The 55,342-nt window shown below is 68.5% G+C and carries 59 protein-coding genes (2 of these 59 running past the window's edge); 24 read left to right on the top strand and 35 right to left on the bottom strand.

Annotated elements, in window-relative coordinates:
• The 3 genes in view from AC5Y2S_RS07750 to AC5Y2S_RS07740 are tightly spaced (at most 33 nt apart) and all read left to right on the top strand, a layout consistent with a single transcriptional unit that may run on beyond the window.
• Positions 1–376 carry the 3' portion of a DUF4247 domain-containing protein gene (locus tag AC5Y2S_RS07750; protein ID WP_499955153.1) on the top strand. Its footprint begins 56 nt before the window's first position, so 376 of the gene's 432 nt are visible here — the last part of the coding sequence; its start codon lies off the left edge, out of view; it ends in the stop codon at positions 374–376.
• Positions 377–409: 33 nt separating this feature from the next.
• On the top strand, positions 410–865 hold the full coding sequence (locus AC5Y2S_RS07745) for a DUF350 domain-containing protein (RefSeq protein WP_499902284.1): 456 nt from the start codon (positions 410–412) through the stop codon (positions 863–865).
• Positions 862–2,397 (top strand): polyamine aminopropyltransferase, encoded by a 1,536-nt coding sequence (locus tag AC5Y2S_RS07740; protein WP_499955151.1) that lies wholly within the window; start codon positions 862–864, stop codon positions 2,395–2,397. The genes AC5Y2S_RS07745 and AC5Y2S_RS07740 overlap by 4 nt, the downstream gene beginning before the upstream one ends.
• Here the strand turns inward: AC5Y2S_RS07740 and AC5Y2S_RS07735 are convergent.
• The 5 genes from AC5Y2S_RS07735 to pdxS form a co-directional block, all read right to left on the bottom strand.
• Positions 2,394–3,008, bottom strand: a complete 615-nt coding sequence (locus tag AC5Y2S_RS07735) for a class I SAM-dependent methyltransferase (protein WP_499955149.1) — start codon at positions 3,006–3,008, stop codon at positions 2,394–2,396. The genes AC5Y2S_RS07740 and AC5Y2S_RS07735 overlap by 4 nt on opposite strands.
• On the bottom strand, positions 3,005–3,760 hold the full coding sequence (locus AC5Y2S_RS07730) for a YebC/PmpR family DNA-binding transcriptional regulator (RefSeq protein ID WP_499955147.1): 756 nt from the start codon (positions 3,758–3,760) through the stop codon (positions 3,005–3,007). Before AC5Y2S_RS07730 ends, AC5Y2S_RS07735 begins: the two co-directional genes overlap by 4 nt.
• A 106-nt stretch (positions 3,761–3,866) precedes the next feature.
• Positions 3,867–4,463: a pyridoxal 5'-phosphate synthase glutaminase subunit PdxT gene (gene pdxT, locus AC5Y2S_RS07725; protein ID WP_499955145.1), complete on the bottom strand. Its 597-nt coding sequence runs from the start codon at positions 4,461–4,463 to the stop codon at positions 3,867–3,869.
• A complete protein-coding gene (gene tesB, locus AC5Y2S_RS07720; protein ID WP_499955143.1) occupies positions 4,460–5,296 on the bottom strand; it encodes an acyl-CoA thioesterase II in 837 nt (278 codons plus the stop codon). The genes pdxT and tesB overlap by 4 nt, the downstream gene beginning before the upstream one ends.
• Before the next feature lie 9 nt (positions 5,297–5,305).
• A complete protein-coding gene (gene pdxS / locus AC5Y2S_RS07715) occupies positions 5,306–6,220 on the bottom strand; it encodes a pyridoxal 5'-phosphate synthase lyase subunit PdxS (RefSeq protein WP_499955141.1) in 915 nt (304 codons plus the stop codon).
• 119 nt (positions 6,221–6,339) lie between these two features.
• Between pdxS and AC5Y2S_RS07710 the strand changes: the two genes are divergently transcribed.
• Positions 6,340–8,001: a PE-PPE domain-containing protein gene (locus AC5Y2S_RS07710; protein WP_499955139.1), complete on the top strand. Its 1,662-nt coding sequence runs from the start codon at positions 6,340–6,342 to the stop codon at positions 7,999–8,001.
• Positions 8,002–8,005: 4 nt separating this feature from the next.
• On the opposite strand, the gene AC5Y2S_RS07705 is transcribed toward AC5Y2S_RS07710, so the two are convergent.
• From AC5Y2S_RS07705 to AC5Y2S_RS07670, 8 genes are all read right to left on the bottom strand, one after another.
• A complete protein-coding gene (locus AC5Y2S_RS07705; RefSeq protein WP_499955137.1) occupies positions 8,006–9,046 on the bottom strand; it encodes an NUDIX hydrolase in 1,041 nt (346 codons plus the stop codon).
• Positions 9,046–10,170: a glycosyltransferase family 4 protein gene (locus AC5Y2S_RS07700; protein ID WP_499955135.1), complete on the bottom strand. Its 1,125-nt coding sequence runs from the start codon at positions 10,168–10,170 to the stop codon at positions 9,046–9,048. Before AC5Y2S_RS07700 ends, AC5Y2S_RS07705 begins: the two co-directional genes overlap by 1 nt.
• Positions 10,170–11,087: a phosphatidylinositol mannoside acyltransferase gene (locus AC5Y2S_RS07695; RefSeq protein ID WP_499955686.1), complete on the bottom strand. Its 918-nt coding sequence runs from the start codon at positions 11,085–11,087 to the stop codon at positions 10,170–10,172. Before AC5Y2S_RS07695 ends, AC5Y2S_RS07700 begins: the two co-directional genes overlap by 1 nt.
• A 2-nt stretch (positions 11,088–11,089) precedes the next feature.
• Positions 11,090–11,722, bottom strand: coding sequence for a phosphatidylinositol phosphate synthase (gene pgsA, locus AC5Y2S_RS07690; RefSeq protein ID WP_499955133.1), 633 nt, complete (start codon positions 11,720–11,722; stop codon positions 11,090–11,092).
• Positions 11,719–12,288: an ATP adenylyltransferase gene (locus tag AC5Y2S_RS07685; RefSeq protein ID WP_499955131.1), complete on the bottom strand. Its 570-nt coding sequence runs from the start codon at positions 12,286–12,288 to the stop codon at positions 11,719–11,721. Before AC5Y2S_RS07685 ends, pgsA begins: the two co-directional genes overlap by 4 nt.
• On the bottom strand, positions 12,281–14,335 hold the full coding sequence (thrS, locus tag AC5Y2S_RS07680; protein WP_499955129.1) for a threonine--tRNA ligase: 2,055 nt from the start codon (positions 14,333–14,335) through the stop codon (positions 12,281–12,283). The genes AC5Y2S_RS07685 and thrS overlap by 8 nt, the downstream gene beginning before the upstream one ends.
• Positions 14,336–14,396: 61 nt before the next feature.
• On the bottom strand, positions 14,397–15,020 hold the full coding sequence (locus tag AC5Y2S_RS07675) for a PaaI family thioesterase (RefSeq protein WP_499902296.1): 624 nt from the start codon (positions 15,018–15,020) through the stop codon (positions 14,397–14,399).
• 28 nt (positions 15,021–15,048) lie between these two features.
• Positions 15,049–16,875 carry a PE family protein gene (locus AC5Y2S_RS07670; protein WP_499955127.1) on the bottom strand — a complete coding sequence of 609 codons (1,827 nt, stop codon included), beginning with the start codon at positions 16,873–16,875 and terminating at the stop codon, positions 15,049–15,051.
• A 159-nt stretch (positions 16,876–17,034) separates the two neighbouring features.
• On the opposite strand from AC5Y2S_RS07670, the gene AC5Y2S_RS07665 reads away from it, so the two are divergent.
• Positions 17,035–19,608, top strand: coding sequence for an ATP-binding protein (locus tag AC5Y2S_RS07665; protein WP_499955121.1), 2,574 nt, complete (start codon positions 17,035–17,037; stop codon positions 19,606–19,608).
• Positions 19,609–19,684: 76 nt separating this feature from the next.
• On the opposite strand, the gene AC5Y2S_RS07660 is transcribed toward AC5Y2S_RS07665, so the two are convergent.
• Positions 19,685–20,560, bottom strand: a complete 876-nt coding sequence (locus AC5Y2S_RS07660; RefSeq protein WP_499955120.1) for an aldo/keto reductase — start codon at positions 20,558–20,560, stop codon at positions 19,685–19,687.
• Positions 20,561–20,583: 23 nt separating this feature from the next.
• Between AC5Y2S_RS07660 and AC5Y2S_RS07655 the strand changes: the two genes are divergently transcribed.
• Positions 20,584–21,084, top strand: a complete 501-nt coding sequence (locus AC5Y2S_RS07655; RefSeq protein ID WP_499955118.1) for a DUF1990 domain-containing protein — start codon at positions 20,584–20,586, stop codon at positions 21,082–21,084.
• Here AC5Y2S_RS07655 and AC5Y2S_RS07650 read toward each other — a convergent pair.
• Positions 21,066–21,518 (bottom strand): Rv2617c family stress response/phage resistance protein, encoded by a 453-nt coding sequence (locus tag AC5Y2S_RS07650; RefSeq protein WP_499955116.1) that lies wholly within the window; start codon positions 21,516–21,518, stop codon positions 21,066–21,068. The two genes, AC5Y2S_RS07655 and AC5Y2S_RS07650, sit on opposite strands and share 19 nt — an antisense overlap.
• Before the next feature lie 91 nt (positions 21,519–21,609).
• Between AC5Y2S_RS07650 and AC5Y2S_RS07645 the strand changes: the two genes are divergently transcribed.
• On the top strand, positions 21,610–22,356 hold the full coding sequence (locus AC5Y2S_RS07645) for a helix-turn-helix transcriptional regulator (RefSeq protein ID WP_499955115.1): 747 nt from the start codon (positions 21,610–21,612) through the stop codon (positions 22,354–22,356).
• Here the strand turns inward: AC5Y2S_RS07645 and AC5Y2S_RS07640 are convergent.
• From AC5Y2S_RS07640 to fdxA, 5 genes are read right to left on the bottom strand one after another with little or no spacing between them, the layout of a single operon-like run.
• Complete coding sequence (locus tag AC5Y2S_RS07640; protein WP_499955113.1) at positions 22,301–23,242, bottom strand: NAD(P)H-dependent flavin oxidoreductase; 942 nt, start codon at positions 23,240–23,242, stop codon at positions 22,301–22,303. The genes AC5Y2S_RS07645 and AC5Y2S_RS07640 overlap by 56 nt on opposite strands.
• Before the next feature lie 5 nt (positions 23,243–23,247).
• Positions 23,248–23,592 carry a cupin domain-containing protein gene (locus AC5Y2S_RS07635; RefSeq protein ID WP_499955111.1) on the bottom strand — a complete coding sequence of 115 codons (345 nt, stop codon included), beginning with the start codon at positions 23,590–23,592 and terminating at the stop codon, positions 23,248–23,250.
• 31 nt (positions 23,593–23,623) lie between these two features.
• Positions 23,624–24,058, bottom strand: coding sequence for a hypothetical protein (locus AC5Y2S_RS07630; protein WP_499955109.1), 435 nt, complete (start codon positions 24,056–24,058; stop codon positions 23,624–23,626).
• Positions 24,055–24,729: a helix-turn-helix transcriptional regulator gene (locus tag AC5Y2S_RS07625; protein ID WP_499955107.1), complete on the bottom strand. Its 675-nt coding sequence runs from the start codon at positions 24,727–24,729 to the stop codon at positions 24,055–24,057. Before AC5Y2S_RS07625 ends, AC5Y2S_RS07630 begins: the two co-directional genes overlap by 4 nt.
• Positions 24,726–25,082, bottom strand: a complete 357-nt coding sequence (gene fdxA / locus AC5Y2S_RS07620; RefSeq protein ID WP_499955105.1) for a ferredoxin — start codon at positions 25,080–25,082, stop codon at positions 24,726–24,728. The genes AC5Y2S_RS07625 and fdxA overlap by 4 nt, the downstream gene beginning before the upstream one ends.
• 54 nt (positions 25,083–25,136) lie before the next feature.
• On the opposite strand from fdxA, the gene AC5Y2S_RS07615 reads away from it, so the two are divergent.
• Together AC5Y2S_RS07615 and AC5Y2S_RS07610 are read left to right on the top strand one after the other, a co-directional pair.
• Complete coding sequence (locus AC5Y2S_RS07615) at positions 25,137–25,406, top strand: DUF2249 domain-containing protein (protein ID WP_499955103.1); 270 nt, start codon at positions 25,137–25,139, stop codon at positions 25,404–25,406.
• A gap of 78 nt (positions 25,407–25,484) precedes the next feature.
• Entirely contained in the window at positions 25,485–26,369 is an 885-nt protein-coding gene (locus tag AC5Y2S_RS07610) for a universal stress protein (protein WP_499955101.1), read from the top strand.
• Here the strand turns inward: AC5Y2S_RS07610 and AC5Y2S_RS07605 are convergent.
• The 3 genes from AC5Y2S_RS07605 to AC5Y2S_RS07595 form a co-directional block, all read right to left on the bottom strand.
• Complete coding sequence (locus AC5Y2S_RS07605; RefSeq protein ID WP_499955099.1) at positions 26,366–27,118, bottom strand: GAF and ANTAR domain-containing protein; 753 nt, start codon at positions 27,116–27,118, stop codon at positions 26,366–26,368. The two genes, AC5Y2S_RS07610 and AC5Y2S_RS07605, sit on opposite strands and share 4 nt — an antisense overlap.
• 83 nt (positions 27,119–27,201) lie before the next feature.
• Positions 27,202–27,993 carry a universal stress protein gene (locus AC5Y2S_RS07600; protein WP_499955097.1) on the bottom strand — a complete coding sequence of 264 codons (792 nt, stop codon included), beginning with the start codon at positions 27,991–27,993 and terminating at the stop codon, positions 27,202–27,204.
• A 24-nt stretch (positions 27,994–28,017) separates the two neighbouring features.
• Positions 28,018–29,169: a site-2 protease family protein gene (locus AC5Y2S_RS07595; RefSeq protein ID WP_499955095.1), complete on the bottom strand. Its 1,152-nt coding sequence runs from the start codon at positions 29,167–29,169 to the stop codon at positions 28,018–28,020.
• A 258-nt stretch (positions 29,170–29,427) separates the two neighbouring features.
• Here AC5Y2S_RS07595 and AC5Y2S_RS07590 point away from each other — a divergent pair, with 258 nt between their 5' ends.
• The gene (locus AC5Y2S_RS07590; protein WP_499955093.1) at positions 29,428–29,862 is read left to right on the top strand and encodes an Hsp20/alpha crystallin family protein; all 435 of its coding nucleotides are present in this window, start codon (positions 29,428–29,430) and stop codon (positions 29,860–29,862) included.
• 54 nt (positions 29,863–29,916) lie between these two features.
• Here AC5Y2S_RS07590 and AC5Y2S_RS07585 read toward each other — a convergent pair whose 3' ends face one another.
• Positions 29,917–30,537: an SRPBCC family protein gene (locus AC5Y2S_RS07585; RefSeq protein ID WP_499955092.1), complete on the bottom strand. Its 621-nt coding sequence runs from the start codon at positions 30,535–30,537 to the stop codon at positions 29,917–29,919.
• Between the two features lie 217 nt (positions 30,538–30,754).
• On the opposite strand from AC5Y2S_RS07585, the gene AC5Y2S_RS07580 reads away from it, so the two are divergent.
• Both AC5Y2S_RS07580 and AC5Y2S_RS07575 read left to right on the top strand, forming a co-directional pair.
• Entirely contained in the window at positions 30,755–30,961 is a 207-nt protein-coding gene (locus AC5Y2S_RS07580) for a hypothetical protein (protein WP_499955684.1), read from the top strand.
• Between the two features lie 81 nt (positions 30,962–31,042).
• Positions 31,043–32,455 carry a wax ester/triacylglycerol synthase family O-acyltransferase gene (locus AC5Y2S_RS07575; protein WP_499955090.1) on the top strand — a complete coding sequence of 471 codons (1,413 nt, stop codon included), beginning with the start codon at positions 31,043–31,045 and terminating at the stop codon, positions 32,453–32,455.
• Here AC5Y2S_RS07575 and AC5Y2S_RS07570 read toward each other — a convergent pair.
• The 3 genes from AC5Y2S_RS07570 to AC5Y2S_RS07560 all read right to left on the bottom strand — a co-directional run bounded on the left by AC5Y2S_RS07570 (position 32,452) and on the right by AC5Y2S_RS07560 (position 36,874).
• Complete coding sequence (locus tag AC5Y2S_RS07570; protein WP_499955088.1) at positions 32,452–34,110, bottom strand: HAD family hydrolase; 1,659 nt, start codon at positions 34,108–34,110, stop codon at positions 32,452–32,454. The two genes, AC5Y2S_RS07575 and AC5Y2S_RS07570, sit on opposite strands and share 4 nt — an antisense overlap.
• A 99-nt stretch (positions 34,111–34,209) precedes the next feature.
• A complete protein-coding gene (locus AC5Y2S_RS07565) occupies positions 34,210–35,613 on the bottom strand; it encodes a wax ester/triacylglycerol synthase family O-acyltransferase (protein WP_499955086.1) in 1,404 nt (467 codons plus the stop codon).
• A 10-nt stretch (positions 35,614–35,623) separates the two neighbouring features.
• Positions 35,624–36,874: an alpha/beta hydrolase family protein gene (locus AC5Y2S_RS07560; RefSeq protein WP_499955084.1), complete on the bottom strand. Its 1,251-nt coding sequence runs from the start codon at positions 36,872–36,874 to the stop codon at positions 35,624–35,626.
• Positions 36,875–37,069: 195 nt separating this feature from the next.
• Here AC5Y2S_RS07560 and AC5Y2S_RS07555 point away from each other — a divergent pair, with 195 nt between their 5' ends.
• On the top strand, positions 37,070–37,336 hold the full coding sequence (locus AC5Y2S_RS07555) for a hypothetical protein (protein ID WP_499902318.1): 267 nt from the start codon (positions 37,070–37,072) through the stop codon (positions 37,334–37,336).
• Positions 37,337–37,402: 66 nt separating this feature from the next.
• Here the strand turns inward: AC5Y2S_RS07555 and AC5Y2S_RS07550 are convergent, their stop codons facing one another.
• The 3 genes from AC5Y2S_RS07550 to pat form a co-directional block, all read right to left on the bottom strand.
• The gene (locus AC5Y2S_RS07550; protein WP_499955082.1) at positions 37,403–40,144 is read right to left on the bottom strand and encodes an AMP-binding protein; all 2,742 of its coding nucleotides are present in this window, start codon (positions 40,142–40,144) and stop codon (positions 37,403–37,405) included.
• Between the two features lie 42 nt (positions 40,145–40,186).
• Positions 40,187–40,669: a flavodoxin family protein gene (locus AC5Y2S_RS07545; RefSeq protein ID WP_499902320.1), complete on the bottom strand. Its 483-nt coding sequence runs from the start codon at positions 40,667–40,669 to the stop codon at positions 40,187–40,189.
• A gap of 121 nt (positions 40,670–40,790) precedes the next feature.
• Positions 40,791–41,774 (bottom strand): acetyltransferase Pat, encoded by a 984-nt coding sequence (gene pat / locus AC5Y2S_RS07540; protein WP_499955080.1) that lies wholly within the window; start codon positions 41,772–41,774, stop codon positions 40,791–40,793.
• Between the two features lie 247 nt (positions 41,775–42,021).
• Between pat and AC5Y2S_RS07535 the strand changes: the two genes are divergently transcribed.
• From AC5Y2S_RS07535 to AC5Y2S_RS07525, 3 genes are all read left to right on the top strand, one after another.
• Positions 42,022–42,285 (top strand): Rv2628 protein family, encoded by a 264-nt coding sequence (locus AC5Y2S_RS07535; RefSeq protein ID WP_499955682.1) that lies wholly within the window; start codon positions 42,022–42,024, stop codon positions 42,283–42,285.
• Between the two features lie 85 nt (positions 42,286–42,370).
• Complete coding sequence (locus tag AC5Y2S_RS07530) at positions 42,371–44,221, top strand: AMP-dependent synthetase/ligase (protein WP_499955078.1); 1,851 nt, start codon at positions 42,371–42,373, stop codon at positions 44,219–44,221.
• 49 nt (positions 44,222–44,270) lie between these two features.
• Positions 44,271–45,182 (top strand): universal stress protein, encoded by a 912-nt coding sequence (locus AC5Y2S_RS07525; protein ID WP_499955076.1) that lies wholly within the window; start codon positions 44,271–44,273, stop codon positions 45,180–45,182.
• Between the two features lie 45 nt (positions 45,183–45,227).
• Here the strand turns inward: AC5Y2S_RS07525 and AC5Y2S_RS07520 are convergent, their stop codons facing one another.
• Positions 45,228–45,449, bottom strand: a complete 222-nt coding sequence (locus AC5Y2S_RS07520) for a hypothetical protein (RefSeq protein WP_499955075.1) — start codon at positions 45,447–45,449, stop codon at positions 45,228–45,230.
• Positions 45,450–45,693: 244 nt separating this feature from the next.
• On the opposite strand from AC5Y2S_RS07520, the gene polX reads away from it, so the two are divergent.
• The 3 genes from polX (at position 45,694) to AC5Y2S_RS07505 (ending at position 48,830) form a co-directional block, all read left to right on the top strand.
• Positions 45,694–47,517, top strand: a complete 1,824-nt coding sequence (gene polX / locus AC5Y2S_RS07515) for a DNA polymerase/3'-5' exonuclease PolX (protein ID WP_499955073.1) — start codon at positions 45,694–45,696, stop codon at positions 47,515–47,517.
• Positions 47,518–47,629: 112 nt separating this feature from the next.
• Complete coding sequence (locus AC5Y2S_RS07510) at positions 47,630–47,923, top strand: hypothetical protein (RefSeq protein ID WP_499955071.1); 294 nt, start codon at positions 47,630–47,632, stop codon at positions 47,921–47,923.
• A 19-nt stretch (positions 47,924–47,942) separates the two neighbouring features.
• A complete protein-coding gene (locus AC5Y2S_RS07505) occupies positions 47,943–48,830 on the top strand; it encodes a universal stress protein (RefSeq protein ID WP_499955069.1) in 888 nt (295 codons plus the stop codon).
• A 16-nt stretch (positions 48,831–48,846) separates the two neighbouring features.
• Here the strand turns inward: AC5Y2S_RS07505 and AC5Y2S_RS07500 are convergent, their stop codons facing one another.
• The 4 genes from AC5Y2S_RS07500 to AC5Y2S_RS07485 all read right to left on the bottom strand — a co-directional run bounded on the left by AC5Y2S_RS07500 (position 48,847) and on the right by AC5Y2S_RS07485 (position 51,703).
• On the bottom strand, positions 48,847–49,320 hold the full coding sequence (locus AC5Y2S_RS07500; protein WP_499955067.1) for a DUF5709 domain-containing protein: 474 nt from the start codon (positions 49,318–49,320) through the stop codon (positions 48,847–48,849).
• Positions 49,321–49,397: 77 nt separating this feature from the next.
• The gene (locus tag AC5Y2S_RS07495) at positions 49,398–49,823 is read right to left on the bottom strand and encodes a hypothetical protein (RefSeq protein ID WP_499955065.1); all 426 of its coding nucleotides are present in this window, start codon (positions 49,821–49,823) and stop codon (positions 49,398–49,400) included.
• A 140-nt stretch (positions 49,824–49,963) separates the two neighbouring features.
• Positions 49,964–50,296 (bottom strand): hypothetical protein, encoded by a 333-nt coding sequence (locus tag AC5Y2S_RS07490; protein WP_499955063.1) that lies wholly within the window; start codon positions 50,294–50,296, stop codon positions 49,964–49,966.
• A gap of 69 nt (positions 50,297–50,365) precedes the next feature.
• Complete coding sequence (locus AC5Y2S_RS07485) at positions 50,366–51,703, bottom strand: phosphoribosyltransferase family protein (protein WP_499955680.1); 1,338 nt, start codon at positions 51,701–51,703, stop codon at positions 50,366–50,368.
• A gap of 181 nt (positions 51,704–51,884) precedes the next feature.
• Between AC5Y2S_RS07485 and AC5Y2S_RS07480 the strand changes: the two genes are divergently transcribed.
• From AC5Y2S_RS07480 to AC5Y2S_RS07460, 5 genes are all read left to right on the top strand, one after another.
• Complete coding sequence (locus AC5Y2S_RS07480) at positions 51,885–53,066, top strand: CapA family protein (RefSeq protein WP_499955061.1); 1,182 nt, start codon at positions 51,885–51,887, stop codon at positions 53,064–53,066.
• 17 nt (positions 53,067–53,083) lie between these two features.
• Positions 53,084–53,290 (top strand): hypothetical protein, encoded by a 207-nt coding sequence (locus AC5Y2S_RS07475; protein WP_499955059.1) that lies wholly within the window; start codon positions 53,084–53,086, stop codon positions 53,288–53,290.
• A 44-nt stretch (positions 53,291–53,334) separates the two neighbouring features.
• Positions 53,335–53,769 (top strand): CBS domain-containing protein, encoded by a 435-nt coding sequence (locus AC5Y2S_RS07470; RefSeq protein ID WP_499955058.1) that lies wholly within the window; start codon positions 53,335–53,337, stop codon positions 53,767–53,769.
• Positions 53,770–53,896: 127 nt separating this feature from the next.
• A complete protein-coding gene (locus tag AC5Y2S_RS07465) occupies positions 53,897–54,163 on the top strand; it encodes a DUF1918 domain-containing protein (protein WP_499955056.1) in 267 nt (88 codons plus the stop codon).
• Positions 54,164–54,193: 30 nt separating this feature from the next.
• Positions 54,194–55,342: the 5' portion of an adenosylcobalamin-dependent ribonucleoside-diphosphate reductase gene (locus tag AC5Y2S_RS07460; RefSeq protein WP_499955054.1), read on the top strand. Its footprint extends 927 nt past the window's final position; the window shows 1,149 of its 2,076 coding nt (coding positions 1–1,149); it begins with the start codon at positions 54,194–54,196; its stop codon lies beyond the right edge, outside the window.

Raw genomic sequence — 55,342 nt, 5'->3', positions numbered from 1 at the left:
GTCCCTGATCTTCGGAATCATCTTGCAGCAGAAGGACATCGGGTCCTACATCGCGAGCCACTACCACGAGTACTCCCACGACGTGAACGGAACGCGCTACCAGTGCAGCGGATCTCCCGATCAGGTGGCCGACGCGCTCGCCGACTATCAGGCCCCCGAGGCGCGCGCCGCCAACGGCGACAGCGAATACCTGCGCTACAGCAACAACATCGTGATCGTCGGGCCCGACGGCAACAATCCGTGCAGCATCCGCGTCGAACCGCTGAGCGCCGGATACAGCCACGGCGCGTTCATCTTCCTGGGCCCCGGGTTCTTCCCCGGATCCCCGTCGGGCGGCGCCGGCGGCACCCCCGGCGGCCCCGGCGGGACCAAGTGACGACCTAAGGCAGTAAACGCAAAGGAGACAACGATGAACCTCGCCGTCGAGATCGGCAATGTCGACGTCAATCCCGTCTTCAGGGGCGCCGTCGCGACCATCCTCTATTTCGCCGTCGGGATGGCGGTGCTTTTCGTCGGGTTCTACATGGTCGACTGGCTGACCCCGGGAAACCTGCGCCGACTGGTGTTCATCGATCGCCGCCCCAACGCCGTCATCGTCGCGGGCGCGATGTACATCTCGCTCACCGTCGTCATCATCACCGCGATCGCCAACAGCTACAGCCAGCTGGGCCAGGGGCTGCTCGGTGTGGCGGTGTACGGGCTGATGGGTGTGATCCTGCTGGGGATAGCGCTGCTGGCGATGCACCTGCTGATCCCGGGCAACTTCCACGAGCACATCGACGAGCCCACCCTGCACCCCGGGTCCTTCGCGGTCGCCCTGATATTGCTGGCCGTGGGAGGGGTGACCGCCGCGGCGGTGTCATGACGTCCCAGGGCCGTTGGCGCGCCGTCCTGTTGGCCGCCGTGGCGGCCTGCGCGGCCTGCGGCATCATCTACGAACTCGCGCTGCTGACGCTGTCGGCCAGCCTCAACGGCGGTGGCATCGTCGCCACGTCGCTGATCGTCGCGGGTTACATCGCGGCGCTGGGCGCGGGCGCGCTGCTGGCCAAGCCGCTGCTGGCGCACGCGGCGATCGCCTTCATCGCCGTCGAGGCGCTGTTGGGCATCATCGGCGGCCTGTCGGCGGCCGCGCTGTACACGGTGTTCGCGTTCCTGGACGGTTCGATCGGCTCGACGTGGGTGCTGGCGGCGGGCACGGCCCTGATCGGCGGCCTGGTCGGCGCCGAGGTGCCGCTGCTGATGACGCTGCTGCAGCGCGGGCGCACGGCGCGCGCCGCCGACGCCGGCCGGACCCTGGCCAACCTCAACGCCGCCGACTACCTCGGGGCGTTGCTGGGCGGGCTCGTCTGGCCGTTCGTGCTGCTGCCGCACCTCGGGATGATCCGCGGCGCGGCGGCCACGGGCATCATCAACCTGGCGGCGGCGGCCGTCGTAGCGGTCTTCCTGCTGCGCCGCATCGTTTCCGGGCGGCAGCTGGCCACGGCGCTGTGCGCGCTCGCCGCCGCGCTCGGACTGCTGGCCACGCTGCTGGTGCGCTCGGCCGACATCGAAACCACAAGCAGGCAAAGGCTTTACGCCGACCCGATCGTCGCCTACCGGCGCACCGCGTACCAGGAGATCGTGGTGACCCGGCGCGGCAACGACATGCGCCTCTACCTCGACGGCGGCCTGCAGTTCTCCACCCGCGACGAGTACCGCTACACCGAAAGCCTGGTCTACCCGGCGTTGGGTGGCGGCGCCCGCTCGGTGCTGGTGCTGGGCGGCGGCGACGGCCTGGCCGCGCGCGAACTGCTGCGCCAGCCCGGCGTCGGCAAGATCGTGCAGGTCGAGCTCGACCCAGCCGTCATCGAGCTGGCGCGCACCACCATGCGCGACGCCAACGCCGGCTCGCTGGACAACCCGCGCGTGCACGTCGTCATCGGCGACGCGATGACCTGGCTGCGCGGCGCCTCGGAAACCGGATTCGACGCGGTGATCGTCGACCTCCCCGACCCCGACACGCCCGTGCTGGGCCGGCTGTACTCCACCGAGTTCTACGCGCTGGCCGCCCGCGCGCTGGCCCCCGGCGGGCTGATGGTCGTGCAGGCGGGCAGCCCGTTTTCCACGCGGACGGCGTTCTGGCGCACGGTGTCGACGATCCAGGCCGCCGGGTACGCGGTCACGCCGTATCACGTGCACGTGCCGACCTTCGGGGACTGGGGGTTCGCGCTGGCGCAGCGCGGCCCCGCCGCGCCGGCGCCGAGGGTGCCGCCCGACGCTCCCCCGCTGCGTTTCCTCAATCAGCCGGTGCTCGACGCGGCCACCGTCTTCGCCGGCGACATCGGGGCCCGCCCGCTCGAGCCGTCGACCCTGGACAACCCGCGCGTCGTCGAGGACATGCGGCACGGGTACGACTAGGCGGGTTGCTGCGCCCGCACCACCCACACCGCGCCCCGGCCTTGGGGACGCTCCTCGACGCGCGCATCGGCGAAGCCCGCCGCCCGGCAATGCGCCGCGAACGACTCGACCTGCTCCTCGGTCCAGCCGTGGCTCGCCAGGCCCGTGGCCCCGGGTTGCACCCGGCGCTCCAGCACCAGCAACCGCCCCGACGGCGCGAGCGCGCGACGCAGCTCGGCGAGCCCGGCGGTGACGTCCTTCCAGTGGTGCACCGTCTTGAGCGACCACGCGACGGTGGCCCAACCGTCGGCGACGGGCAGCGCCTCGGCCCCGCCCGGGGACCAGGTGATCCTCGGGCGGTCACGCGTCACGGCGCGGGCCAGACGCAACATCACCGGGGACGGATCCACCCCGACGACCCGCGCGCCCCGCGCGGCGGCGGCCCGCGCGGCATTGCCTGGGCCACAACCGATGTCGACGACGCGGTCGGCGTCAGACACCCCGGCAAGATCGACGGCCAGGCGCGCGTTACCGCGACCCAAGACGAGCATGCCGAGGGCGGTCACCAGACCGATCGGGCCGCCGAAGCCCGGGTGGTCGGCGTGATGGTTGACGACGGGTGGCTCGGTCACTCCTCGTCCAGCGCGGCCAGCACCTCGTCGGAGAGGTCGACGTTGGTGTAGACGTTCTGCACGTCGTCGCTGTCCTCCAGCGCGTCGACGAGCTTGAACACCTTTCGGGCGCCGTCGAGGTCGACGGGGACGCTGACCGACGGCTGGAAACTGGCCTCGGCCGACTCGTAGTCGATGCCGGCGTCCTGCAGCGCCGTGCGCACCGCGACCAGGTCGGTCGGCTCGGAGATGATCTCGAAGCTCTCGCCGAGGTCGTTGACGTCCTCTGCGCCCGCATCGAGCACCGCGGTCAGCACGTCGTCTTCGGTCAGGCCGTTCTTCTCCAGCGTGACCACGCCCTTGCGGGAGAACAGGTAGGCCACCGACCCGGGGTCGGCCATGGTGCCGCCGTTGCGGGTCATCGCGACCCGCACCTCGCTGGCGGCGCGGTTGCGGTTGTCGGTCAGGCACTCGATCAGCACCGCCACGCCGTTGGGCGCGTAGCCCTCGTAGGTGATGGTTTGCCAGTCCGCGCCGCCGGCCTCCTCGCCCGCGCCGCGCTTGCGGGCACGCTCGATGTTGTCGTTGGGCACCGAGGTCTTCTTGGCCTTCTGGATCGCGTCATAGAGCGTCGGGTTGCCGGCCGGGTCACCGCCGCCGGTGCGGGCCGCGACCTCGATGTTCTTGATCAGCCGGGCGAACTCCTTGCCGCGGCGGGCGTCCTTGACGGCCTTCTGGTGCTTGGTGGTGGCCCACTTGGAATGGCCGCTCATCGGTGTTGCTACCTCTTCTTTTGCATTCTGGTGCTCGATAACTCGCCCAACGAGTCTACGTGGGCGCTAGATGCGGCCGAGCGTCACGCCAGTGTGGCTGTCGCCGTCAGGCCTCGCCCCGGACGATGTCGACGAACATGTGGTGGATGCGACGGTCGCCGGTCATCTCGGGGTGGAAGGCGGTCGCCAGCATCGGGCCCTGCCGCACCGCGACGACGTGCCCGGCCGCGCGGGCCAGCACCTGCACCCCGTCGCCGGTCCGCTCGACCCAGGGCGCGCGGATGAACACCGCGCGCACCGGCCCGTCCAGGCCCGCGAACGGTATGTCGTCCTCAAAAGAATCCACCTGACGTCCAAAGGCGTTGCGCCGCACCGTCATATCGATCGCGCGCAGCGGCAGCGCCTGCCGTCCCCGGGCGCCGGCGTCCAGAATGTCGGTAGCCAGCAGGATCATGCCGGCGCACGCGCCGTAGGCGGGCAGCCCGTCTGCCAGTCGCCGCCGCAACGGCTCGAGCAGCTCCAGGTCGAGCAACAGATGGCTCATCGTGGTCGACTCCCCGCCGGGGATCACCAGCCCGTCGACCGCCTCCAGCTCGTCGCGGCGGCGGACCGGCATCGACTCGGCTCCTGCCTCGCGCAGCGCCGCCAGGTGCTCGCGGGTGTCGCCCTGCAGCGCCAGCACCCCGATCCGCGGGGCGCTCACGGCTGATACCCGCGCCGGTAGCGGGTCAGTCCCTCCTGCATGACCGCCGCGACCATCTCGCCGGTCTGGGTGAAGATCTTGCCCTGGCACAGCGCGCGACCGCCGCTGGCCGACGGCGACGACTGGTCGTAGAGCAGCCACTCGTCGGCCCGGAACGCGCGCATGAACCACATCGCGTGGTCCAGGGACGCCACCTGCAGGTGCTCGCGCACGTCGAGGTGGGTGACCTGCGCCGATCCCAGCAGGGTGAGGTCGCTCATGTAGGCCAGCGCGCAGATGTGCAGCACCGGGTCGTCGGGCAGCGGGTCGCGGTGGCGAAACCACACCTGCTGCTGGGCGGCCTTGCCCGGCGAGAGCCGCAGCTGCTCGCGGGGCACGATGCACACGTCCCACTCCTCGAACTGCTTGAACCCGGCGTCGTCGAACACCTTGATCGAGTCCAGGCCGGGCAGGCCGTCGGGAGGCGGCGCGGCCGGCATGGGGTCCTGGTGGTGGATGCCCTCCTGATCGGCCTGGAAGGACGCCGACATGGAGAAGATGGTCTCGCCGTGCTGGATGGCGTTGACGCGCCTGGTGGCAAACGACCCGCCGTCGCGGATGCGCTCGACGAGGAAGACCGTGCGCTCCTTGGCGTCGCCGGGCCGCAGGAAGTAACCGTGCAGCGAGTGGACCTGGTAGCGCGGGTCGACGGTGCGCACCGCCGAGACCAGCGACTGCCCCGCCACATGGCCGCCGAAGGTGCGCTGGAAATATCCCGAATCCGGGCTGAACACGCTGCCGCGGTAGATGTTGACCTCGAGTTGCTCGAGATCGAGGATCTCTTCGATCGCCACGGGCTGTTTTTACCAGCCGCGTTCGGCCAAGCGATGCGGCTGCGGGATCTCCTCCACGTTGATGCCCACCATCGCCTCGCCCAGCCCGCGCGACACCTTGGCCAGCACGTCGGGATCGTCGTAGAAGGTGGTGGCCTTGACGATCGCGGCGGCGCGGTGCTCGGGCGCGCCGGACTTGAAGATGCCCGAGCCCACGAACACCCCCTCGGCACCGAGCTGCATCATCATCGCCGCGTCGGCCGGGGTGGCGATGCCGCCGGCGGTGAACAGGGTGACCGGCAGCTTGCCCGCCCGGGCCACCTCGACGACGAGCTCGTAGGGTGCCTGCAGTTCCTTTGCGGCAACGAACAATTCGTCCTCGGACAGCGACGTCAGGCGGCGAATCTCGCCGCTGATGGCCCGCATGTGCGTGGTGGCGTTGGACACGTCGCCGGTGCCGGCCTCGCCCTTGGAGCGGATCATGGCCGCGCCCTCGCCGATGCGCCGCAGCGCCTCGCCGAGGTTGGTCGCGCCGCATACGAACGGCACGGTGAACTTCCACTTGTCGATGTGGTGGGTGTAGTCGGCGGGCGTCAGCACCTCCGACTCGTCGATATAGTCCACCCCGAGGCTCTGCAGGATCTGCGCCTCGACGAAGTGCCCGATGCGCACCTTGGCCATCACCGGAATGGTCACGGCGGCGATGATGCCCTCGATCATGTCGGGGTCGCTCATCCGCGACACCCCGCCCTGGGCACGGATGTCGGCGGGCACCCGCTCCAGCGCCATCACCGCGACGGCGCCGGCGCCCTCGGCGATGCGGGCCTGCTCGGGCGTGACGACGTCCATGATGACGCCGCCCTTGAGCATCTCGGCCATGCCGCGCTTGACGCGCGCCGTGCCGGTCTGGTTGGCCTGGCCACCATTTGCCTGGGCGGTGTCCACGTCTCTCCTTCGCTCCGTCAATGCCTGCACCAGTCTAGTGGTGGCCAACAAACCGGTTTTTCCAGCTCGGGGGCCGGACCTGTTCTAGGGTCGGTTACTTAGCGAGAAAGAACCTAGCGATGAATTTCGCCGTGCTGCCACCGGAACTGAATTCGGCGCAAATGTTCGCCGGCCCGGGCCAGGGCCCGATGCTGGCGGCGGCGACGGCCTGGGACGGGCTGGCCGAGGAACTGCGCGCCGCGGCGGGCTCCTTCGCGTCGGTGACCTCCGAGCTGGCCGGCGGGGCCTGGGCGGGCCCCGCGGCGGCGGCGATGACGCGCGCGGCCGCCCCGTACGCGGCGTGGCTGAGCGCCGCGGCGGGTCAGGCCGAGCAGACCGCCGCCCAGGTCCGGCTGGCCGCCGACACCTTCGAGGCGGCGCTGGCGGCCACGGTGCACCCGTATGCGGTGGCCGCCAACCGGACCCGGCTGGTGTCGCTGGTCGGGTACAACCTGCTGGGCCAGAACGCCCCCGCGATCGCGGCCGCCGAGGCCGAATACGAACAGATGTGGGCCCAGGACGCGGCCGCCCTGGCGGAGTACTACGCCGGCGCCTCGGCGGCGGTCGCGCAACTGGTGCCGTGGCAGGGCCTGCCGCAGAACCTGGGCAGCGGAAACGTCGGCGTCGGCAACATCGGGATCAACAACGTCGGCAACGGCAACATCGGCATCGGAAACCTCGGCAACGCGAACTTCGGCATCCAGAACACGGGCAATCAGAACATCGGCATCGGGAACACCGGCAACTGGAACATCGGCTTCGGGAACCCGGGCAACGGCAGCGTCGGGGTCCTGCTCGTCAACGAAAACCAGGTGGGTGCCGGCGGGGCGACGGCGTTGATCATGGGCGGCACCGGCCTCGGCCCGCTGCCCCGGCCCATCGGTGTGCTGACCGCCGAGCAGTTCATCACGCACACCCATCCCGACTACCTGGCGCAGTTCGTCGTGACGCCCTCGAAGTTGTTTCCCTTCACCGGGCTGGACAGCCTGACGCTGGACCAGTCCGTGGCCCAGGGGGTGCAGAACCTGAACACCGCGATCGCGGCGCAACAGGCCCTGGGAAACCACGTCATCGTGTTCGGCGGCTCGCAAAGCGCCGTGGTGGCCACCCTCGAAATGCGCTACCTGGAAACCCTGCCGATCGGCGTTCGGCCGGCACTGGACCAACTGTCCTTCGTGCTGATCGCCAACCCCGACCGGCCCGACGGCGGGTTGCTGGCGCGGCTGCCCGGTTTCTCCATACCGGGCATCGGCTTCACGTTCTACGGCGCGACCCCGACCAACGCCTACCCCACCGTCGACTACGCGGTCCAGTACGACGGCGCCGCCGACTTCCCGCAGTTCCCGATCGACATCCTCGCCGACGCCAACGCCGTCGCGGGGTTCCTGTTCGTGCATCCCGCCTACGACACCGTGACGGGCGCGCAGATCGCGTCGGGTGTGGTCCAGCCGGTGTCGCCGGCGGACACGCAGACCACCTACATCCTCATCCCCAGTCACAATTTGCCGCTGCTGGACCCGCTGCGCGCCGTTCCCCTGGTGGGAAACCCGCTGGCCGACCTGGTCCAGCCCGATCTGCGGGTGCTCGTCGAGCTGGGCTACGACCGCACCGCCTATCAGGATGTGCCCACGGCGTTCGGGCTGTTCCCGCAGATCGATCCGGGCACGGTGGCCGCCGAGCTGCAGCAGGGGGCGGTGCAGGGGATCACCGACGCGCTGGCCGACGTGGGGCTGCCGCTCTGAGTCCTCAGAGAATGGGCTGCGGCATCCCGGCGTTGGCGGCGGCGCCGTCAGCCAGCCGATTGGCCGCAGCCAGCAGCTCGCCCAGTTGCCGCGGGTACACCTGCTCGCCGGCCGCGGTCAGCCCTGCGATGTCGTTCGCGTCACACCAGCGGGCGCCGTGAATGTAGCTGCGTTCCAGCTCGGTTCGCCCCGCCAGGGACGGCTCGAACCGGCGGGTGCGGTGCAGCAGGTAGAACTCCTCGCTCTCGATCAGCGAGCCGTTGAACTCGAAGACCTCGTCGCGCCGCCAGACGGGTCCGATGATGTCGGCCGGCTCGACCCGCAGGCCGGTCTCCTCGGCCAGTTCCCGCGCGGCGGCCTCGACCAGCCGCTCGCCGCTGCCCACCTCGCCGCCCACGGTGAACCACCAGCGAGGCGCCCCGCCGTCGGGAAACGCCGGGTTGGCCGGGTCCGAGCCGCACAGCAGCAGCACGGCGCCCGACTCGTCGAGCAGCACCACCCGCGCCGAGGTGCGGTGGTTGGGCACGCCGCGCTCGCCGTGGGCAAGCGCATGCGGGCGCTCCAGGATCTCGAAATAGCTTGGCAGCGTGGCGGTTCCGCCCAGCCGAAGGGTGCGGACCAGCAATCGCTCGCGCAGCGCGAGGGTGTCGCGAACGGCATCGTTGTGGAAGCGGCGCGCCAGCACCACGCGGGCCTCGGCGTCGGCCAGCTCGGCGATCAAACCCGCGGGCAGCGACGCGGGATCGACCACCGCCAGCGCGGCCGACAGCTCGTTCTCCGCGTTCTCGCGGGCCGGGCGAGGCGCGCGTTCGGCGGCGTCGGCCAGCGCCGCCAGCCGCCTGCCCTCGGCGGAATTGCCATACCCGTCGATCGCCACGGCCCGCGCCACCACCGCGCGTCGCGCCAGCGCCCCGTCGAGCGCCTGCCACGACAGGTCGTAGCGGACGTGCAGCCGGTCGAGCCGGTGGGCCGTCCGGTATGCCCAGCCGCCGGCGAAGGCGACCAGGGCCACCAACGCCACGACGGCGATGACGAGCCACGTCATCAACTGGCCACCTGGACCTTGGCTCCCGACCCGGCGACCGTCTCGTACACCCGCATGATCTGGCTGGCCACCACCGACCAGTCGTAGCGGTGGACCTCGCTCGAGCCGGCCGCCACGTAGCGTTTGCGCAGCGCGTCGTCGGCCAGCACCTCGATCAGCGCGTCGGCCAGCGCGGCGCCGTCGTCGACGGGCACCAGCCGCCCGCATTCGCCCTCGCACAGCACGCGCCGAAACGCATCCAGGTCGCTGGCCACCACCGGCGTGCCGGCGGCCATCGCCTCGACCAGGACGATCCCGAAGCTCTCCCCGCCCGTGTTGGGCGCGCAGTAGACGTCGGCGCTGCGCATCGCCGACGCCTTGCCGGCGTCGTCCACCTGGCCAAGAAAACGGAGGTGGCGGATCATTCCGCCTGCCTGCTCGCGCAATTCGTCCTCGTCGCCGCGACCGACGATCAGCAACTGCACGTCCTGGTTGCGCTCGACCACGCGGGGCAGCGCCTCGAGCAGCACCGTCATCCCCTTGCGGGGCTCGCCGTAGCGGCCCAGGAACAGCACCGTTTTGCCCGGCCGCGGGTATCCGTCCAGCGGCGGCGCCGAGGCGAACGACTCCACGTCGACCCCGTTGGGGATCTCCACCGCGTCGGTTCCCAGCGCCTCCATCTGCCAGCGGCGGGCCAGGTCGGACACCGCGATCCGGCCGACGATCTTTTCGTGCATCGGCCGCAGGATGCCCTGAAAGACCGACAGGGTAAGCGATTTGGTGGTCGACGTGTGGAACGTCGCGACGATCGGGCCCTCGGCGATGTTCAGGGCCAGCATCGACAGGCTAGGCGCGTTGGGCTCGTGCAGGTGCAGCACGTCGAAATCGCCGTCGGCGAGCCACTTCTTGACCTTGCGGTGAGCGGCCGGGCCGAACCGCAGCCGGGCCACCGACCCGTTGTACGGAATCGGGACGGCCTTGCCGGCGGAGACGACGTAGTCGGGCAACGAGGCGTGCGGCGAGACGGGGGCCAGGACGCTGACGTCGTGCCCGCGGGCGCGCATCACCTCGGCCAGCTGCAGGACATGGGACTGCACCCCGCCCGGCACGTCGAACGAATACGGACAGACCATCCCGATTCGCATCAGGTTTCCCTCAGCCTCGCCTGCTTCGCGTCCGACAGGTCCGCCAGCCATTGCGGCTGCATCATGTGCCAGTCCTCGGGGTGCGCGGCGATGTTCTCGGCGAACTGATCGGCCAGCGCCTGGGTGATGGCGCGGACATCGCCGCTGCTGCAATCCAGCGGCGGGTGTATCGATACGCGCCAGCCGTCGGCTTCGTTCCAGCAGTGCGCCGGGCACAGGGCCGCACCGGTTTCGATCGCGAGCTTCGCCGGCCCGGCCGGCATCCGGGTGAGTTCGCCGAAGAACTTCACTTCCACACCGGTGCGGGTCAGGTCGCGCTCGGCCATCAGGCACACCGGCCGGTTGGCCCGCAGCCGCTCGCACAACGTCTCGAACGGCGGTCGCTCTCCGCCGGAGTGCGGAATCACCTCAAAGCCAAGGCTTTCCCGATATCCGATGAAACGCCGGTACAGCGATTCGGGTTCGAGGCGCTCGGCGACGGTGGTGAAGGTGCCGCGCGTCTGGGCCAGCCAGACCCCGGCCATGTCCCAGTTGCCGCTGTGCGGCAGCGCGAGCACAACTCCCCGGCCCGCGGCCAGGGCCGCGTCAATATGGTCGGCCCCGCGGAACGTCTCGTCGATGCGACGCGCCAACTCGCGGTGGTCCATCGTCGGCAGCCGGAAGGCCTCCCGCCAGTAGCGGGCGTACGACGCCAGCGAGGCCCGCATCAGCTGATCCGGCACCTGATCCGGCGGCACGCCGATCACGCGGGCCAGGTTCTTGCGCAGCTGATCGGGCCCGCCACCGCGCGCCGCGTAGCGCGCGCCCGCGTCAAAAGCGTTGCGCGCGGCGAACTCCGGCATCGCCCGCACGGCCATCCACCCGGTCGCGTACGCCCAGTCGGCTGCCGTACCACGGGTCAGGCGGACCAGATCCATGATCACGGCATGGGCTCCGTCGCACCGGGGGAAGTGCGCACCGTGCGTAGTCGCTGCACGCAGGTGACCACGCTGGCCACCGCCAGCAGCCACATGGCCACCGGCAGCGCGGGCGGCCAGGCAATGTAAGGGAAGTCGGAGATGCCAGCGCCGACGAGCACGATGATCAGCCGTTCCGGACGTTCGATGATGCCGCCGTCGCCGCGCAGCCCGCTGGCCTCGGCCCGGGCCTTGATGTAGGAGATCACCTGCGAGGTGACCAGACAGATCAGGGTCGCCGCCACCAAGAGCTTGTCGTGCAGGCCGAAGGCCGCCCACCACAGCAGCCCGCAGAACACGGCGCCGTCGCTGATCCGGTCGCACGTCGCGTCCAGCACCGCGCCAAAACGCGTTCCGCCGCCGCGTTCCCGGGCCATCGCCCCGTCGAGCATGTCGAAGAGCACGAAGAACCAGACCACCAGCGTGCCGGCGAACAGCTTCCCAATCGGGAACAGCGTCAGCGCCCCCGCGACCGCGACGACGGTGCCCAGGATGGTGACGGCGTCGGGCGTCAGCCCGAGCCGAAGGCATGCCCGGGCGGTCGGGGTGGTGAGCCGCGCGAACGCCGCCCGCGACAGGAACGGCACCTTACTCACTGTCGGGCCCACTCCGTGGCCAGCAGCCGGCGGGTGTCGCGCAGCAACTGCGGGATCACCTTGGCGCCCCCGACGATGGTGATGAAGTTGGCGTCGCCGCCCCAGCGCGGCACGACGTGCACGTGCAGGTGCTCGGCGAGCGAGCCCCCGGCCGACGTGCCCAGGTTCATGCCCACGTTGAAGCCGTGCGGCCGCGACACGTTCTTGATCACGCGAATCGCCTTCTGGGTGAAGGCCATCACCTCCGCGCTCTCCGCCTCGGTCAGGTCCTCGAGCTCGGACACCCGCCGGTAGGGCACCACCATCAGGTGCCCGGGGTTGTAGGGGTAGAGGTTGAGCACCGCGTACACGAGTTCGCCGCGCGCCACCACCAGGCCGTCCTCGTCGGAGAGCTGCGGGATGTCGGTGAACGGCTGCTCGGTCTTGCCGTTGTCGCGCTTCATCGGCGCCTCGGCCAGGTAGTTCATCCGGTACGGCGTCCACAGCCGTTGCAGGTGGTCTTGCTCACCGACGCCCCGGTCGAGGATCGTTTCGTCGGCGGGCTCGGCGCGCTCTTGGTCACCCACCGCCAGCCACTTTCACCAGTTCCTTTGTTGGAGCGGCATTCTCGCGATCAGCGATCCACTGGACGATCGTATCGATCGCCGCGCCAACGGGCACGCCGTTGATCTGGGAGCGGTCACCGAAGCGGAAGCTGACCGCATCGGCCTCGACGTCGCGGTCACCGGCCAACAACATGAACGGGACGCGCTGGTTGGTGTGGTGCACGATCTTCTTGGCCATCCGGTCATCGCTTAAGTCCACGTGCGCCCGCACGCCGTGCGACCTCAGTTGCGCGACAACCCCTCCCAGGTAGTCGATGTGCTCGTCGGCGACCGGGATGCCGACCACCTGCACCGGCGCCAGCCACGCCGGGAACGCGCCCGCGTAGTGCTCGGTCAGGATGCCGAAGAAGCGCTCGATGGACCCGAACAACGCGCGGTGGATCAGCACTGGCCGCTGACGCGAGCCGTCCGCGGCCGTGTATTCGAGTTCGAAGCGGTCCGGCATGTTGAAGTCGAGCTGGATGGTCGACATCTGCCAGCTCCGGCCCAGCGCATCCTTGACCTGGACCGAGATCTTGGGGCCATAAAACGCCGCGCCGCCAGGGTCGGGAATCAACTCGAGCCCGGAGGCCACGCCGACGTCGTGCAGGACCTCCGTGGCCTCGTCCCACATCTCATCCGACCCGGAATACTTCTCCGGGTCCTTGGTGGAAAGCTCCAGGTAGAAGTCGTTGAGCCCGTAGTCGGCCAGCAGGTTGAGCACGAAATGCAGCACTGACGCCAGCTCGTCGCGCATCTGCTCGCGCGTGCAGTAGATGTGCGCGTCGTCCTGAGTCATGCCGCGCACCCGGGTCAGCCCGTGGATCACGCCCGACTTCTCGTAGCGGTACACGCTGCCGAACTCGAAGAGCCGCAGCGGCAGTTCGCGATACGACCGTCCGCGCGACCGGTAGATCAGGTGGTGCATCGGGCAGTTCATCGGTTTGAGGTAGTAGTCCTGGCCCGGCTTGCGCACCGTGCCGTCCTCGTTGAACTCGGCGTCGAGATGCATCGGCGGGTACATGCCGTCTGCGTACCACTCCAAGTGACCCGACGTGATGTAAAGCTGCTCCTTAGTGATGTGGGGGGTGTTGACGAACTCGTAGCCCGCACGCTCGTGCTCGCGGCGCGAGTAGTCCTCGAGCTCGCGGCGCACGATTCCGCCCTTGGGATGGAAAACCGCCAGGCCCGAACCGATTTCGTCGGGGAAGCTGAACAGGTCGAGCTCCGCGCCGAGCTTGCGGTGGTCGCGGCGCTGTGCCTCCTCGATCAGCTCCAGGTGCTTCTCGAGCGCCTCCTGCGACTCCCATGCGGTGCCATAGATGCGTTGCAGGCTCGCGTTTTTCTGGTCGCCGCGCCAGTAGGCCGCCGAGCTTCGGGTCAGCTTGAACGCGGGGATGTGCTTGGTGGTGGGGATGTGCGGCCCGCGGCACAGGTCGCCCCAAACGCGTTCGCGCGTGCGGGGATTGAGGTTGTCGTACGCGGTGAGCTCGTCGCCGCCGACCTCCATGATCTCCGCGTCGCCGGACTTGTCGTCGACGAGCTCGAGCTTGTAGGGCTCGTTGGCCAGCTCGGCGCGCGCCTGGTCCTTGGATTCGTAGACGCGCCGGTCGAATAGCTGCCCGTCTTTGACGATCTGGCGCATCCGCTTTTCCAGCTTCTCCAAATCCTCCGGCGTGAATGGCTCCGCCACGTCGAAGTCGTAGTAGAAGCCGTCGGTGATGGGTGGCCCGATGCCCAATTTGGCTTGCGGGAAAAGGTCTTGGACGGCCTGGGCCAACACGTGCGCGGCCGAGTGCCGGATCACGCTGCGGCCCTCGTCGGTGTTGGCGGCGACGGGGACGACCTCGGCGTCGGCGTCGGGCGCCCAGCTCAGGTCGCGCAGCTTGCCGTCGGCGTCGCGCACCACCACGATCGCGTCGGGCGCGCCGCGCCTCGGCAGCCCCGCCTCACCGACCGCGGCGGCCGCGGTGGTCCCGGCGGGCACCCGGATCGGGGTAGCCGGGGCAGGGCTGGCGGCGGCGCTCATCGGGTCGGTTCTCCAACGTCTAGGTGATTAGTCGTTGCAATGCTATCGGGGTCGACGACCCTCAGGGCTGGCCAGGCTTGAGCCGCACGAACAGCGCGTCCGCCTCGGTCAGCAGGGTGTCGCCGTCGCTGAGCCGGCCGGACACGAAGATCTTGCGCCCGTCCACCCGGTCGATGCCGGCCTCGAACTGTAGTTCCTTTTCGATCGGCACGATGTGGCGGTAGTCGATCTTGAGGTAGGCGGTGCGTTGGCGCGGACCGCCGGTGATCACCGAGGACGTCAGCCCGAGCACGCTGTCGAACAGCATCCCCAGCGCCCCGCCGTGCACGGCGCCGTTGCGCCCCAGGTGGAACCGGGTGAAGCGCGCCCAGCCGTGGATGCGGCCGTCGTCGCCTTTGGTCGCTTTCATCGGGATGCTCAAGATGTTGCCGCGCATGGGCAGGTCCATCCGGCGCCCGGACGGCGACTCCCACTCGTCGGCGTCGTAGGGGCTCAGCAGCGCCGAGAGCTTCTCCAACTGGTCGGCGGCCTCGGTGATCACGGCGTCGGGCGCGTCGACGGCGCGGGCGTGGTCCTGCAGCCGGCGGACCGCGTCGATGAACCGGCCGTAATCGGGGCCGCCCTTGGTCGTCGGCTCGGGCGGGTTGAAGCCGCCGCCGGGGTGTTTGTGATGGTCGCCGGCCACCAGGACACCGTATCGGTGTCAGGGAGGATTACCCGTGCTGGCCGGACGCGCCGGTGCCACCGCCGGTTCCGTTGCCGCCGGCGTTGCCGTTGCTGGTTGACCCGGTACCGAAGGCGCCGCCGGCGCCGAACCCGCCGCCCATGCCACCGGTTCCCCCGGCGCCGCCGACGCCGGCGGCGCCGCCGACGCCCACCGGGCCCATCAGCAACCCGCCGGTCCCGCCCGCGCCGCCGAGTCCGCTGCCGCCGCCGTTGCCCCCGCCGCCGCCGGTGCCGCCGCTGCCGCCGCTGCCGCCGGAGCCGCCATGGTTGAAAAGGGCAGCCGTGGCGTTGCCACCCGGGCCCCCGTCGCCACCCATGCCGCCGCCGCCACCGGTGCCGCCCACACCGCCCACGCCGGCATTGCCGCCACTACCGCCGGCACCCAGCAACCCGGCAGCACCGCCGTTACCGCCCGCGCCACCAGCACCGCCGTTGCCGCCAAGGCCGCCCACCCCACCGCTGCCGCCAGTGCCGCCACCGCCACCAAACCCGGAGCCCGTGCTGAGGAGAGCGTCTCCACCAGTGCCGCCGGTACCGCCCAGGCCGCCGGTGGCACCGGTGCCCCCGATGCCACCTGCGCCTCCAGTGCCGCCGGCACCACCGCCGCCCACCAAGAAGCCGCCGTGACCGCCGTTGCCGCCCGCGCCCCCGATGCCGCCGACGCCGCCGGCCGAGCCCGTGCCCCCGCCGCCGCCGGAGCCACCAAGGCCGCCGAGGCCGGTTCCGTTCTGGAAGGCTTGCCCGCCGTTGCCTCCGGCGCCACCCGCACCCCCGGGCGCCGAGCCCAAAGTCCCGTTGCCGCCGCGGCCCCCGACGGCATCGCCGGAGCCGCCGGAGGGTCCAGCGGCCACGCCCCCGAGGCCCCCGGCACCCCCGTTGCCGCCCGTACCGCCGGGTCCGCCGGCACCGGCAAGAGCGGTTCCTGTGCCGCTTTCGACGTTTGCCAGCCCGCCAAATCCGCCGGTGCCGCCGGTGGCGCCAAGTCCGCCGTCGACGCCGGCGCCGCCGGCGCCCCCACTGGCGCTGGCATTATTTACAGCTTCGGAGAAACCCGCGGCACCCATGGCCGCCGTGCCGCTGACCGTGGGATTGACACCATTGGCCCCGGTCAAGCCGGTGCCGCCCTGCCCCCCGGCGCCGCCGTTGCCGAAGAGGAAGGCGTTGCCGCCGGTGCCACCGTGGCCGGGCAGGCCGCCGTTGATTCCGGCGAGCGCGGTCCCTCCCTGCCCACCGATCCCGCCGCTGCCGTACAGCAATCCGCCCCTACCGCCGGTGCCGCCGGAGGCCCCGGCCCCACCCATCCCGCCGGCCCCGCCGTTGCCGAGCAATCCCGCGGCACCGCCGTGGCCACCGGCCTGGCCGGCCAGGCCGTTGCCGCCCGGTCCGCCATTGCCGAACAACAAGCCGCCGGGTCCGCCGGCCTGTCCGGGGCCTCCGGGCGCGCCGTCACCGATCAGCGGGCGTCCCAAGACCGCCTGGGTGGGGGCGTTGATCACGCCCAGCACGTCTTGCTCGACGGTCTGCGCCGACACGTTGGCGGCCTCCGCGGCGACATACGACCCCACACCGGCATTCAGGGCGTGGACGAACTGCGCGTGAAACGACGCCGCCCGCGCGCTCAACGCCTGAAAGGCCTGCGCATGCCCGCCGAACAGCGTCGCGACGGCCGCCGACACCTCATCCGCGCCCGCCGCCAGCAGTGAAGTCGTCGGGCCCGCCGCCGCCGCGTGGGCCTCGCTGAGCGCGGATCCGATCCCCTGTAGGTCCCCCGCCGCCGCCGACAAAAACTCCGGCGCCGCAACCACAAACGACATTTCGGCCCTCCCGCCACGCGTGCAGCCGTATCGGGCCCGTCCGCGCGCCGGCGCGGCTACAGTAAGGGCCGCATGGGCCGCCCGGAGCGTTCCCCTCCACAGTGTGCGCTGGCGGGCGGGCGCGGTTGATCCGGAATTTTCCCTGTTTTTGCTAAGCGAGTGGCCGTGGAGTGTTTGCTGGAGCGACAGGCGGCGCTGGCCGAACTGACCGGGCTGGCTCGCGCGGCGCGTCGCGGCTCGGGCCGCGTGGCGTTGCTGCGCGGAGAGGCCGGAGTCGGCAAGACGGCGCTGATCAACGCCTTCGCGACTGCGCTGGACGGTTCGGAACGGCTGTTGGTGGGTTGGTGCGATCCGCTGGCGGCGCCGCGCCCGTTGGGCCCGGTGCTCGACGCGCTGGCCGGATTCGGGCCCGCGGCGGCCGGCGGTCTGGTCAAGGCGATCGAATCCGGCGACACCGGGGCGTTGTATCGGCGGCTACTGGCGATATTGCGCGACGGGCAGCGCTGGGTGTGGGTTATCGAGGACGCCCACTGGGCCGATAGTTCGACATTGGATCTGATTCGTTTCCTGGCCCGGCGCATCGCGTCGCTGCCGCTGCTGCTGGTGATCTCCTACCGCGACGACGAGATCGACCGCCAGCTCCCACTGTCCGTGGCGCTGGGGGATGTGGCGACCTGCGCCGCGGTCAGCCGCGTCGCGTTGGAGGCACTAAGCCGAGATGCGGTGGCGGTCCTGGCCGCCGGCAGCGGGTTCAACGCCGACCAGCTACACCGCCTCACCGGGGGAAACCCCTTCTACGTCAGCGAGGTGTTGGCCTGCGGCGTCGACGCGCTGGATCGGAACGTCTTGCCGAGCAGCGTCTCAGAAGCGGTGTGGGGCCGGCTGGTTCGGCTGTCGAGGGGGGCGTGCGAGACCGCACAAGCGGTCGCGGTCTGTGGGCCGCGCGCCGACACGGCGCTGGTGCAAAAGGTGTGCCCGGGCGCCGGCGCGGCTCTGGACGAATGCCTGGACGCGGGGGTGCTGGTCGCCAAGGGGGACGCGATCGGGTTTCGCCACGAGTTGGCGCGGCTGGCCACGCTGTCTCGCATCCCCGACTATCGGCGCCGGCTGCTGCACAAGCGCGCGCTCGTCGCATTGGCCGAACCACCGATTGACCCGAACATGTTGCCGGCGCTGGTCTTTCACGCCGACCAAGTCGGCGATGGTGACGCGGTGACGCGTTTCGGCCCGACGGCGGCGGAGCGGGCCGCGGCGCTGGGCGCGCACGCTGAGGCCGCCGAGCTGTACGGCCTGACGCTGCGGCATCGGGGCACCGCCCCTCCCGAGCAGGAGGCGCAGTGGCTGGAGGGCCACGCGTTCGAAAGCTACCTGTGCGGGCTGGCGGCGGCGTCGATGTCGTCGTGGCGTGCGGCCATCGATGTCCGCCACCAACTCGGTCATCGACTCGAAGAGGGCGACGACCTGCGCTGGCTGTCCCATCTGCTGGAGCCGCTCGGACGTACCTCCGAAGCCATCGAGGCGGGCCGCGCCTCACTTCGGCTACTCGATGATCTCGGTCCCTCCCCGCAGCTGGCCTGGTCGCTGATCAACATGGCGCACTCGTGCACCGTGGTGAGCTACGACCTGTCGGCAGCCGCCGAATATGCCGACCGCGCACTGACTCTCGGCGTCCAATTGGACGACCCCGGCGTCGTCATCCGCGCACGCGGCTATCAGGCGATGGGCCGTGTATTCCGTGGGAACACCGGCTGGGATGACTTCGATGCGGTCTGGCGCGACGCACTGGGCAGGCCGGACCTGACCGAACATGCGGCGGTGTTGGGCGTACTCATATCTTCGGCCGCCGCGCTGCGGCGCGAGCCCGCCCGCGCCGAGGGCTATCTCAGCCGTGCGGCGGCCTTCTGCGACGACCACGACTTGGTCATGTTCCAGGCACTGATTACCGGAGCGGAGGCGCTGACCAGGTTGCACCGAGGCAGTTGGGCCGAGGCCGCGCTGCTCGCCGAGCAAGTCCTGACCCGCACGGATCTGAGCCCGCAGCACCGAATCCTGCCGCTCGTTGTGCTTGCGCTGACCCGCGCGCGCCGCGGCGAGCGGCCGGGGGACCTGCTCGATGAAGCCCTCGAATCCACGGCCGGCAACGTGATCCGGCTGCAGGTGTGGGCGGCGCGCGCGGAGGCGGCGTGGTTGGCCGGCGACGACGACACCGCGCTCGCCGAGGCCCGGGCGGGGTTGGCGGCCCGCCCCGCCGAAGCCGATGCGTGGTTGGTCGAACCCCTGCGGCGGTGGATGTGCCTGGCCGGCGGTGACGCCGACGATGCAGGTGACTGGCAAGCAGCCGCGGCGGCGTGGACAGGCCGCAACTGCCCCTACGACGCGGCGATCGCTGCGCTGAGCGGCGACATCGCCGCAGTGGAATCGGCGCTCGCGACGTTTCGCCGCCTCGGTGCGCGCGCCTCGGCCCGTCGCGCCCAGCAGCGCCTGGCCGCGTTGCGCGGTCTGACCCGTCGCGGCCCCGGCGCCAAAACGCTCGCCGACCCCAACGGGTTGACACGCCGCGAACGCCAAGTGCTCGAGCTACTCGCCGCCGGGAAAAGCGACGCTCAGATCGCCGCCGCGCTGCACATCAGCCCCAGAACCGCCGGCGGCCATGTGAGTTCGATCCTCGTCAAACTCGGCGTCGCCAACCGCACACAAGCCGCTACCCACGCCCGGCAAACCAGCGACGCTTGAGGAAATCTGCCCGCGAGAGTGCAACTACCGACGGTGCCACTCGCGAAACGCGTCGGTAGTGGCACTTTCGCGGTGGTTAGACCGTCCGCTGGGCCCCCGCGGCCGCCAGGGTCTCGAACTCCTCGTCGGTCAGCGTGATCTCGGCGGCCGCGACGTTCTCCTCCAGGTGCGCGACGCTGGACGTGCCCGGGATCGGCAGCATCACCGGCGAGCGCTTCAGCAGCCAGGCCAGCGCCAGCTGCGACGGGCTCGCGTCGTGCTCGGCGGCGATGCGCTGAAGCGGCCCGTCGGGCGCCGCGAGCGGCCCGGCGGCCAGCGGGAACCACGGGATGAAGCCGATGCCCTGGCGGGTCGCGGCGTCCAGCAGCGGCTCCGCGCCCCGGGACGCCACGTTGTACATGTTCTGCACCGACACGATCTCGGCGATCTGCTGGGCCGCGGTGAGCTGGTCGACGTCGATCTCGGACAGGCCGATGTGGCGGATCTTGCCCTCGTTCTTCAACTTGAGCAGCTCACCCACCTGGTCGGCCAGCGGGAAGTTCGGGTCGATGCGGTGCAGCTGGAACAGGTCGATGGTCTCGACGCCGAGGCGGCGCAGGCTCATCTCGCATTCCTGGCGCAGGTAGCTGGGATTGCCCAGCGGGACCCAGACATCCGGGCCGGTGCGCAGCAGCCCCGCCTTGGTGGCGATCACCAGGCCCTCATAGGGATGCAGCGCCTCGTGAATGATCTCCTCGGAGACGTACGGGCCGTAGGAGTCCGCGGTGTCGATGAAATTCACCCCGAGCTCGACGGCGCGCCGCAACACCCGGACGCATTCGGCGCGGTCGGCGGGCGGGCCCCAGACGCCCTTGCCGGTCAGGCGCATGGCGCCGAAACCGAGTCGGTTGACGGTCAGGTCGCCGCCGAGGGTGAACGTTCCGGATGCTTGGGCAACAGTCTGAGTGGTCACTTCCTCGACCGTACGCTGAACACGTGGACCTGGAAACGCTCGAAGGACTTCCGCTCACTTACACCGAGGTGGGCGCCACCTCCGACGGCGAGCTGCCCGCGGGATACGACCATCAACACGTCGAGCGCCAAATCGGCACGGGCCGAGAGCGTTTCGAGCGGGCCGCCGACGCGGTCATGCGCTGGGGCATGCAACGTGGCTCCGGGCTGCGCGTGCAGGCCAGCTCCGACGTCGCCGTCGTCGACGCGGTGTTGGTGGTGCGGATGGGCTTTCTGCCGGCGCCGTGCCGGGTGGTCTACGTCGTCGACGAGCCCGACATCCGGGGCTTTGCCTACGGCACCCTGCCCGGGCATCCGGAGTCCGGCGAGGAACGCTTCGTCGTGCGCCGCGACCCGGCCACCGACGCGGTCTACGCGGAGGTGTCGGCGTTCTCCAGGCCCGCGGCCTGGTGGACCAAGGCCGGCGGTCCGGCCATCAGGGCGGCCCAGCGCGTCATCGCCCGGCGCTACCTGCGCGCGGTATAGCCGATGCTGCCGACGTGCACGCCCTGCGCCAGCCGGGCCAGCGCGACGGCGCCGACCAGCAAGCCGAAGTCGCGCAGCGCGATGTCGTAGAAGCCGGGCACGGTGACCAGGTCGATAATGATGCCGGCCAGCCAGGCCGCCACCACCCACGCACCGAAGCGTGGCGCCACCGCCACTAACACACCGGCCACGATCTCGATCACGCCCACCACGTACATGAGCTGGTCGGCGGTGCCCGGGACGACGCCGTCGATCCAGCCGGCCAGGTACATGCTCCAGTGATGCGGGTGGGTCAGCACGTTGAAGAACTTGTCCAGCCCCATCACGATCGGCGCGATCGTGAAGACCGTGCGAAGCGCGAGGTAGGCCGAGTAGGCCGGGTCCCTCAACTGGTCGCCGAGGCCGGGGGTGGCGGAGTCGTGCGTGGTGCTCATGGTTGCCTCCATTCCTAACGGATAATAACTTGTACGTTAGATCCGTTACACTGTAGCGTCAAGCATTTTGTCTGTTAGAGACGAAGGTCGGATGGACGACGGGAACGCGCTGCAGCGGGACGCGGCCGGCATCGGCGCGCTCGCCGATCCGGTGCGCCGCCGGCTCTACGAATTCGTGTGCTCGCAGCCGGCGCCGGTGAGCCGCGACCAGGCGGCCGACGCCGTCGGCATCCCGCTCCACCAGGCCAAGTTCCACCTGGACCGGCTGACCGCCGAGGGCCTGCTGGAAACCGACTACGCGCGGTTGACGGGCCGCTCCGGCCCCGGCGCGGGGCGCACGTCCAAGCTGTATCGCCGGGCGCCCCGCGACATCGCGGTCAGCCTGCCGCAGCGCGAGTACGAGCTGGCCGGTCGCCTGATGGCGACCGCGATCGCGCGGTCGGCCGACACCGGCGAGCCCGTCGTCGAAGAGCTGAACCGGGTGGCCCGCGATTATGGCCGGACGATCACCGCCACTACGGTTTTGGCGGCACGGCCGCCAAATGACGCCTCGGCGGCGATGGACCTCGCGCTGCGGGTGCTGCGCAGGTACGGCTACGAACCCCGGCCCGCCGACGGCGAGGTCGAACTCGCCAACTGCCCGTTCCACGCGCTGGCGCAGGAGCAGACGGAGCTGGCCTGCAACATGAACCACGCGCTGATCACCGGCGTGGCCGACGCGCTGGCGCCGCACGGCCCCGACGCCCGGCTGTGCCCCCGGCCGGACCGGTGTTGTGTGGTGCTCAGGGTCCCCAGGCGCCCAGCAGGCGCTCCGCACCCGCGCACATCTGCTCGATGACCTCCCCCACCGACGCGTCGTCGCGGATCATCCCGACGCCCTCGCCGGCATCGACGGGGGCGACGCGGCGATCGTCGGCCGCGACGGCGGCTTCCAGTTCGTCGCACGCCGACACATCGAGCGCTTCCTCGTGGCCCGTCCAGCGCGCGACGAAGTCGTTGGCCAACACGCGCGACGGGAACCGCGCCGGCCAGGGCAGCCCCCTGGCGACGTCGAAGGCCCGGGTGACGGCCGTGTCGGTGGCCCGGGCGGCGATCAGCGCGCGGCGGCTGCCGTCACCGGTGAGCGCCTCCGGGCAGGCCGCCAGCCGGGTGCCCACCCACGCCCCGCAGGCCCCGGCGGCGAGCACGGCGGCCAGGCTCCGCGCCGAGGCGACGCCACCGCCCGCGAGGACGGGCACCGCGACCGCGTCCAACACGTCGTCGAGCAACGGCAGCGTCGCGAGTTTGACCTCGCCATGCCCGCCGCCCTCGGCCCCCCGCGCGACCAGGATGTCGACGCCGGCGTCGACGGCCTTGCGGGCACCCAGGCCGTCGTAAACCTGTGTGACGGTGAGGATTCCGGCGTCGTGCGCCTTCGCGACCCACGACCAGTCGGTGCCGAAACTGACCGACAGCAGCGCGGGTCCGGCCGCCAGCGCATCGTCGAGCAGCCCCTCCTGGGTGCGAATCACCCAGTCCACCAAGCCGATTCCGAATCTTTGCGGCACGTGCCGCAGCTGGGCGCGCAGCAGTTCGGAGTTGCCGTCACTGCCCATGCCGACCATGCCCAGCCCGCCGGCCGCGGTCACGGCGGCGGCCAGCCGGCCACCGGCGACCCCGCCCATCGGGGCGTTGACGATCGGCACCCGCAGCCCGAAACCTCTTGACCAGGGCGTGGATAGCATCGGTGCTAATGGGCCCCGGGCTGGCTCTTCAGCACCGTCAGCATGACCACCGAATCCTCGACGGCGTGCAGCGCGTGCCGCTCCGCCGGGATCGCGACGTAGTCGCCGGCCTTGCCGTCCCAGGCGTCGCCACCGGTCGTCAGGCGCACGTGACCCTGCAGCACCTGCAGCGTCGCCTCGCCGGAGCTGTCGTGTTCCGACAGGTCGTGGCCGGCGAGCAGGGCCAGCACGGTCTGCCGAAGCTCGTGGGTGTGACCACCGTGAATGGTGTGCGCGGCGCGTCCGCTGTGCGACCGCCCGGCCTCGGCGAGTTTTTCGGAGGCCAGGCCGGTCAACGAGATGGATTCCATGGTCGTCCCCTTCCGTCGTGCACGTCCGCGATCAGCCGGTCAATAGCAGTATCCCCGCCACGAGCAAGGCCACGGTCTTGACCGCCTCCAGGCCGACGTAGGCGTAGTGCGCGTGGGACCGCGGCCCCTCCGATCCGGCGAGCACCGCATCGGAGCGGCGGGTCAGCCGGGGGCGCACCGCGATCAGCTGGATCGCCAGGGCGGCGATGGCGACGGCGAACGCCGCCAGGATCCGCGGCGGGGTGGATCCCCCGGTTCCCGGTGCCACGATCGCGACGATGACGAGGGCGAAGGCGACCTCGATGGTGTTGAGCGCGCGAAAGACCAGGCGCCCGATGCCCAGCCCGATCTGCAACGTCACGTTGGGCGCGCGGAACTTCAGCGGGGCCTCGAGGAACGAGATGGCCAGCACCATGCCGAGCCAGACGAAGGTGACCGCGACCGCGATCGCCGATCCGGTGCTCACCGGGCGGACCCGGCCGGCGAGATGTGGGCCAGGCACAGATCCGGTTCGACGAACGCATCGAGGCGGTCGACGGAAATCGGTGCCCCCCAGGTCTCCAGGGCTCCCTGCATCAGCCCGAGGTGGATCGGGCACACGACGGCGCTGCGGGTTTCGGCCAGTTCGAGGAACGGGCAGTGCCGCAGGCCGACCACCTGCTTCCCGTCGGAGGTCCGGCGTTCCGGGGCGAACCCGAGGTCGTCGAGCACCCCGACCAGCCGGTCGACCGCGTCCTCGGCGCTGCGGGCCTTCGGCCCCTTCCTGCGCGATTCGACGCTGCGTCCCCACGCCTTCCCCGCGGCCACCGCCTTCGCGCGCGGATTCCGGTCGGCGGCCAGCGCCTCGGTCAGGACCTCGGCGAGCATGCGGTAGTGGCGCGTCCCGCCACGATCCATCTGCCGCACCGCCTGGAACATCAGGGGTGGGCGCCCGGGGCCCTTGGGGTCGTGCTCGACCTGCTCCACCTGGCGGCTCGCGAGCAGGCTGTCGAGGTGGAAGCGCACGGTATTCGGGTGCACGCCAAGCTGTTCGGCGATCGCAACGATGCTCAGCGGAACGGGCGACGACCGCAATAGCCGCAGCACCTCACGGCGGCGGCGACCGGTGTTTTCTCCGACTGACGTAATGCCGCTCACGCTCCTTTGGTCTCGTCGGCCCTGGCTTGGGCGGCGACCAGCGGTGTGTCGACACCGAGCGGCCCGACTTTGGCCGCCCCGCCAGGCGATCCCAACGGCTCGTCCCGGCCGGGCAGGACTTCGGTGAAGAACGCCTCATTATCGGCCACGTAGGGGTGGAGCTCCGCAGGCAGGTCGTCTTCGTAGTAGATCGCCTCCACCGGGCACACCGGCTCGCACGCGCCGCAGTCAACGCATTCGTCGGGGTGGATGTAGAGCGACCTGCCGCCCTCGTAGATGCAGTCGACGGGACACTCGTCGACGCAAGCCCGGTCCATCACGTCGATGCACGGCTTTCCGATCACGTACGTCATGCGCTACAGTTTACACAATCATGCTTGTAAAAACCAAAGAGTTGCGGAAACCACATGGCCGACACCGAAGTTGACGTGCGCGAGTTGCGCAAGCAGGACAAGCACCCGACGATCTTCGCGGCCTACGCCGCGCTGGGGGTCGGCGATTCCTTCGTGCTGGTGAACAATCACGACCCCAAGCACCTGCGGGCCGAGTTCGACGCCGACCTGCCCGGTAGTTACGGCTGGGAATACGTCGAGAAGGGCCCGCGGGTCTGGCGGATCCGGATCAGCAAGCTCTTCGCCGCGAAAACTTCTGTGCCACTCTGCTCGCCGGATCGGTGACAAACGCCCCTGCTGGAACCCACCCGGCCCCGATACGGTCGTGCGTGAACGGCCACGCCGACGAATCGAGGACTGGAGATGTCATCGCAGCACGCACGTTTGGGAATCGTCGTCGGAATCGACGACTCGCCGGCCGCAAGGACGGCGGTGCAGTGGGCGGCGCGCGACGCCGAGCTGCGCAACGTTCCGCTGACCCTGGTGCACGCGGTTTCCCCGGAGGTTTCGACCTGGCTGAGGACTCCCGTGCCCGCCGGGGTGCTGCGCTGGCAGCAGGAACACGGACGCCGGCTGATCGACGAGGCGCTCAAGGTCGTCGAAGCGGCCTCGCGGAACGGCGGCCCGGCCGGCATCCACACCGAAATCCTTTCCTCGGGAGCGGTTCCCACGCTGATCGACTTGTCCAAGGATGCGGACATGTTGGTCACGGGGGCGCAGGGCAGCGGCCGGTGGCCCGGCCGGCTGCTCGGCTCGGTCAGTTCGGCTCTGCTGCGCCACGCGCATTGCCCGGTCGCGATAATCCACGAGGACCCACCGCGCGCCGGCCAGGGACCGGTATTGCTCGGCGTCGACGGCTCACCGGCATCCGAGCCGGCGACCGCGATCGCCTTCGACGAGGCCTCCCGCCGGAACGCGGACTTGGTGGCCCTGCACGCGTGGAACGATCTCGATATCTCGGAATGGCCCGAACTTGATTGGCCCGCAACACAATCTGCGGCCGAAGAGGTATTGGCCGAGCGGTTGGCGGGCTGGCAGGAGCGGTACCCCGACGTGGGGGTAACCCGCGCCGTCGTGCAGGCGCAGCCGGCGCGCCAGCTCGTCACGCAGTCCGCGGGCGCGCAGCTGGTGGTGGTCGGCAGCCGGGGCCGCGGTGGTTTCGCCGGGATGCTGGTGGGATCCGTCGGCGAAGCCGTCGCCCAAATGGCGCAGGCGCCCGTGATCGTGGCGCGGGACGCCCCGGCCTAGTTGCCCAAACCGTGGTCCCCCACGAGGTGGGCATCGTCGGGGCGGAATCGCAGCCGCCCCGCCACCACCGAACGGGCGACGTCGGTGAGCGACTTTTGGTGGTTGTAGGCATACCCGCGCAACCGCACCAACGCCTGCAGGGGTGACACGCCGAGTTGCTCGGAAAGCAAGCCTGCCGCTTGGTGCACCTCGGCGTGCCACAGCACCGGACCGGGCCGGTTGGCGTGCTGCGCTTCCGGTGGCGGGATGCCACATTGGGCGTCGAGCACGAGCAGCAGCGCGGTGTCGGCATAGATCAACGCGTCCATCAACCGGCCCTGGTCGAGGTGGCCCGTGGCGTCGCCGTAGAGGTCGAGCACCCCGACCTCGAGGGCGCCCAGCGCCAGCGGAAGGCTGTACATCGCGCGTATCCCGAGCCGACCCGCCGCCGGCGCGAAGATCGGCCAGCGGCGCTGGCTCAGCGGCGCGGCCAGATCACTTACGAGGATCGGCCTGCCGCGCGCCAGCGCATCGACCCCCGGGCCCTGCCCCAGCGTCACCTGCAGCTCTTCGGCCTGGCCGGCTCGCGAATCCGTGATATATGCGGGTTTCAACGTCCAGCTGTCGCTCGTCAGAAGCAGACCGGCGGCGCTGGCACCGACTGCCTCCACGCAGGCCAGGCACGCGTGCCCCGGGGAGATCGGGGCTCCGTCGCGCCCTGCGAGCGACGCGATCGACGCCCAAATCCGGGAATTACGGTCACCGTTCACAAAGCCACGTTTCGCATCCGGCGATCATTGTCACGCGATCACCGTCGCAGAAGAGCCGAACGTCGCTTCCTTGTGCCGACGCGCTAGCGGACGACGAGCACCGAGCATTCGGGGTGGTGGAAAAGCGGGTGCCCGTGCGGGCCGACCAGCCGGGCCAACTGGCCGGCCTCGGCGCCGCTGATGACGGCGAGCAGGACTCGCTCGTCATTGGCGGCCAGGAATCCGGCGATGGCTTGCTTGGTGGTGATCGGGTAGACGCGCACCTCGGGGTTCCGCCGCCGCCAGTCCTCCACCCGGCGTTCGAACTGACCGTCGGCGTGCTCGGTGAGATCCTCCGGCCGTCCGCCGAGGACGAGCATGGGCGCCCGCCGCAATTTCGCCTCCCCCACAGCGTGTTTGACGACGACGTCGTTGTCGCGGGCGTCGGTCATCCGGACCACGATCCAGTTGATGTCCGGCGGCGGCTGGTCGACATCCGTGCGCAGGATCGCCACCGGGCAATGCGCCTTCTCGGCCAGCTCGGTCGCCGTCGAACCCAGGATCGAGCGGGCGTAACGCCCGATTCCGGTGGACCCGACGCAGATCATCTCGGCATCCGAGGAGGCCTCGACCAGCAGCGCGCCGGCCGGCCCGCGACCGATCTCGGTTTCGACGGTGACGGGTTTTCCGCATGCCTCGATCGCGGATCGCGCCTCCCGAAGCGAATGCTCGGCGTGGGTGAGGTCGCGGGCGTAGTCGTCCGGGGACGGGTGCGTCGGCTTCATGACCGCGACAAGGCGGAGCGGCACGTGGCGGCTGATGGCCTCGTCGACACCCCACAGCGCGGCCGTGATCGCCGCCGACGAGCCGTCGATGCCCGCGATGATCGATTTCATAACCCTCCCAACACCTTTCGGCCGCTAAATGGGAGACGTCGTGGCCGGTCCATGTTGGGCAAGCCGGTAGACATCCATCAACCGCGTGAGGTCGCTCGGCGTGACAATGCCGACCACCTCGCCGTCGTCGCGCACCAGGGCGCGGCTCCGGGGACCCGCCGGTGCCATCCGCTCGAGCAGGGCGGTCAGCGGCTCCCGCGGCCCGGCGGTGGGCACCGCGTCCAGCGGCAGGGCGATGTCCCGCACCCGCGTGCTGCCACGCGCGGTCGGCGCGACGTCGCGCAGCTGCGTCAGGGAGACCAGCCCCACGATCGATCCGTCGGGGTCGGCCACTGGATATGCCGAATGACGGTCGCCCAGCACATAGCGCTGGATGAAATCCTCGACCGTGATCCAACCGGGCGCGGTGTGTGGCCGCGCGGTCATCGCGTCGGAGACGTGCACCCCGGCGAACAGCTGTTGGGTCGAAATCCGGGTCTCCTCCTCGCGGCTGGCCACGAAGATGAACCAGCCGAGAAAGGCCAACCAGACGCCACCCACGAGGCCGCCCGCGACGAATTGGGCTAAGCCCAAAGCGATCAGGACGAACGCGACGATCCGTCCGGCACGCGCCGCGCCGATCCCGGCGCGCACGATGTCGCCGTGGCGGCGCCACAGGTAGGCCCGCAGCACGCGGCCGCCGTCCAGCGGGGCTCCCGGCAACAGGTTGAACACGCCCAGCAAAAGGTTGATGAAGGCCAGCCACGAGGCGACGCCGACGACGACGGGAGCGGCCCGAACGGTGTCCAGCACGGCGACCAGTCCGCCGAAGCCCGCCGCCAGCGCCAGGCTGGTGACGGGCCCCGCGATCGCGATCCGGAAGGCCGACTTGGGTGTCTTCGCCTCGCCGCCGAGCGTGGTCACCCCGCCGAACAACCAGAGCGTCACGCTTCCCACCGCTACACCTGCGCGACGCGCGACCACCGCATGCGCGAGCTCGTGGGCCAACAGCGACGCCAGCAGCACCAGCGCGCCACAAACCCCGGCGAGCCAATAGACCAGGGGCGTATACCCTTTGACGGTGCTTGGCAGCGTGCTGGCGAGGCTCCACGTGAACAACCAAAGGATGACCAGGACGCTCCAGTGCACCTTCACCGGAAAACCGGCGACCCGTCCTAACGGGATCGCATCGCGCACTTTTCAACCTCCAAGGTCGCGGGCCGACAACACCTGCTGCCGAAATTAGGACCGCGCCGTGCCCGCCACTAGGGTCGTTGGACCTCCCCTGGCGGCCAATGGACCTGCCCGACGGGAGTCTGCTGAGTACCCAGGTCGTTCACCGAAATTCAGCTTTCCAGAAACCCGATGGGGACTTGAGTCCCTATCGCAGCATCGGCCTCCGTGGTGGGATTTAAGTGTCTTTCAGGCAACTCACAACACATTCAGGAGAACGCAATGACCACCACCCTTCCTGCGACCCAGAAGCCACAGCATTCGCTGTTCCCCGAGTTTGCGGACTTCTTCGCGGGGTTCCCGTCGTTCGCCGGCATCCGCCCGATGTTCGACACCCGGCTGATGCGGCTGGAGGACGAGATGACCGACGGCCGCTATGTGGTCCGCGCCGAAATCCCCGGCATCGACCCGGCCAAGGACGTCGACATCACCGTCCGCGACGGCCAGCTCACCATCAAGGCCGAGCGCAGCGAGAAAAAGGAATTCGACGGCCGTTCGGAGTTCTCGTACGGCTCCTTTGTCCGCACGGTCTCACTGCCGTCCGGCGCCGACGAGGACGACATCAAGGCCACTTACGACAAGGGCATCCTGACTGTATCCGTGGGAGTTTCGAAACCCGCAGCCGCCGAAAAGCATGTGCAGGTAGCGACCAGCTAAAGCCGAATCCGAATAGCGACGGGCCCGGGGATCTCGATCCCGGGCCCGTCTCCGTTAACCGTGTTCAACAGCCGACCGCGTCGGCGTAATCGTCTGAGACCGCTCGACCCGGTGCTTGATGCCCAACAACAAAGCTCGTGTGCCCAAGGCAATCACCGGCCTGACGAGTTCCAGGGCAAACACCTCGCCGGGGTAGCGCAGGCCGATCCTGGCGCGGGTGAGGAGCCGTACCCGGTCTTCCCAGTGCGGCTGAATGTGGAAGGACCACACCGCATTCCAGCGCAGGTCCGCTCGAGTGGCGTTGAGCGCGATGTACTTCTCGCCGACGAGCTCGGCGACGTTCAGCGTCACCCCGTCGGGGAGGCCCATCCAGCCTTCGGGTGCCAGGCGCACGACGTCCCCGACCGCAAGCTGTTGTGATTCCGGTTGGGCTTGATCGGCGCCGCGGCGCCGCTGACCCGCCTGCAAAAGCTCGGACCAGACGGCCGACACCGGCGCATCGATGTACACCGCCTCCGTTGTCTGAATAGCCGGGTCCGTCACCAAACTGTCGCCGGGCAGCGCCATCCGGCACTCCGCCTTGGTCGCACCCCAATTGCGGTAGTACCGTCGCGCGGCGTAAAGCAGCCCAAGCAGCGCCGCCGTCTCGGTGATCCGTCTTATCGCGTTGGCCATGACGCCAGTCTTCGTCGTCGGCCGCGCCGTCCGACAGAGTCAATGGTCCTCGCGACCGGGCCAAATTTGCTCCGATGCCCGGGCTGTCGAGGACTTTGGGCCCTATCCGCAATATGCGCGTGACTCAACAATGACTTTGTCTGACGTAATTTGGCAGCGGCGGTTTGCGGCTGAACAAAGGAGCATGGCGGTTATGGGTGGCAACCCATCATTGTTGTTGACCGACACGGACGTAGACGCCTTGGCGCGGGAATTCCTGGTCTCGCGCTACCTCGGCCCCATTTATGCCGACTGGTCGCCCGACCGGCGGCTGGACACCTTCCTGCGGCGACGCGGCCTTTCCCGTGTTGCCGACGACGGCGATCTGTCCACGATCGTGCTCGATCGCATCATGGCTCGGGTGAGCGCCGCGCCACGGTCCTAGCTTCGGGACCAACGGCACTATCGGCGCTCGCGCCGCGGACGCATATTGATGCGCACCAGCGTGGATCGGGGATGATTGCCGATGGAACAGCTAACCACCATGGAGGCCAGCTTCCTGGAGGCCGAAGACGCCGATCGACATTTGAGTCTGGCGATCGGCACGCTGGCCGTGATCGACGGGCCGATGCCCGACGTGAAGACGTTCACCGCGGCACTGCACGAGCGGATACAAAGCGTCCCTCGGTTCACGCAGCTGCTGCATAAGCACCCCTTCGAATTGGCGGCACCCGAATGGATCGACGACGCCCACTTCGACATCGCCCATCACCTCCGGCGAACGGCACTGCCGCGGCCCGCCGACGACCCCGCGTTGTTCCGGCTGATCGCCGACCTCATGGAGCGCAGGCTGGATCGAGACCACCCGCTGTGGGAGTGCTGGGTCATCGAAGGCTTGCCGGAAGGGCGCTGGGCTGCCCTGGTGAAGGTGCACCACTGCATCGCCGATGGGATCGCTACCGTGCAGCTGTTGACCACTATCGCCGACGCCGCCGCGGGTGAGACGTTCGCCAGCGACATCCGCGCCGCCAGGGAGCTGACGTCGTCGATTGTTCTTTCGGCGGGACTCAGTCGCAACCCGCTGACCTGGGCCGGAGGCCTGTGGCGCGCGTCGCTGGCCACCACCTCGGCGGCCGCACAGACAGCAAGGGGCGCGGCCGAATTCGTCACCGGTCTCGCAATACCGGCGACGGGATCCTCGCTGCACGGCTCCGTGGCCAACAGGCGCCGCTACAGCGCGGCGCGGGTGTCACTCAAGGAAGTCGACGCCGTGTGCGAGGCCTTCGGCGTGACGCTCAACGATGTGGCACTCGCGGCGATCACCGACAGCTTTCGCACCATGCTGCTGCGTCGCGGCGAGAAGCCCCGGCGCAACTCACTGCGCACACTGGTTCCGGTGTCGGTGCGCACGCCGGATGCCATGAACCGCACCGATGTTCGCGTCTCGGCGATGCTGTCAGCCCTGCCCGTCGAACAGCAGGATCCTGTCAAGAGGCTAAGGCTCGTACACGCCCGACTGGACAGGCTCAAGGGCAGCGGTGAGCGGCAAGCCGCAAACGCCTTCGTCGCGCTGACCAATTACCTACCATTTGTCGTAAGCGCATGGACGATTCGGCTGTTAACGCGCCTGCCGCAGCGCAGCATCGTCACCCTGGCGACCAATGTGCCCGGCCCCCGCCAGCGGCTGCAGGTGCTGGGGCGCCCGGTGGAACAGCTGTTGCCGGTACCGCCGATCGCAATGCAGTTGCGCACCGTGATCAGCATGCTCACCTACGTCGATGAGCTGGTCTTCGGCATCACCGCGGACTACGACACCACACCCGACGTCGACGAGCTCACCAGGGGCATCGAACTCGGCGTCGCGCGGCTGGTCACCCGCGCCCTGACACGCAAGCCGGCAAGGAAGCCCGGCCGTCGCCCGGCCAGGCTGGCCCGCTAGCGCTGTTGTTCTGAAGGCAGATAACGCTTTTCCACCGCCTGCACGAGTTGCTCGCGGATGCGCTCCACGTCTGCCGCGCGGCGCGCCTCCAGCTCGTCCTCCCAGGCCGCCACCCGCACCGCCAGATCCTTATCGGCGATGGTGCCGTCCAACCAATGCGAGAAGTCGCCCCGCTCGAGATGGTATTCGAGCGCCTGCTGGTCGAGATGTCTTATCGCACTGCAGAAGTCATGCATGCTTGCGGCCGCCGCGACGGATTCGCCGTTGGTGGTGCGAAAGTAGAACCGCCGTTCGGGCGGGAGACGGACATCGGCATATTTGTGCAGATGCCGTACGTGAGCGGTACAGCGCTCCGCGATGGTGAACCCACGAGGCGGCCCCGATCCGAAACGGATGGTGGCCCGCCGTCGTGCGCCGATGTCCGCCGCGACGTCGGTACTGCCCACTGTTATCGCGACGTCGCTGCTGTCGATCTCGTGCGCGGGAAGCGCTGCCGGGGCGAACGAGCACAACACGTAGCCGCCCCGGCGCGCCCAGTGCGCTTCCTCCTCGTTGCCCAGGAGATGGGCCTCGTCGTAGATCACCCAGTGCGGGAAGCCATGCCGTTCGCGGTGCGCCTCGGCGGTCGACCGCAATCGGTGCACATAGTCGCTCTTGCGCGGCTCGGCCAGCCCCGACAGGTCGACCACCACGCTGGAGTCCGGACGCAACGCGTGGACGAGCTCGGCCGGTTCGGGGAGGTGGTGGCCACCGTCGAGTACCCGCACCTGATTGAGCTGTTGCAATTGCAGGTGATCGCCCTCGGGGTCGATGACAAGCACGCAGTAACCGGCCAGGACCCATTGTTCCGCCAGCAGGCCGAGCAGGTAGCTCTTTCCCGACGCGGCCGGCCCGGTAACGAGAATGCGGCCCTGGCTTCCCGGCAACCCTGTCGTGGTCCCGTCGTCAAACGTTCCGATGTCGACCCAGCGGCGCGGCGGGCACCAGCGTTGTGCGCCGGAAAGATACGGGTGGCTGAGCAGCTCTGCGACGCCCGCACCATCCGGTCGATCCAACACGACATCGGCGAATCGCCGGACCGACGGGACGGCATCGGCCACCGCGGCACCGACCTCGGCAACACCGAGTAACGACAAGTCGTTCTCGGCGTCGCCGACCGCAACGGTGTTGTGCGGGGACAGGTTCATCTTTGCCAGTAGGGCGTTCAGCCCGGTGCCTTTCGTGACTCCTGCCGGCAGCACCATCAGGGCGCCCCGATTCCGTATCACCTGATAATCCATCCCGAGTTCGCCGATCACCTCGACGACGGTCCCGGCGTGTTCGCCGTCAACGGCCACCAACACCTCGCCCCGCCGGTAGGGAACCCCCCGGCCGGCGAGCGCCTGATCAAGGCCGCGATCCACCGGTTCCGCCAGCACATAGGGTCGCCCGTCGACCACGACCACCGCCCCGTCTTCCAGGACCAGCGCATCGACGTGGTCGGCTATCCGGGGGAATTCGGCGTGCAATTCGGCACCGATGCGGCCGGTGACGAGCACGATGGTCAGGCCGTCTCGCCGGGCCCGATCGATCGCCTCCACGGCTTCCGGGCCCAGGTTGCCGCCCGATGTCAGGGTGCCGTCGAAATCGACTGCGACGACTTTGAAAAATGCCACAGCCTTCCCATCTGCCGTGTTCCCCATGGCGAACCCTAGGGCCGGCGGCATGGAGCTTTGTAGGGCCGTTTGGCCCCGGTCGGAATGCCTGCGGCTAGGTCAATCCGCGGTACCGACGGATTCGAGCTCGGTCAAGCACTCCTCGGTGAGCGGGATCAGCGTGTCGATGTCGGGCACCACATCGGCACCCGCGACGTATCCGAATCCGATCCGGTCGGCGTATGAGCATGTGGTCACGTTCAGTGCCATACCGTCATAGACCGTCGATACCGGATACATTTCGTCGACATGCGCTCCGTTCCAATACATTTCGGCGCCGGGCCCTGGCACGTGCGAGATGGGCAGGTTGTATCCGGTGCGCACCTTCGGCATGAACGACAGCAGCGGCATGACAACGGTCGCGGCGATGCTCGGCGCGGCCGTCAGCAGCGACGCCGCCGATCCGCGCTTGGCGACCCAGCGCTTTCCCTCCGACATCGACCGGTGGATCAGGTCCAGCCGTGTCGCCGGGTCCTCCATGTGGGTGCCCAAGGGACACGCCCACAGCCCGAACATGTTGCCGTGCTGGTCATTTGCCGCGTCGTACTCGCGATCGCGCACGGTGATCGGGCAGACGCCCACCAGTGACTGCTTGGGCAGCTCCCCCCGCTTGAGCAGCCAGCGACGCACCGCCCCGGCCACCATCGCGGTCACCACGTCATTGCCGGTGACACCGGTGGCCTGTTGCACCGCCTGGATGCGGTCCTTCGGCCAGCTCCCGGCCGCGACGGCGCGCCCGGGGCCCAGGCGGCCGTTGAACCGCGTGTAGGGCGCCTCGAAGGGCAAAACGGTCGTGTGCCCGACCAGCGTGTCGAGGACGGTCGACAGCTCGCCCGTGACCACCCGCCCGACGAGCCCTGCGCTCGACGTCGCCGCTCCGACGAGCGACCGCACCGGCGCGACGAGGCGGGACACCAGCCCGCCCGCCGCCAGCTCGGGCCGGGATTCGTGACGGCGGTCGGCGTAGAAGGGCGGCATCGACCGGTCTGCCGGATCGGTGCTGAGCGCGTCGGCGATCATCCGGAAGCCGGCCACCCCGTCGATGACGGTGTGGTGCACCTTGATGTAGAACGCGAATCGGCCGCCGTCGAGGCCGTCGATCAGGTACGACGCCCACATCGGCCGGGAGCGATCGAGGCGTTCGGCGTCCAGCTCGCCGACGAGCCGCCAGAAATCGTCGGGGTCTCCCGCCACGGTGCGGCGCTGGCAATGCCGGCTCAGGTCCAGCACGTCCAGCTGACGCCAGACCCAGACGCCGCCGGTGTCCAGGCCGCGGTGCGGATACCTGCGCAGCCTGGGATCGACCGGACCCTTGCCGACCAGGGCCTCCCGGTACAGGGCCTCGACGTAGTCCGGGCCGGCGTCTTCCGGCGGCGAGAGTATCAGCACGGCGCCGACGTGCATCGGGCTGGCCACCAGCTCCGCGGCCAGCATCGCCGCGTCCAGCGGGTCCATCGGATTCATGTCTCCCGCCTTAGGCCGGGCGGTCGCGCCGCGTCGACGGCGGGTCGAGCAGGCCCGACTGCCGCAGCGCGTCCCACACGAATTTCTGCACCGGCCGCGACCGGAAGAATCCGGTGTGACCGCCCGGGTACCAGACGATTTCGGGCTTGCCCCAGTGTTCCCAGAGGCGCACCACCTGCTCGCGCGGGTGCACGACCCGGTCGGCGACGCCCGCATAGATGAAGCGGCCCTGCCGCGGCACCAGCGGGGTCAGCGACAGCGGCGACGTCATCCGGCCGATGGGCTCGGCCAATTCCATCGTGTGCCGGCGGGGGTCGTCGGCGCCGAGACCGGAATGGCGCCCCAGCAACTGCACCAGGTCGGCCACCGGAACGCCGAGGATCGCGCAGGTGAGCCCCTTTTCGAGGCTGGCGACCAGCGACGCGATGTAGCCGCCGAGCGACAGGCTGTTCAGCCCGATCAGCGACTCGGGCTCCTGCACCCGGATCCAGGACAGCAGCCGGCGGATGTCCCACACCGCCTGGCCCGTCGCGTGCACGTCATCGAGGATGTCCTCACCGGGAAATATCGCGCCCTTGGGCAGGCCCCGGGCCCGGGGGCCGTGCATGGGCAGGACCGGCATCACGACGTTGAGGCCGAGCTCATCGTGCAGCTTCCAGGAGCGGAACAGGGCGAGATCCAGCGCGGCGCGACCCATCTCCGTCCCGTGCACACACACCAGCCAGGGTCGCGGTTCGGGGTGGCGGAGCACCAGGGCGTATTCGCGGTCGTTCGCGGTGTAGCTCATCCACCGCTCGGCACCCGGTTCCCCCGGCCGCGGCAGATACCCGCTGTCGAACGATATGCGATAGAGGGAGCGGGTGCGCCCCTTGACCTTTCGGACCGTGACGTCGGACAGCGGCGGCGGCGTGCCGAAGAATCTCTTCGGGTGGTCGAGCCATCCCCTTTTGCCGTAGAACTCCAGCGCCGCAAGCACCTCGCTGGTGATGCGCTCGAAAATCTCGGGCCGGCTGACCGGGCGGCGTGCCTTGAGGCCCATCAGGACGATCTCGTCGCGAAACGCCTGCGCGGCCAGGGCGAGCGTGGGCCGTGCGATCGGCAGTTCGCCGGCCGCGTTGCCGAGGTAATCGCGCCACGACTGCGCGACGTACCGACCCGTGCCGGTGAACGGTTCGACCGCCTTGCCCAAACCATCGACGGCCGGCGCGCTCCAGCGCGGAACGCCCGGTACATCCCGGCCGTGGCTGTCGGGTGTGGCCATGGCGGCACGCTAGCACCTCGTCGGGCCGGTGCGGGAGGGACCTACGGCCCTGCGAAAGTCACGAAAGTCCTTGACCGGCAAGCACAGATCACCGGGACTTTTGGCACTCGTGCCGGGGGCTTTGTGAGTCGTAACGTCGGGGCGTCGGCACGCGGCCGACCACGAGGAATCCAGAAATATCACAAGGAGTTGACAATGACAGCACCCGAAAAATCAGAGCCGCGCTGGGCGGAGCTTTCCGACGACGTGCTCGAGTCCGTCGAGAACGGCCGCAAGCAGGCCATCGACGCCGTCCGCAAATTCGTCGATCAGATCAGCCCCGTGCTCCCCGAGCAGTCGCACCGCAAGACCGTCGTCGATGCCGCCCTCAACCTCGCCGACGAGTTGGGCGCCGCGCGCATTGAATTCTTCCGCAGCGTGGTGCACAGCGCGGGCCAGGCGGTCGGCAAGCACAGCGAGTGAATCTCATCATTCGTGGCCGGGCGGTTCGACGAGGCACCGCCCGGCCATCCACTTTTCGGGCACCAATCACTCGACGTCCGCCTCCCCCGACAGATCCAAGACGACCTTCCGCGCGGCGCGCTGCAATTCGACTGCTGCGGTCCAATCGACACCCGAAGGCCGGATCGGCTCACCGATGGCGATGTCGACGCTCCCGCGCCGCGGGAAGTGGTGTTCCGGCCGCAGTATCGTCCGCGTCCCGCAGATGGCCACCGGGACGACCGGCACGCCGGTCTGAGCGGCCACTGCGAACGCTCCCATGTGGAAGGGCCGCAATCCTGGAGCACGTGCCAGCCGACCTTCGGGGAAGATGACGAGTGACTGCCCGGCTCCCACCAGGGCTGCGAGCCGACCGACATCGGCCACGCCGTGTTCACGCTCGTGGCGTTCGACGAACTGATGGCCCAACCTTCTCAGCACGAACCCGTTGAGCCCCTGATGCTCCAGCACTTCGGCGGCGACGAAGCGATACGACTGCGGCATCACCGCGGCCAGCGCCAGCGGGTCGATCCAGCTGGGGTGGTTGGCCACCGCGATGGAAGTCCCGGTCGGCAGGTGGTCGAGGCCACGCACGCTGATCGCCGTGCCGGTGAGACGTGCGAGCAACCGGACCGCTGCACGGGCCACCCCCCAGCGCCACCGCGGTCGCGGTAGCAATAGCAGCGCGAGCGCCACCGACAGCCCGAGCATCGCGTACACCACCCACGCGTAGGCGGCGAATGCCACAGCGCCCAGCGCCCGACCAGCGCGGCGCAGCGACGGCGCGGCACCGCGAAGGCGAAGGCGGGCCAATTCCCACCACACCGCACGCGGTCGCGCACCGATCCTGCCGGCCTCGTAGATCGCCCGGCTGGCTGCCCGCCTGATCTTTCCGCTCGAGGTCTTCAGGACCGTGCGCGGTGGCGCCAGAATTACGTCGTCGGGGGCCACCCCCAGCAAATCGACTGCGGTGGCGGCGATTTCGGAGCGCAGTGCGCTACGGGCGTCGTCTCCGATCGCCCGGGTTTCGGCCAAGACGACGAGTCGCTCGGGCCCGCCCGATGCGTCGGGCGAGGCGAACACCGCCACACATCCCTTGCGGACGCCCGGGAGGTTGCCGACGGCCTCTTCGAGCTCGGCCGGGTGCAGATTGCGACCGGCCCGGATGATCACATCCTTGACCCGGCCCGTGACGTATACGTCGGCGTCGGCCAGGTACCCCAGGTCGCCCGTGTCGAGCCAGCCCTCGTGGAACAGCGCACGCGTCGCCGGCGCGTTGTTGAGATAGCCGGCGGTTGCCGACGGACCGCGAAACTCGATGCGGCCCTCGCGGCGGTCGCCCAGCTCGTTGCCGGCGGCGTCGACCACGCGGATCTCGTGGCCGGGCAAGGGTTGACCGCACGCGACGAAACGAAGGTTGGGCTCGCCCGGCTCCGCCGGCTCGGCACGCCCCGAGCCCACGAACGCGTCACGGCGGATCCGGTCGATGAGCGGACCTCGTCCCAACGGCGGGAATGCCAGGCCCACGGACGACTCCGCCAACCCGTACACCGGCGTCATCGCCTCCCGCCGAAACCCGTAAGGGGCGAAGCGATCACCGAACCGCTGGATGGTCGCGGCACTCACCGGTTCGGCGCCGTTGTAAGCCAGCCGCCACGAGCTCAGGTCGAGTCCTTCGATCTCGTCATCGCGGATCTTGGCGAGGCAGAGCTCGTAGGCGAAGTTCGGGCCGGCCGACAAGGTCGCTTTGTTGGCGTGGATCGCCCACAACCATCGCGCGGGGCGGATTAGGAAGGCCTGGGGGCTCATCACCACTAGCGGGACGCCGAAATACATGCAGCCGAGCCACGCGCCGATCAAACCCATGTCGTGATACAGCGGCAGCCAACTTACGAACGTGTCGGCCCCCGACGCCGCCGAAGCGGTGCCCATCGCCCGGATGTTGGCCAGCAGGTTCCGGTGCGTGAGCGCCACCCCCTTGGGCTGCCCGGTGCTGCCGGAGGTGTACTGCACCAGCGCCAGGTCGTCCGCCCGCGGTCTCGGCAAGGGCGCGGGCGGGTCTTCGCTTGCGCTCGTGAGGGATTCGGGAATTATGACGTGACGCAGGCTTTCGACGTTCGACCGCAGCAGGTGGCCGAGGGTAACCGCCTCGGGCACGGTGACCAGCACCGTGGCGCGGGCGTTGGCGAGGATGCCGGTCGTGCGGCGCAGGTGATCGGCCAGCTGGGAAGGCCGCGCCGGCGGGTAGACGGGAACCGGGACGGCGCCCGCGAGGACCACCGCGGCGAAGGTGACGAAGTACGCCCGGCAGGTGGGCAACATGATGGCGACCGCCTCCCCCGGCATCACGTCGTACGCGATCAAGCCGGCCGCCACGGACACGGCCTCACGGTGCAGTTCGGCGTAGGTCAGGTCCACCGGACCGGCGGCATCGTCGAGGACGCGGATGTGTGTGCGGTCCGGGTTCGCGTCGACCTGCCAGCTGAGGACGTCATTCAGTGTTGGCATCGTTTCGGGCGCCATGCCGCCCGGCACCGGCGAAGGGAGCGAGACCACGTCACGGTCTTCCCCGACGGGGGGACCGCCGCGGGCGACCGCGGCTATCAGGTCGCGCGGCGTCTCCGCGCTGGCCAGGATGTGCGGCGGGAGGGCCACCCCGAACTTGTCCTGGACCCGCAGCAACAGTTCCGCCAGCTCGAGGCTGCCGATGCCGAGGTTCTCGAAGGTGCTATCAAGCGTGACCGCGGGCGGCTTGGCGTGTGGGTGAACCTCCGCGACGAGGCCGCGCACCAACGCGAGGGTGTCAGCGGCGCGCTCTTGGGTTGGCATTGGTCATGAAGCGGCCTGGGGGCGCTCGACGCGTTCGCGAAGGCGCGCAACAACTTCCGCGGCTGAATCGAGGTCGCGGTCGTCGGGCCGTCCCCTGTTAATGCCGCCGATGAATCCGAACGGTCCCATGGTGTCGAAGCCGCGACAGGAAAACGAACCGATCACCTCAAAGCCCTTCGCTTCGAGGTGTTTCCGAACCGGTTTGTTGTAGTCCAGCAACGGAACCGCCCGGGCGCCGCTGGTGAAGAAGGTGAACGCTCGCACGTGATCGACGGTCGGGAGGCGACGGATCAAGTTCCGTAGCCTCTCGTCCACCGCCATGTAGTAGATGCCGGATCCGAAGCCGACGAGATCGTACTGGTAAATCGTTTCGGGGTCGACTGACTCCGGTTCGACGACCTCGGCACCAAGCACCTCTGCCATCCGGTCGGCCACGCGCCGGGTGTTGCCGTGCGATTTCGAAGTGCAGACGATGAGCGACTTCATTGCCCAACTCCTTTGAGAACTTGGCCCGGAAGCGTCCATACTCGGCGCCCGGCCCGCCCTCGGATAAGGGCGCAAAGGCACGAAGCCCCGGGGCATAAGTCACTTCGAAGCCGTCACTGGGTCAGTCGAAAGCCTGGATCACCTGTCGGGCCACCATTCGGATCTGCGTAAGGGTTCCTGAATCGAGGGGCAGGTCATCGGGGTCAGGGATATCCCCCGTCGTGGCAAGGACGCCAGGTTCCTCGTGCTCCCAACGCGCGTTGACCTTGTCACCCAGCACGCGCGCGGGCGGGTTGTCGGCGAGCACCCGGGCGTGAAAACGTTTGATGCCGTCGACACGGGCGGCGACCGCCAGCGCGCCGAGCAAAAGGGTGCCGATCCCACGATTCTGATAGGCGTCCGCGACGGTGAGCGCGACCTCTGCCGAGGCCGGGTCGTCTTCGTCACGGATGAACCGGGCGTCCGCGATCACCGGCCCGCCCTCACGGTCTGTGATGACCCAGACAAAGTGGTCGACATAGTCGACTTCGAAGAGATAAGCCAACCGCGCGTGGGTGGGCGCACCGCCCTGGTAGCGCCGGTACAGCGTCTCCCGCGAAAAGGAACCACTGCTTTTGAACCGCTCGGCATCACCGGGCAGCACCGGACGCAACAGAAGCTCGGTACCGTCTTTGGCCGACACAGCGATCGGGTCGATGTAGGCGACCAGCCGCTGCCTCGCGGTGCGCACCATCCGTTCGGCGACGACGGGCGAAGCCAGCATGCACTCGAAGGCGTCGTTGTATCCGACGTAGCCGCGGACGTCATCTTTGGCGATAACGGTCGCCGTTCTGGGTTCGCCTCGCAGCAAAGCGATTTCGCCGATGATCGTCCCCGGTGACAACTCGGTCACCGTCACCTGGCCGTCGGCGGCGAGGTGGCGGATCTCCACCCGGCCCGATGTGATGATCGAGAACGACAGCGCCTGTTCACCCTGGCGCATCAGAACCTCGCCGGCGGCGGCGCGCAGCGGCTGCAGGCCGGCAGCCAAGGCCGTAAGATCCTGCGCCGGCACGCCGGCGAACACGTCCAGCGCCGATAACTCCTCGACGCTGACGGCACTCATACCGGCCGGCGCGGCGCGCCCAGAGCCGCCTTCCCCGCAATCCGTCATCCAGAAGAACGGTACGCGGCCGGCCCCGAAATCGCCGGGGCAATACGCGGGCAAGTGCGGTGACAAAAGTCCCCGTCGGGCCGGGACTTCGGCGGGTCCAACGCGAGACCAAAGCATCCCGGTAGACGTGCTCTTGGCCTCTACGACGCGGCCGGTGGAGGTGGTCGGATGGAGCGATCCGGCTACTCGGGAGACGACGATGTACTCAGCAACATGGCGGCCTCATTGGCCACAGCGCCGACCGACGGCGGCCTTGTATCAGTTGACCGATTGCCTGCACGAGGGTCATACGGCCCGGGTGGCGGCTCACCAGATCACTGCGACAGTTTCCGCGTGGCTCGCCGAGCTGGGCGCCCAAAGCCCGTTGGTCGAGGACCTTGAGCGCGCGGTTTGCGGCGGCAATTGGACCGCGGCCTATGCCATCGGCGAGTGCTTGTCCGTTCGGGTGGCGGTTGCCAGCTGACCGCGCCAGCAGAAACCTGCGATCGTGGGGACTTTCGACACTATTTCCGACGTAACGCCGGCAGCAGGATCGAGGGATTAACACTATGAACCAGCCACCCGTCCCAATGGAGACGCCCGACTTCGCCAAGATCGAAAGTCGCGCACCGTCGGTGGCGCACATGTTCCTGAACCGCGTCGCCGCCACGCCGAACGCGGAGGCCTTTCGGTATCCACTGGACCACACCTGGGAAAGCGTGACCTGGCAACAGGTCGGCGAACGCGTCTACCACATTGCCGGCGGGCTGATCTCGCTAGGCATCGCCCCGGAGGATCGCGTCGCGCTGGCATCGTCGACGCGTTACGAGTGGGTGCTCGTCGACTTCGCCATCATGTGCTCCGGCGCGGCGACCACCACCGTGTACCCGACGACGAACGCGGGCGACGTCTCCTACATCATCGCCAACTCTGGAAGCCGACTGGTGGTCGCCGAAGATCAGACTCAGGTCGACAAACTGCTCGAGCACCGCGCCGACCTGCCCGAGGTGAGCAAGGTCGTGATCATCGACGGCAACGGCGACGGCGACTGGGTGATCACCCTCGCCGAGCTGGAGCAGTTGGGCAAGCAGCTGCTGGCCGACTCACCGAATGCCATCAGGGAGCGGGTCGCGTCCGTCGGCCCGGCACAGCTCGCCAGCCTCATCTACACATCCGGAACCACCGGTCGGCCGAAGGGCGTGCGACTGACCCACGGGGCATGGACGTACACCGCCGCGGCCATCGACTCGCTCGGCATCCTCGGGCCGGATGACGTCAACTTCTTGTGGCTGCCCCTGGCACACGCCTTCGGCAAGGTGATGCTGGCGCTGCCCCTGCAGATCGGCTTCCCGACCGCGATCGACGGTCGTCCCGAGCGGATCGTCGACAACCTTGCGACGCTGCGTCCCACCATCATGGGGGCGGCGCCCCGCATCTTCGAGAAGGCGCATGCTCGCATCGAAGGCATGGTCGCCGAGCAGGGCAGGCTCAACAAGAAAATCTTCGACTGGGCGATCGGCGTGGGCACAAAGATGTCCCAAACCCGGCAGGCCGGCAAGAAACCTTCGTTGGCCTCGTCGCTCGCGTACAAGGTGGCCGACCGGATGGTGTTCTCCACCATCCGGGAACGGTTCGGTGGACGATTGCGGTTCTTCGTCTCCGCTGCCGCCGCCCTGGACCACGACGTCGCCCAGTGGTTCGACGCCGTCGGCATCATCGTGCTCGAGGGCTACGGGTTGACCGAGACCGCGGCCGCGTCATTTATCAATCGCCCCGGCGCCTACCGGTTCGGCACGGTCGGGTTGCCGTTCCCCGCGACGGAAGCCAAGATCGCCGACGACGGCGAAATCTTGCTCAAGGGCCCCGGTTTGATGACCTCCTATCACGATCTTCCCGACGCAACCGCCGAGGCGCTCGATGCCGACGGTTGGTTCCACACCGGTGACATCGGCGAAATCGACGGCGACGGCTTCCTGCGGATCACCGACCGCAAGAAGGACATGTTCAAGACCTCGCAGGGCAAGTACGTGGCGCCGTCGGCGATCGATGCGAAATTCAAGGGCCTCTGCCCGTACGCGAGCGAGCTCCTCGTTTATGGGGAGGGCAAGCCGTACTGCGTGGCGCTGGTCAGCCTCGACAGCGAGGCGATCACCGACTGGGCCACCAAACAGGGCCTCGCGGGTAAGTCTTTCGCCGAGATAGCACGCGACGAGCAGACACAGGAACTGATCGCCGGATACATCGATGCGCTCAACGTGGAACTCAATCGCTGGGAGCAGATCAAGAGATTCGCGATCCTCGACCGTGAACTCTCCGTTGAATCAGGCGATCTCACGCCGAGCCTTAAGCTTCGCCGCAAGGTGGTCATCGAGGAGTTCGAAGACCGCCTCTCGGCCCTCTACGAGCAGTCGTCGGCCTGAGCGTCCGAGCAGTGCTTAGCTTCCACGACTCTCAAGCAGGAGAACGAAAATGTCCGGCGCCCAGACCCATCGTGGCATCTTGGTCGGCGTCGACGGATCGGCGTCGTCGATGGCTGCGGTCGACTGGGCGGCTCGCGATGCTGCGATGCGCAACGTTCCGCTCACACTCATGCACGTCATCCCGCCGGTCGCGGCGGCGGTTGCTCCGTGGCCGGAGATACCGATACCCCAGGACTATTTCGAGCAGCAGGACGAAAACGCGAGGCGAATTCTCGAAGACGCGCGTAAGGCGGTCGCCGACAGCACCGCCGACCATGGCCCGCCCTTCGTGCACAGCGTGGTGGTGCGCGCCCCGACCGTTTCCACGCTCGTCAATGAGTCCAAGATTGCGGACATGATGGTGGTGGGGTTCCAGGGCGAAGGTGCGTTTCGCCGGGTCCCGTTCGGCTCGGTCAGCACCGGCCTGGTGAACTATGCGCATTGCCCGGTTGCGGTCGTCCATAACGAGGCGTCGCCGCCTGCACAGGCACCTGTGCTCGTGGGAGTCGATGGTTCGCCCGCATCGGAACTGGCGACGGAGATCGCTTTTGACGAGGCCTGCCGACGAGGTGTGGACTTAGTGGCACTACACGCGTGGTCCGACGTCAGGATGTCGGACGCGCCGGTTCTGGATTTCGCGACCATCGAAGTGCGGGCGCAACAGGCGCTGGCCGACTGGCTCGCCCGATGGCAGGAGCGCTACTCCGATGTCACGGTGCGACGCGTGGTGGTGCGTGATCAGCCGGCTCGTCAACTCGTCGAGCACTCGGAGTCCGCACAACTCGTCGTCGTCGGCAGCAACGGTCGCGGCGGATTCGCCGGCATGATGCTGGGCTCGGTGAGCACGGCCGTCACGCATGCAGCCCGGACGGTGGTGATCGTCGCCCGCGAGTCACACCGGCCCATGCAGACATCACGCTGATCCTGCCTCTCGCACCCGTCAGGCCGCTCCGAGCCGCCGTGGTCATTACTGCCATTTGAGATCTTCGTCGAGTTGTTGGGCTTGCTTGTCGTGCTGAGCCGCGGGGCGGGTATCAATCGTGACCTCTTGCCAGTACGCCGGACTGTAGAGGTGAATATCGTTGCCGCTGCTGACCTTTAGCACACCGCCCGTGAGTACTTCGTAGCTGGCGTCATCCGGGTACTCGTCGTCCTCGTCGTGGCCTTCAAGTTGGATCCACATTTTCATGATGAAAATAACCCTTCGCATCGGCCGATCGGATTCCTGAGGCTACCGCCGTGCCGCCGAGCTGTCAGGGGCGCTGCCCGTCGGTGTCAGAAGTCCCGACAACGAGGTCTTTCGCCTACTGGTGAGCGGGACTCGGCCGGATTCATTCTGTACCTAGTGCGACGATTGCAAGGCGGTGATGCACAAGTGTGCAGGCAACTTCTGAGGACGAGGCGCGCCCTTTCCGGTTACACGGGAATGCTTCATGCGTTCGAATGACGTTGCGGCCGAGGCGCTGCAGGAGCTGGCGGATCTGATTGCCATCTCTGGTGGCGATCCGTACCGGGTGCGCGCTTACGAGAAGGCAGCACGTTCGGTCGCCGGTCACCCTCTCGAACTGGACGCTCTCGACCGGAAGGGTCTGATGGCGATCCCGGCGATCGGCGCGCACACCGCCGACAAGCTGCTCGAGCTGCGGCAGACCGGCCGCATCGCCGCTCTCGAAGAACTGCACGCCCAGCTGCCCGCGGGTCTGCGCGCCCTGCTGGGGATTCCCGGGCTCGGGCCGAAGCGGGCCCATCAGGTCTATGTGGAGCTCGGCATTTCGTCGATGCCCGAGCTGCTCAACGCGTTGCACGACGAGCAGCTGCGCCACCTGAAGGGCTGGGGCGAGACCAGCGAACGCAACCTGGCCCGCGCGATCCGCCAGATGCAGGAAATCGGGGGGCGCATGCCGCTGGCGATCGCACTGGATGTCGCCGAGGATCTGGTCGCCCGGCTGGCCGCGCTGCCGCAGGTGAGCCGGGTCGACTATGCGGGATCCTTGCGGCGGATGCGCGACACCGTCGGCGACATCGACTTGTTGGTGGCCGCAGACGACGACCCGGCATCGGTCATGGATCACTTCTGCGCCATGGCGTTGGTGGATCGCGTGCTGGCCCACGGGCCCACCAAATCGTCGGTGGTAACGACGAAGGGTATCCAGGTGGACTTGCGGGTGGTGCCCGCGAATGTCTGGGGTGCGGCCCTGCAGTACTTCACCGGGTCGAAAGCCCACAACATCCGTATCCGCGAATTGGCCGTGCGGGCCGGGCTGAAGCTCTCCGAATATGGGCTGTTCCAAGTCGATGGGGGCCAGCTGTTGGCCTCGACGGACGAAGCGGACATCTACACCAAACTCGGGCTGGCGTGGATCCCGCCGGTTTTGCGTGAAGACCGCGGCGAAGTCGAGGCCGCGCTGGAAGGCCGTCTCCCCAACCTGGTCGAGGTCGCCGACATCGCCGGGGATCTTCATGTGCACACCAATCTCACCGATGGCCTGGCCGGCCTGAATGAGATGGTCGCCGCCGCGTCCCGCCGCGGATATCGCTACTGCGCCATCACCGATCACGCCCCGCAGCTGGCGATGCAGCGGATGACCCGTGACAAGGCCCTCCAGCAGCGCAGCGAACTGCCGGAGCTGTCTCGCCGCCACGGTATCGAGTTGTTGCACGGGTCCGAACTCAACATCGCCGCCGACGGCTCGCTGGACTGGGACGACGACTTCCTGTCCGGGTTTGACGTCCTGGTCGCCTCGGTCCACTCCGATCTCGACCAGACCCGCGACGAGATGACCCGCCGCTTGCTCGCCGCCATCGAGCACCCCTACGTCAACATCGTCGGCCATCCGACCACCCGCGTGCTCGGTCGTCGTCCACCGGTCGATTTCGACGCTGATGCGGTATTCGCGGCTGCGGCGCGGACCCATACCGCCTTGGAAATCAACGCCTTTCCCGACCGGTTGGACCTCAGCGATGAGCTTGTGAGCCGGGCTCGTAAGCATGGCGTTGCCTTCGCGATCGACACCGATGCTCACGCCGTACCGCATCTGGGCTACATGCGTTACGGCGTCGCCGTCGCCCAGCGTGGCTGGGTATCAGCAGGCGAGGTGATCAACACCTGGCCAATGGGCCGGCTTCGCGCGTTCCTCACAAAGGGACGCCGCGTCGCCGAAGACTCGTCAACCGCACACCACCGCCGCGCCGGTTCCCGGCCTCGTCGAGCAAGCGGAAGCGGATTGGCCAAACCGGTTCCGCCCGCTGCGGGATAACTCCACAGCGACGAACGACCATCAGGATTGGGACTTCGGTCTCTACCGGTCGACCGCCACACCTCGAAAGATCAACCGCGTGGCACATGACCGCTGAGCAAGGGAGCGCACGGTGAACCCGATAGCAGAGACCGATCACTACCGCGATCGTGGCCGCAGCGGCCAGCGCAGTCTGGGTGCTGCCGAGGGCGTGCTGGTTGCCCTACGTCATTGCAGCCTCGACGAGGCGTTCATCGACATCGTCGAAACAGCCAAACGGTACAGCGTGGCCCCCTTCCAGTTGGCCGAAGCGCTGGTAGCGATCGCCGTAAACGATCCGACCCGCGACTTCGATGACGCGGTCGTCGCCGCCGCTGACCGAGCCTGGGGCACCCTGGTCGGGCAGCCAGCCCAGCTGCGACGGTGACCGTGCACAAGGCCGCGTAATGTCCGGCCGCAGCACGCATTCGGGTGTCGTCGTCGGAGTCGACGGATCCCCGTCATCGGCGGTGGCCGTGCGGTGGGCCGCACGAGAGGCATCTATGCGCAACATTGGACTGACCGTCGTGCACGTCTCAGAACCTCTGGCGGTCTGGCCCGCCGCTCCCATCCCGGCCGTGATCTACCAGCGGCGCGAAGAGGGGGCCGGCAAGATCGTCGCCGACGCGATCAAGGTCGCCGAAGACATTGTGCGGGAGGGTGATCGACCCGATATCGACAGCCAACTGTTGTTCGCAGCGCCCGTACCCACACTGATCGACCTGTCCAAAGAGGCGCACATGGTGGTGGTCGGCTGCCGCGGACAAGACGCACTACACCGGACCCTGCTCGGCTCAGTCAGCACGGGGTTGATCCATCACGCCCACTGCCCGGTCGCGGTGATCCACGACGAAGCCCCGATTCTGCTTGGACCGTCGCAATTACCGGTGTTGCTCGGCATTGACGGTTCGCCGGCATCGGAGTCGGCCACCGCGATCGCGTTCGACGAGGCCTCCTTCCGCGGTGTGGACCTGCTGGCCGTGCACGCCTGGACCGACTCAGCGGATACCTCGGGTGTGCTGAGCAAGCAATGGTCGACCCTGCAATCGCGGGCAGCCGAAATCCTGGCCGAACGCCTGGCCGGTTGGCAGGAACGCTATCCCGACGTCACCGTGCACCGCCGGCTGGTGCTCGATCGCCCGGCCCGCCATCTCCTGGAAGAATCCGAGTCCGCGCAACTCGTCGTGGTCGGCAGCCACGGCCGGGGCGGATACGCCGGAATGCTGCTCGGATCGGTCAGCACCGCCGTCGCGCACGCGGCCCGCATCCCGGTGATCGTCGCCCGCCAACGCTGATGCGCCTACAGGATCGCTAGCCTTCGTCCTCGCTGACGTCAACCTCGTCATCGATGATGTGAACCGCGGCTTCCTCGGCAGATGCTGCGCCTCCGCAGATACCGACGTCCTCGGCGACCAACTCTGCCTCGGCATCGTCGCCAAATCCCTGGTCGGGCGCGACAAGCCGGCCGGCCCGCGTTCGGCCAACCTCGCGTCGCTGGGGAAATTCGGCTTCGCGCTCGGCTTCGTCGGAGCGTTGCTGCTCGGCTTCGTCGAGCAGGACATCGATTCGCGCCGCCGGATCCGGCTCTTCCTCTCCAAGTATCTGGTCCATGGTTTCGGACGGCCCGAAAGCGCCGGGTCCATACGGTCGTTCGGGCGGCGAATAGCCCTCGTCAAGCATGTCGTCCGTACCGCGGTCGATGAGGGTGTCCTCCGGCTGAAGCTGGTTGTCATCCTCGACGCTGTATTCGCCTGCGGCCGCGCCGGTTTCATAGTGCTGGTTCATGATTTGCTGGCCACCCCACGGTCATTGTGTGCTCCTGAATCTTGGCGATGCCACCGAATTTCAATCATTCGCGCGGCTCACCCGAGTTGCTCCATCTCGTCGGCCGCGTCGGTCAGTGCAGCCGCCAGTTGGCGGGCCGTCGCCGCGTCCAGCGCGTCCAGGTGCCGGGTATGCACGGCGATCCACCGCCGCGTCGAGCCGTCCGCCTGCTGACGGCCGAAGATTTTGACGCGGGCCTGCCCGCCGCGGCGGGTGGTCCCCTCGAAGTCGCGGAACCACGTACTGTCGCGCTGCCAGTCGAACGTGCGCGCCGCGCCCGCGGGCGGCGGGACATCGTCGAACGGCATCGGCGCGGAGACGTTCTTGGCCGCCCACTCCCGTGCCATTTCCAGCAGCGTCTGGGGCTCGTCGCGTTCGAGGCGCTCGAGCTGCGCGACCTGCGCAGCAGTGAGCTGATCGGCCATGTCGCGCCAGGTTTGGGCGGTGCCGTCGTGAGTGGTCATGATGTGCAGTGTGTGTGACCGGGCCGCTGTCGGCGAGGGCCGAAAGTCATGTCTTGGGTCCTTTTGTCGATGCGGGGCGGGCCGGTTGGCCGCGGTTAGGCACCGTACGCATCCGCGCATCGCGCTCGGCGATTCCGTTGCTAGTCAATGGTATTGACCGTTTGCGTAAAGTTTCGTGCCCGGCGCCTTGGACGATGTTCGGTCGGAGAATGTCCCGGCCCGTCAGCCGATTTGCGCGCGATGTTCTTCAATTGCGGCTCACCGACCGTGGAAGACGCGGAGAATGATTCCGTGATATGAGGCCGGAGAAGGGAGATGGCATGGCCGCCGACCCACAGTGCGCCCGCTGCAAGCAGCCCATCGGACCGGGATGGCTCTACCTGGTTGCGCATCGCCGCGGCCAAGCCGAGACGGCCGAGGATGATGCGGTGCTTGTTCACCTGCCCGACGAATGCCCACAGCCCGGAGAGCACGTTCCACCGAGCTAGGCGAGTCGGGGTGCCCTGATATCGTCCACGCCACACGGCGTTTGGTGGTTCAACCTAAGTGTTGGCGGTCGCAGCCACGCGGCTCAGGTGATCAATGAACCAGTCGCGGGCCAACACCGCGACCTGCTCGAGCGTGCCAGGCTCTTCGAAGAGGTGGGTGGCGCCGGGAACGACGGTGAGTTCGCACCGACCGGGCATCATCGCCTGAGCCTGTCGATTCAACTCGAGCACCACGTCATCGCGCCCGCCCACAATCAGCAATGTCGGCGCACCAACCTTGGGCAGGGCCGGGCCCGCCAGGTCGGGCCTCCCGCCGCGGGAGACCACCGCCTCCACTCGAACGCGGGGATCGGCGGCCGCGACCAGCGCCGCGCCCGCCCCGGTGCTGGCACCGAAGTAGCCGACCGGCAGTGCTGCGGTATGGGGCTGGTTGGCCAGCCACGCGGTGACGTCGACGAGCCGGCGCGCCAACAACTCGATGTCGAAAACGTTGGCGCGGTTGCGTTCCTCGTCCGGGGTGAGCAGGTCGAACAGCAAGGTGGCCAGGCCCGCGGTGTTCAAGACCTCGGCGACATAGCGGTTTCGGGGGCTGTGGCGGCTACTGCCACTGCCGTGAGCAAATACCACCACGCCGACCGGCTGTTCCGGAATCGTCAGGTGTCCGGCCAGCGACACCGGTCCGGCGCTCACCCGGACCTCCGCGTCGCGTATTGGCGGATCACCAGGCGTGCCGGCGGTCTCGGGTTGGGCAAAGCCTTCCCGCGCGCGATCGAGCAGCGCGACCACCTCGTCGTCGGAGGTCTGGGTGAAGTTGCAGTATCCCTGGCCGACGGCGAAGAAGAACGCGGGCGTCTCCAGGCAGACGACCTCGTCGGCGTATCCGGCAAACGTCGCGAAGATGTCGCGTGCGCCGATGGGCACTGCCAGCAGCACACTGCTTGCACCCTGGGCGCGGGCCACCTCGCAGGCCGCCCTGGCGGTGGCACCGGTCGCGACGCCGTCGTCGACGATTACCGCGATCCGACCCGCAATCGGGATCTGGTCATGTCCGCGGCGGAACCGTTCCGAGCGACGCGCCAGCTCGGCGCGCTGCTTCGCTTCGACGCGCGCGATCTCTTCTTCGGACAAATCGGCTTCGGCCACCACGGAGTCGTTGATCACCCGCACGCCGCCCTCACCGATGGCGCCGAACGCCAGTTCGGGTTGAAACGGCACCCCCAGCTTGCGCACTACCAGGACGTCGAGCGGCGCGCGCAGCGCCTTGGCGACCTCGAAAGCTACCGGCACGCCACCGCGCGGTAGGCCGAGCACAACAATGTCCTTGCCGCGCAACGCGTTCAGTCGCTCGGCCAGGTGTCGGCCGGCGTCGACGCGATCCTCGAACACCCTCATGCCGCCGCGCAGCGAAGCCAGCCGCCGGGCCAACCGCCGTCCGCCATCACCACCGTCGTCCCGTTTCGTCATCCCCCGAGTGTGGCGCGACGGACCGGCCTCGCCGAAGGGCCTTAGGACCACTCGCCGTGGGGACCAACGCCTCCTGACCGGTGATCGCCGGCCACCTAGCGTCGGCACGATGGAGGCGGGTCAATCGTCGCGCTCCATATGTAGCCCCAATGTGGTGGTGCTGCTGGGCGGTGACGTCATGCTGGGGCGGGGCGTCGATCAGATCCTGCCCCATCCTGGCGAACCGGAGTTGCGTGAGCCGTATCTGCGTGATGCGCGCGGATACGTCCGGCTCGCCGAGCACGCGAACGGGCCGATTCCGCGCCGCCCGGTGGATTGGCGGTGGCCCTGGGGCGAAGCACTTGCGCTCCTCGACGAGGCCGCGCCCGATGTCCGGCTGATCAATCTCGAGACGACGATTACCGCCGGCGGAGAGTTCGCCGAGGGCAAAACGGTTTGTTACCGGATGCACCCGGATAACCTGCCGGTCCTGGCCGCGTTGCGGCCGGACGTGTGTGCCCTGGCCAACAACCACATTCTCGACTTCGGCTACCGGGGACTGACCGACACCGTAACCGCTCTGACCGCGGCGGGCATACAGGGCGTGGGTGCCGGAGTGGATTTGCCCACCGCGCGCCGTCCCGGGGTGGTCAGCGTTCACGGTGAGCACCGGGTGCTCGTCGGCTCGGTGGCGATGAAATCGGCCGGCGTTCCCGAAACCTGGGCCGCACACCACGACCGGCCCGGGGTGTGGCTGATTCGGGATCCGTCGCTGCGCGACGTTGCCGACGAGGTGGCCGCCGAGGTGCTGGCGCACAAACGCGACGGCGACGTCGCGATCGTCTCGGTGCATTGGGGATCCAATTGGGGCTATGCGATAGCGCCGAGCGAGATTGCGTTCGCGCACCGGCTCATCGACGCCGGCGTCGACATCATTCACGGACACTCCTCGCACCATCCCAGGCCGATCGAGATATACCGCGGCAAACCGATCCTGTACGGCTGCGGTGACGTCATCGACGACTACGAAGGCATCCGCGGGCATGAAGCGTTCCGCGGTGACCTCAGGCTGCTCTATCTGACTCAAACAGATTCCGTCAGCGGTCAACTGGTCTCGCTGCGGATGATTCCGCTGCGCGTGCGACGGGTTCGACTCGAGCGGGCCTCGCAGGCCGACGCCGAGTGGCTGCGCAAGACCGTCGAGCACGCCAGCCGCCGGTTCGGGACCCGTGTCGCGACAGGATCCGACGATCTGCTGGAGGTCGTGTCACTTCACGATGACACGCATCGCCGCATGACCCGGGAAGGCTGAGGGGCTTCGAGGACGAGATGCAAGTAGGCACTACCTGTGGCGGCGCCGAACGCGGCGAGACAAAGGAATCCGACATTAAAGCCAGCTACGACAAGGGCATCCTGACCGTGGACGTGGCCGTGCCCGAACAGGCAGCCGCGGCGGTCGCCGAGAAGCCGCTGAGTCCCGAGTTGTTTCCCACGAAGGGCCGAACGGCCCTACAGCTCCCTGGGGTATCGCCCTAGGTTCCGACTATCAGCCGATAGATCCTGATGTTGAGGAGAAAACTATGACCACTGCGCGCGAAATCATGCACGCCGGAGCCACCTGTGTCGGCGAGCACGAGACGCTGACCGCCGCAGCCGAGCATATGCGCGATCTGGGTGTAGGCGCCCTGCCGATCTGCGGCGACGATGACCGTCTGCACGGAATGATCACCGATCGCGACATCGTCACCAAGTGCATCGCGTCCGGCCGCGATCCCAACACCGTTACCGCGGGTGAGCTGGCCCAGGGCAACACCTATCGGGTCGAAGCCGAGGCCAGTATTGAAGAGATGCTCAACGTCATGGAAGAGCATCAGATTCGCCGGCTACCGGTGATCGACAGCCACCGGTTGGTGGGAATCGTCAGCGAAGCCGATATCGCACGCCATCTTCCCGAACATGCGATCGCCCAGTTCGTGAAGGCCATTTGTGCGCAGACGGCTATCACCAGCCACTGAGCGATCCCGCGATGCCCTCATCTGACGTCCGGCTGTGGCCATCCAAGTTGGTGACGTGACGTGATGCCCCTCCCGCCGACCGGCCGAACGTGTGCACGATTGAACTCCCGGACGAACGGAGAAGCGCATGAAGGCAAAGGTCGGTGACTGGCTGGTGATCAAGGGCACCACAATCGATCAGCCAGACCAACGAGGACTGATCACCGAGGTTCACTCACCAGACGGCGCACCACCGTATGTGGTGCGGTGGCTCGCCACCGACCATGAGGCGACCGTTTTTCCCGGCGTCGACGCGGTCGTCGTCACTGCTGTGGAGCAGGCCGAGGCCGACGAGCGTGCCCAACACCGGTTCGGTGCGGTGCAGTCGGCCATCGCACACGACAAGAACAAGTAGGCGCTTTCGGAGACGATGAAATCGGCGTCAATGGCCAGGTGGCCGGTACAGGTTCGGCGCCGCGATGGGACGCTCATCCCCTTCGACGTCAGACGGATTGAGGCAGCGGTCGCGCGCGCCAGCCGCGAAGTAGGTTATGACGACCCCGACATGCCGGCCGCGGTGGCCAGGACTGTTGCCGATGCGCTGGGACCCAGAGTTGCACCCGTCGAACGGATTCAGGATTTTGTTGAGGCGCGGCTCGGCGAATCCGGACTGGACGACGTCGCCCGCGCCTATATCATTTATCGGCAGCGGCGCAACGAGCTGCGCATGGCAAAAGCTCTGCTCGGTGTCCGCGACGAGCTGAAGCTGGGCCTGTCCGCCGTGATGGTGCTGCGGAACCGCTATCTCCTGTGCGACGACCAGGGGCGGCCGATCGAGTCGACCGGCGAGATGATGGACCGAACGGCGCGCTTCGTCGCGGTTGCCGAGGACGGGTACCGACGCGGCACGTCGGCGCGGTGGGCCGAACGCTTCTCGGCGCTGCTGCGCAACCTTGAATTCCTGCCGAACTCACCCACGCTGATGAACGCAGGCACCGACATCGGACTGCTCGCCGGATGTTTCGTTCTGCCCGTGGATGATTCGCTGCAGTCGATCTTCACGACTCTTGGACACGCTGCCGAGATCCAACGCAGCGGCGGCGGGGTTGGTTACGCCTTCAGCCATCTACGACCCGCCGGGGATCGCGTGTCCATCACGGCCGGCAAAGCGAGCGGACCGAATTCGTTTCTTCGACTGTTTGACACTGCGGCGGATGTCGTCTCGATCGGTGGTCGTCGCCGCGGCGCATGCATGGCGGTGCTCGACGTGTCACACCCGGATATCTATGACTTTGTCACCACCAAAGCCGAAAGACGTGGTGAACTATCACATTTCAACCTGTCGGTCGGCGTGACCCACGCGTTCCTGCGCGCCGTCGAACGCAACAGCACACACCGCCTTGTCAACCCTCGAACCGGTAAGACCGTCGCGCGGATACCTGCCGCCGAGCTGTTCGACGCCATCTGCGAAGCTGCGCACGCGTGCGGCGATCCCGGGCTGCTGTTCCTCGACACGATCAACCGGGCCAACCCAGTTCCGGGACATGGCCGAATCGAGGCAACCAATCCGTGCGGGGAGGTTCCGCTGCTGCCC

The sequence above is a fragment of the Mycobacterium sp. NGS69 genome (assembly GCF_059812165.1).
Note: the sequence above shows the minus strand (reverse complement) of the source record. Positions and strands in the feature narration are given on the sequence as shown.

Coding starts and splice junctions, on each gene's coding strand:
- AC5Y2S_RS07745 (WP_499902284.1), top strand. CDS start 410: ATGAACCTCGCCGTCGAGATCGGCAATGTCGACGTCAATCCCGTCTTC.
- AC5Y2S_RS07740 (WP_499955151.1), top strand. CDS start 862: ATGACGTCCCAGGGCCGTTGGCGCGCCGTCCTGTTGGCCGCCGTGGCG.
- AC5Y2S_RS07730 (WP_499955147.1), bottom strand. CDS start 3,760: ATGAGCGGCCATTCCAAGTGGGCCACCACCAAGCACCAGAAGGCCGTC.
- AC5Y2S_RS07710 (WP_499955139.1), top strand. CDS start 6,340: ATGAATTTCGCCGTGCTGCCACCGGAACTGAATTCGGCGCAAATGTTC.
- AC5Y2S_RS07705 (WP_499955137.1), bottom strand. CDS start 9,046: ATGACGTGGCTCGTCATCGCCGTCGTGGCGTTGGTGGCCCTGGTCGCC.
- AC5Y2S_RS07700 (WP_499955135.1), bottom strand. CDS start 10,170: ATGCGAATCGGGATGGTCTGTCCGTATTCGTTCGACGTGCCGGGCGGG.
- AC5Y2S_RS07695 (WP_499955686.1), bottom strand. CDS start 11,087: ATGGATCTGGTCCGCCTGACCCGTGGTACGGCAGCCGACTGGGCGTAC.
- thrS (WP_499955129.1), bottom strand. CDS start 14,335: ATGAGCGCCGCCGCCAGCCCTGCCCCGGCTACCCCGATCCGGGTGCCC.
- AC5Y2S_RS07670 (WP_499955127.1), bottom strand. CDS start 16,875: ATGTCGTTTGTGGTTGCGGCGCCGGAGTTTTTGTCGGCGGCGGCGGGG.
- AC5Y2S_RS07650 (WP_499955116.1), bottom strand. CDS start 21,518: ATGAGCACCACGCACGACTCCGCCACCCCCGGCCTCGGCGACCAGTTG.
- AC5Y2S_RS07645 (WP_499955115.1), top strand. CDS start 21,610: ATGGACGACGGGAACGCGCTGCAGCGGGACGCGGCCGGCATCGGCGCG.
- AC5Y2S_RS07640 (WP_499955113.1), bottom strand. CDS start 23,242: ATGCTATCCACGCCCTGGTCAAGAGGTTTCGGGCTGCGGGTGCCGATC.
- AC5Y2S_RS07635 (WP_499955111.1), bottom strand. CDS start 23,592: ATGGAATCCATCTCGTTGACCGGCCTGGCCTCCGAAAAACTCGCCGAG.
- fdxA (WP_499955105.1), bottom strand. CDS start 25,082: ATGACGTACGTGATCGGAAAGCCGTGCATCGACGTGATGGACCGGGCT.
- AC5Y2S_RS07615 (WP_499955103.1), top strand. CDS start 25,137: ATGGCCGACACCGAAGTTGACGTGCGCGAGTTGCGCAAGCAGGACAAG.
- AC5Y2S_RS07610 (WP_499955101.1), top strand. CDS start 25,485: ATGTCATCGCAGCACGCACGTTTGGGAATCGTCGTCGGAATCGACGAC.
- AC5Y2S_RS07600 (WP_499955097.1), bottom strand. CDS start 27,993: ATGAAATCGATCATCGCGGGCATCGACGGCTCGTCGGCGGCGATCACG.
- AC5Y2S_RS07590 (WP_499955093.1), top strand. CDS start 29,428: ATGACCACCACCCTTCCTGCGACCCAGAAGCCACAGCATTCGCTGTTC.
- AC5Y2S_RS07585 (WP_499955092.1), bottom strand. CDS start 30,537: ATGGCCAACGCGATAAGACGGATCACCGAGACGGCGGCGCTGCTTGGG.
- AC5Y2S_RS07575 (WP_499955090.1), top strand. CDS start 31,043: ATGGAACAGCTAACCACCATGGAGGCCAGCTTCCTGGAGGCCGAAGAC.
- AC5Y2S_RS07565 (WP_499955086.1), bottom strand. CDS start 35,613: ATGAATCCGATGGACCCGCTGGACGCGGCGATGCTGGCCGCGGAGCTG.
- AC5Y2S_RS07560 (WP_499955084.1), bottom strand. CDS start 36,874: ATGGCCACACCCGACAGCCACGGCCGGGATGTACCGGGCGTTCCGCGC.
- AC5Y2S_RS07555 (WP_499902318.1), top strand. CDS start 37,070: ATGACAGCACCCGAAAAATCAGAGCCGCGCTGGGCGGAGCTTTCCGAC.
- AC5Y2S_RS07545 (WP_499902320.1), bottom strand. CDS start 40,669: ATGAAGTCGCTCATCGTCTGCACTTCGAAATCGCACGGCAACACCCGG.
- pat (WP_499955080.1), bottom strand. CDS start 41,774: ATGAGTGCCGTCAGCGTCGAGGAGTTATCGGCGCTGGACGTGTTCGCC.
- AC5Y2S_RS07535 (WP_499955682.1), top strand. CDS start 42,022: ATGTACTCAGCAACATGGCGGCCTCATTGGCCACAGCGCCGACCGACG.
- AC5Y2S_RS07530 (WP_499955078.1), top strand. CDS start 42,371: ATGAACCAGCCACCCGTCCCAATGGAGACGCCCGACTTCGCCAAGATC.
- AC5Y2S_RS07525 (WP_499955076.1), top strand. CDS start 44,271: ATGTCCGGCGCCCAGACCCATCGTGGCATCTTGGTCGGCGTCGACGGA.
- AC5Y2S_RS07520 (WP_499955075.1), bottom strand. CDS start 45,449: ATGAAAATGTGGATCCAACTTGAAGGCCACGACGAGGACGACGAGTAC.
- polX (WP_499955073.1), top strand. CDS start 45,694: ATGCGTTCGAATGACGTTGCGGCCGAGGCGCTGCAGGAGCTGGCGGAT.
- AC5Y2S_RS07505 (WP_499955069.1), top strand. CDS start 47,943: ATGTCCGGCCGCAGCACGCATTCGGGTGTCGTCGTCGGAGTCGACGGA.
- AC5Y2S_RS07500 (WP_499955067.1), bottom strand. CDS start 49,320: ATGAACCAGCACTATGAAACCGGCGCGGCCGCAGGCGAATACAGCGTC.
- AC5Y2S_RS07495 (WP_499955065.1), bottom strand. CDS start 49,823: ATGACCACTCACGACGGCACCGCCCAAACCTGGCGCGACATGGCCGAT.
- AC5Y2S_RS07485 (WP_499955680.1), bottom strand. CDS start 51,703: ATGAGGGTGTTCGAGGATCGCGTCGACGCCGGCCGACACCTGGCCGAG.
- AC5Y2S_RS07480 (WP_499955061.1), top strand. CDS start 51,885: ATGGAGGCGGGTCAATCGTCGCGCTCCATATGTAGCCCCAATGTGGTG.
- AC5Y2S_RS07475 (WP_499955059.1), top strand. CDS start 53,084: ATGCAAGTAGGCACTACCTGTGGCGGCGCCGAACGCGGCGAGACAAAG.
- AC5Y2S_RS07470 (WP_499955058.1), top strand. CDS start 53,335: ATGACCACTGCGCGCGAAATCATGCACGCCGGAGCCACCTGTGTCGGC.
- AC5Y2S_RS07465 (WP_499955056.1), top strand. CDS start 53,897: ATGAAGGCAAAGGTCGGTGACTGGCTGGTGATCAAGGGCACCACAATC.